43 protein-coding genes, 2 tRNA genes, 3 rRNA genes and 1 other RNA gene (1 of these 49 running past the window's edge) are annotated in these 57,671 nt (G+C 37.4%); 19 read left to right on the top strand and 30 right to left on the bottom strand.

From position 1 onward, the window contains the following. The 3 genes in view from DYE60_RS00245 to exbB are tightly spaced (at most 42 nt apart) and all read right to left on the bottom strand, a layout consistent with a single transcriptional unit that may run on beyond the window. Positions 1-667 carry the 5' portion of an energy transducer TonB gene (locus DYE60_RS00245; protein ID WP_245942664.1) on the bottom strand. Its footprint begins 143 nt before the window's first position, so the window shows 667 of its 810 coding nt (coding positions 1-667); its start codon is at positions 665-667; the stop codon falls past the left edge of the window. Then, the gene (gene exbD / locus DYE60_RS00240) at positions 667-1,050 is read right to left on the bottom strand and encodes a TonB system transport protein ExbD (protein ID WP_115314562.1); all 384 of its coding nucleotides are present in this window, start codon (positions 1,048-1,050) and stop codon (positions 667-669) included. The genes DYE60_RS00245 and exbD overlap by 1 nt, the downstream gene beginning before the upstream one ends. Before the next feature lie 42 nt (positions 1,051-1,092). Next, entirely contained in the window at positions 1,093-1,542 is a 450-nt protein-coding gene (gene exbB / locus DYE60_RS00235) for a TonB-system energizer ExbB (protein ID WP_115314559.1), read from the bottom strand. 156 nt (positions 1,543-1,698) lie between these two features. Here exbB and glpE point away from each other — a divergent pair, with 156 nt between their 5' ends. The 3 genes from glpE to DYE60_RS00220 all read left to right on the top strand — a co-directional run bounded on the left by glpE (position 1,699) and on the right by DYE60_RS00220 (position 3,889). Next, positions 1,699-2,046: a thiosulfate sulfurtransferase GlpE gene (gene glpE / locus DYE60_RS00230; RefSeq protein WP_115314557.1), complete on the top strand. Its 348-nt coding sequence runs from the start codon at positions 1,699-1,701 to the stop codon at positions 2,044-2,046. A 114-nt stretch (positions 2,047-2,160) separates the two neighbouring features. Further along, entirely contained in the window at positions 2,161-3,126 is a 966-nt protein-coding gene (pfkA, locus tag DYE60_RS00225; RefSeq protein WP_115314555.1) for a 6-phosphofructokinase, read from the top strand. Positions 3,127-3,178: 52 nt separating this feature from the next. Then, a complete protein-coding gene (locus DYE60_RS00220; RefSeq protein WP_115314553.1) occupies positions 3,179-3,889 on the top strand; it encodes a YwiC-like family protein in 711 nt (236 codons plus the stop codon). Positions 3,890-3,984: 95 nt separating this feature from the next. On the opposite strand, the gene DYE60_RS00215 is transcribed toward DYE60_RS00220, so the two are convergent. The 10 genes from DYE60_RS00215 to DYE60_RS00170 form a co-directional block, all read right to left on the bottom strand. Then, entirely contained in the window at positions 3,985-4,683 is a 699-nt protein-coding gene (locus tag DYE60_RS00215; RefSeq protein ID WP_115314550.1) for a pseudouridine synthase, read from the bottom strand. 34 nt (positions 4,684-4,717) lie between these two features. Next, an RNA gene (gene ffs, locus DYE60_RS00210) (signal recognition particle sRNA small type) lies at positions 4,718-4,815 on the bottom strand. A 183-nt stretch (positions 4,816-4,998) separates the two neighbouring features. Beyond that, entirely contained in the window at positions 4,999-6,408 is a 1,410-nt protein-coding gene (locus DYE60_RS00205; RefSeq protein WP_115314548.1) for a YfcC family protein, read from the bottom strand. A 24-nt stretch (positions 6,409-6,432) separates the two neighbouring features. Further along, entirely contained in the window at positions 6,433-7,542 is a 1,110-nt protein-coding gene (locus tag DYE60_RS00200; RefSeq protein WP_115314546.1) for an NAD/NADP octopine/nopaline dehydrogenase family protein, read from the bottom strand. Between the two features lie 962 nt (positions 7,543-8,504). Next, positions 8,505-8,620, bottom strand: a 5S ribosomal RNA gene (gene rrf, locus DYE60_RS00195). Positions 8,621-8,724: 104 nt separating this feature from the next. Further along, positions 8,725-11,628 (bottom strand): 23S ribosomal RNA (locus DYE60_RS00190). Positions 11,629-11,919: 291 nt separating this feature from the next. Then, positions 11,920-11,995 (bottom strand) — tRNA-Ala (locus DYE60_RS00185). Between the two features lie 37 nt (positions 11,996-12,032). Then, positions 12,033-12,109: transfer RNA gene (locus tag DYE60_RS00180), tRNA-Ile, on the bottom strand. Positions 12,110-12,177: 68 nt separating this feature from the next. Beyond that, positions 12,178-13,720 (bottom strand): 16S ribosomal RNA (locus DYE60_RS00175). The 16S, 23S and 5S rRNA genes sit together here with 2 tRNA genes alongside, the layout of an rRNA operon. 362 nt (positions 13,721-14,082) lie before the next feature. Further along, positions 14,083-16,038, bottom strand: coding sequence for an LTA synthase family protein (locus DYE60_RS00170; RefSeq protein WP_115314544.1), 1,956 nt, complete (start codon positions 16,036-16,038; stop codon positions 14,083-14,085). A gap of 212 nt (positions 16,039-16,250) precedes the next feature. Between DYE60_RS00170 and dksA the strand changes: the two genes are divergently transcribed. From dksA to folK, 3 genes are all read left to right on the top strand, one after another. Continuing rightward, complete coding sequence (dksA, locus tag DYE60_RS00165) at positions 16,251-16,703, top strand: RNA polymerase-binding protein DksA (RefSeq protein ID WP_115314542.1); 453 nt, start codon at positions 16,251-16,253, stop codon at positions 16,701-16,703. A 107-nt stretch (positions 16,704-16,810) separates the two neighbouring features. Then, entirely contained in the window at positions 16,811-18,289 is a 1,479-nt protein-coding gene (pcnB, locus tag DYE60_RS00160; RefSeq protein WP_424450093.1) for a polynucleotide adenylyltransferase PcnB, read from the top strand. Further along, positions 18,289-18,756 carry a 2-amino-4-hydroxy-6-hydroxymethyldihydropteridine diphosphokinase gene (gene folK, locus DYE60_RS00155; RefSeq protein WP_115314540.1) on the top strand — a complete coding sequence of 156 codons (468 nt, stop codon included), beginning with the start codon at positions 18,289-18,291 and terminating at the stop codon, positions 18,754-18,756. The genes pcnB and folK overlap by 1 nt, the downstream gene beginning before the upstream one ends. Position 18,757: 1 nt before the next feature. Here the strand turns inward: folK and DYE60_RS00150 are convergent, their stop codons facing one another. From DYE60_RS00150 to DYE60_RS00115, 8 genes are all read right to left on the bottom strand, one after another. Then, positions 18,758-19,462, bottom strand: coding sequence for a 3-deoxy-D-manno-octulosonic acid kinase (locus DYE60_RS00150; RefSeq protein ID WP_115314538.1), 705 nt, complete (start codon positions 19,460-19,462; stop codon positions 18,758-18,760). 141 nt (positions 19,463-19,603) lie between these two features. Then, positions 19,604-20,905, bottom strand: coding sequence for a phosphopyruvate hydratase (eno, locus tag DYE60_RS00145; protein ID WP_115314535.1), 1,302 nt, complete (start codon positions 20,903-20,905; stop codon positions 19,604-19,606). A gap of 167 nt (positions 20,906-21,072) precedes the next feature. After that, on the bottom strand, positions 21,073-22,818 hold the full coding sequence (msbA, locus tag DYE60_RS00140) for a lipid A ABC transporter ATP-binding protein/permease MsbA (protein ID WP_424450102.1): 1,746 nt from the start codon (positions 22,816-22,818) through the stop codon (positions 21,073-21,075). 88 nt (positions 22,819-22,906) lie between these two features. Continuing rightward, positions 22,907-23,605, bottom strand: coding sequence for an LrgB family protein (locus tag DYE60_RS00135; RefSeq protein WP_115314531.1), 699 nt, complete (start codon positions 23,603-23,605; stop codon positions 22,907-22,909). Continuing rightward, positions 23,598-24,011 (bottom strand): CidA/LrgA family protein, encoded by a 414-nt coding sequence (locus tag DYE60_RS00130; protein ID WP_115314529.1) that lies wholly within the window; start codon positions 24,009-24,011, stop codon positions 23,598-23,600. Before DYE60_RS00130 ends, DYE60_RS00135 begins: the two co-directional genes overlap by 8 nt. A gap of 55 nt (positions 24,012-24,066) precedes the next feature. Continuing rightward, complete coding sequence (gene yoaA, locus DYE60_RS00125; RefSeq protein ID WP_115314527.1) at positions 24,067-25,989, bottom strand: DNA repair helicase YoaA; 1,923 nt, start codon at positions 25,987-25,989, stop codon at positions 24,067-24,069. Positions 25,990-26,009: 20 nt separating this feature from the next. Beyond that, a complete protein-coding gene (bioD, locus tag DYE60_RS00120) occupies positions 26,010-26,741 on the bottom strand; it encodes a dethiobiotin synthase (protein ID WP_115314525.1) in 732 nt (243 codons plus the stop codon). 90 nt (positions 26,742-26,831) lie between these two features. After that, positions 26,832-29,867, bottom strand: a complete 3,036-nt coding sequence (locus DYE60_RS00115; RefSeq protein ID WP_115314523.1) for a TonB-dependent hemoglobin/transferrin/lactoferrin family receptor — start codon at positions 29,865-29,867, stop codon at positions 26,832-26,834. Between the two features lie 190 nt (positions 29,868-30,057). On the opposite strand from DYE60_RS00115, the gene rnd reads away from it, so the two are divergent. Further along, a complete protein-coding gene (gene rnd, locus DYE60_RS00110; protein WP_115314521.1) occupies positions 30,058-31,179 on the top strand; it encodes a ribonuclease D in 1,122 nt (373 codons plus the stop codon). 82 nt (positions 31,180-31,261) lie between these two features. Here rnd and sstT read toward each other — a convergent pair whose 3' ends face one another. Then, positions 31,262-32,503 (bottom strand): serine/threonine transporter SstT, encoded by a 1,242-nt coding sequence (gene sstT, locus DYE60_RS00105; protein WP_115314519.1) that lies wholly within the window; start codon positions 32,501-32,503, stop codon positions 31,262-31,264. Between the two features lie 267 nt (positions 32,504-32,770). Between sstT and djlA the strand changes: the two genes are divergently transcribed. Continuing rightward, positions 32,771-33,625, top strand: a complete 855-nt coding sequence (gene djlA / locus DYE60_RS00100; RefSeq protein WP_115314517.1) for a co-chaperone DjlA — start codon at positions 32,771-32,773, stop codon at positions 33,623-33,625. Continuing rightward, complete coding sequence (locus DYE60_RS00095; protein ID WP_115314515.1) at positions 33,625-34,254, top strand: DUF2238 domain-containing protein; 630 nt, start codon at positions 33,625-33,627, stop codon at positions 34,252-34,254. Before djlA ends, DYE60_RS00095 begins: the two co-directional genes overlap by 1 nt. A 32-nt stretch (positions 34,255-34,286) precedes the next feature. Here the strand turns inward: DYE60_RS00095 and DYE60_RS00090 are convergent, their stop codons facing one another. Next, the gene (locus tag DYE60_RS00090) at positions 34,287-35,918 is read right to left on the bottom strand and encodes a phosphoethanolamine transferase family protein (RefSeq protein ID WP_115314513.1); all 1,632 of its coding nucleotides are present in this window, start codon (positions 35,916-35,918) and stop codon (positions 34,287-34,289) included. Between the two features lie 167 nt (positions 35,919-36,085). Between DYE60_RS00090 and dusC the strand changes: the two genes are divergently transcribed. From dusC to potC, 9 genes are all read left to right on the top strand, one after another. Then, positions 36,086-37,033 (top strand): tRNA dihydrouridine(16) synthase DusC, encoded by a 948-nt coding sequence (dusC, locus tag DYE60_RS00085; protein WP_115316394.1) that lies wholly within the window; start codon positions 36,086-36,088, stop codon positions 37,031-37,033. Positions 37,034-37,081: 48 nt separating this feature from the next. Continuing rightward, positions 37,082-37,435 carry an arsenate reductase (glutaredoxin) gene (arsC, locus tag DYE60_RS00080; RefSeq protein WP_115314511.1) on the top strand — a complete coding sequence of 118 codons (354 nt, stop codon included), beginning with the start codon at positions 37,082-37,084 and terminating at the stop codon, positions 37,433-37,435. Between the two features lie 252 nt (positions 37,436-37,687). Further along, positions 37,688-39,487, top strand: coding sequence for a BCCT family transporter (locus DYE60_RS00075; protein WP_218563605.1), 1,800 nt, complete (start codon positions 37,688-37,690; stop codon positions 39,485-39,487). Between the two features lie 123 nt (positions 39,488-39,610). Beyond that, entirely contained in the window at positions 39,611-40,405 is a 795-nt protein-coding gene (locus DYE60_RS00070; protein ID WP_115314509.1) for a threonine/serine exporter family protein, read from the top strand. Position 40,406: 1 nt separating this feature from the next. Then, positions 40,407-40,871, top strand: coding sequence for a threonine/serine exporter family protein (locus DYE60_RS00065; RefSeq protein WP_115314507.1), 465 nt, complete (start codon positions 40,407-40,409; stop codon positions 40,869-40,871). A 124-nt stretch (positions 40,872-40,995) separates the two neighbouring features. Continuing rightward, positions 40,996-41,559, top strand: a complete 564-nt coding sequence (locus DYE60_RS00060; protein WP_115314505.1) for an NADPH-dependent FMN reductase — start codon at positions 40,996-40,998, stop codon at positions 41,557-41,559. A gap of 231 nt (positions 41,560-41,790) precedes the next feature. Further along, on the top strand, positions 41,791-42,906 hold the full coding sequence (gene potA, locus DYE60_RS00055) for a spermidine/putrescine ABC transporter ATP-binding protein PotA (RefSeq protein ID WP_115314503.1): 1,116 nt from the start codon (positions 41,791-41,793) through the stop codon (positions 42,904-42,906). Beyond that, a complete protein-coding gene (gene potB / locus DYE60_RS00050; RefSeq protein WP_115314501.1) occupies positions 42,890-43,750 on the top strand; it encodes a spermidine/putrescine ABC transporter permease PotB in 861 nt (286 codons plus the stop codon). Before potA ends, potB begins: the two co-directional genes overlap by 17 nt. After that, positions 43,750-44,517 carry a spermidine/putrescine ABC transporter permease PotC gene (potC, locus tag DYE60_RS00045; RefSeq protein ID WP_115314499.1) on the top strand — a complete coding sequence of 256 codons (768 nt, stop codon included), beginning with the start codon at positions 43,750-43,752 and terminating at the stop codon, positions 44,515-44,517. The genes potB and potC overlap by 1 nt, the downstream gene beginning before the upstream one ends. Before the next feature lie 64 nt (positions 44,518-44,581). Here potC and glnA read toward each other — a convergent pair whose 3' ends face one another. The 3 genes from glnA to gltB form a co-directional block, all read right to left on the bottom strand. Next, entirely contained in the window at positions 44,582-45,997 is a 1,416-nt protein-coding gene (gene glnA / locus DYE60_RS00040) for a type I glutamate--ammonia ligase (RefSeq protein WP_115314497.1), read from the bottom strand. 167 nt (positions 45,998-46,164) lie between these two features. Beyond that, complete coding sequence (locus DYE60_RS00035) at positions 46,165-47,574, bottom strand: FAD-dependent oxidoreductase (RefSeq protein ID WP_115314495.1); 1,410 nt, start codon at positions 47,572-47,574, stop codon at positions 46,165-46,167. Between the two features lie 108 nt (positions 47,575-47,682). After that, the gene (gene gltB, locus DYE60_RS00030; RefSeq protein WP_341701578.1) at positions 47,683-52,164 is read right to left on the bottom strand and encodes a glutamate synthase large subunit; all 4,482 of its coding nucleotides are present in this window, start codon (positions 52,162-52,164) and stop codon (positions 47,683-47,685) included. Between the two features lie 461 nt (positions 52,165-52,625). Between gltB and DYE60_RS00025 the strand changes: the two genes are divergently transcribed. Continuing rightward, the gene (locus DYE60_RS00025; RefSeq protein ID WP_115314491.1) at positions 52,626-53,765 is read left to right on the top strand and encodes a YjhT family mutarotase; all 1,140 of its coding nucleotides are present in this window, start codon (positions 52,626-52,628) and stop codon (positions 53,763-53,765) included. Between the two features lie 50 nt (positions 53,766-53,815). Here DYE60_RS00025 and DYE60_RS00020 read toward each other — a convergent pair whose 3' ends face one another. The 4 genes from DYE60_RS00020 to dnaA all read right to left on the bottom strand — a co-directional run bounded on the left by DYE60_RS00020 (position 53,816) and on the right by dnaA (position 57,671). Next, positions 53,816-54,004, bottom strand: coding sequence for an NF038104 family lipoprotein (locus tag DYE60_RS00020; RefSeq protein ID WP_115314489.1), 189 nt, complete (start codon positions 54,002-54,004; stop codon positions 53,816-53,818). A gap of 113 nt (positions 54,005-54,117) precedes the next feature. Then, on the bottom strand, positions 54,118-55,203 hold the full coding sequence (gene recF, locus DYE60_RS00015) for a DNA replication/repair protein RecF (protein WP_115314487.1): 1,086 nt from the start codon (positions 55,201-55,203) through the stop codon (positions 54,118-54,120). Positions 55,204-55,221: 18 nt separating this feature from the next. After that, a complete protein-coding gene (gene dnaN / locus DYE60_RS00010) occupies positions 55,222-56,325 on the bottom strand; it encodes a DNA polymerase III subunit beta (RefSeq protein ID WP_115314485.1) in 1,104 nt (367 codons plus the stop codon). Between the two features lie 11 nt (positions 56,326-56,336). Next, positions 56,337-57,671, bottom strand: coding sequence for a chromosomal replication initiator protein DnaA (dnaA, locus tag DYE60_RS00005; protein WP_115314483.1), 1,335 nt, complete (start codon positions 57,669-57,671; stop codon positions 56,337-56,339).

Genomic DNA, 57,671 nt, shown 5'->3' with positions numbered 1-57,671 from the left:
CATTAACTAACTCGCCTGACGAATTCACAGTGAAAGCAATCACAACCTCCCCCTGTTTATACATTCGCTTTTCTCGTGTTGGATAGCTTCGATTTGCCTGACGTTGTAATGCGCGTTGTAAACGTGCTTTATAAGCATTTACTACCCCTGATGAAACCTTGCCTGACTGCATTGAATGACCGTCTTTATTACCTTCATTTTTACCTGCTTGATCTTGTTGACCTTGCGTAAACTTAGCCTTTTCAAATGCCCCTTTTCTTGCTTTCTTACCGACTTCTTTCGCTTTAACTAGCTCACTCTTATTTTTTTTCGGTTTATGCTTTTTCGGTTTTTTCTTAGGTTTAGGCTTTTTCTTCGGTTCTTCTTTTGGCTTTTCTTTTTTGATTTCTTTCTTTTTAACTGGGTCAACTTTTTTTGGAATCGCAACAACCTCTTTCGGTTCAACTGTTTGAACAACTTCCTCTGGCTCTGGTTGAACCTCTTCCGTTTTAACCGCTACCTGTTGTTGTTCTAGACGAGCCGTCATCATTTCCATTGAGATACTGGTCGTCTGCTCTTCAACATAATTGATTGGTTCTGCATTTTTTATTGCAAATCCCACTGCTGCAAAAACAGCACCATGAATAAAAAGTGATAAAACTAAACCAATTCGAGAATTATTTTTCATCACTGTTGCTCTTTTTTCGTTACAATGGCGACATTCTTAATTTCATTTTTAGCAAGCAGATCTGTCAACTCAACAAATTTATCAAAAGTCACAGCTGAATCAACTTTAAGAGTTACTTTTTGAGTTTTATCCCATGTCATGACTTCTTTTTCTAAATCTTCTTTCACTATCAACTTATCATTAAAATAAAATTCATTTTTATCATTGATAGTCAGTAATTTCGCTAATTCATCGGCCTTAAAGGTTGTTGTAGTACTCGCCTGAGGGACATTAACTTGTATTTTTCCCTGAGAAATAAATGAAGCAGTTACTAACACAATCGCAAGTAACACCAACATAATATCAATAAAAGGAATAATATTTATTTCATCAAACTTTTTCATTTTGATCCTAAAATTTGTAAATTTTTATAAAAAAATGACCGCTTATTTTACTACTTTTTTCTGTTCAGCTAACCATTTCAATTTGTTTTCTTCTACCTTACGTCCAAAACCGTTGTAAAACATCATTGACGGAATCGCAACTAAAATACCCAATGCAGTTGCTTTTAACGCAAGGGATAAGCTTACCATAATTGAACCTGCGTCTAAATCTCCACCAGCACTTCCAAGATGGTAGAACGTTAATAAAATCCCAACAACTGTTCCTAATAACCCGACATAAGGTGCATTTGAACCAATTGTTGAAATGGTTGTAAGATTGTGGGTTAAATCAATTTCAAGCTCTTCAATCGTCGCATAATCATTGATATTCACTTTTTTATAAAATAAACTGCGTTCAATCACTTTCCAAACTAAAATAATACTCATTAGAACTAAAAGACCTAAAATAATATAATCGCTGTTGTAATGTAAAAACTGAAATAAAGATTCCATAAATTCCTCAAAATAAAGGGTTAATAATATTTGTGATAACAATTCTCAATTATAATTGTTCTAGCTATAATTTCAACATTATATGATAAATATTTTACCTTTCTGTTCAGTTGTTTTTACGTTAGAATATCCCCTGACTCAATAAATTACCAATGTATGGACACCTTTTTAAATATTACCCCTTTGCTTGCTTGGGAAAAAATACAAAGTAGCAATGCCAATAATGACGCTGATAAAAAATCTGTCATTGTAGATATTCGAGACTACGCTCATTACAATTATAGTCATCCGAAAACAGCATTCCATTTAACTCAACAAAGCTATCCTGATTTTTTGGCCAATCACGATTTTGATGATGAAATTATGGTTATTTGTTACCACGGAATTAGCAGTCAAAAAGTAGCACAGACGTTGGTAATGCAAGGATTTGAGAAAGTTTATAATGTAATTGGTGGCTTTGAAGCGTGGCAAAAAGCACAATTACCTATTGAAACCCCTTACTAGATCAAAAAGTTGATGACTTTTGATAATTTTTTCTAGAATCAATGAAATGAATAGGGTAATCTTTACGCCGTTTTCATTTTTAACAGATTTAATTTTTATTTTGAGGAATATTTTATGATTAAAAAAATTGCAATTTTAACAAGTGGTGGTGATGCACCGGGTATGAATGCTGCAATTCGTGGGATCGTGCGTGCAGGATTAAGCGAAGGCTTAGAAGTTTATGGTATTCAAGACGGATACTATGGCTTATATCACGATCAAGTCATCAGACTTGAACGTAATTCTGTCTGTGACACCTTAAATCGTGGTGGTACATTCTTAGGCTCAGCACGTTTTCCAGAGTTTAAAGATCCAGAAATCCGTAAACAAGCTGTGAAAACCTTAGAAAAACACGGTATTGATGCGTTAATCGTTATCGGTGGGGACGGTTCTTATATGGGAGCTAAACTAATCACTGAAGAATTTGGTTATCCTTGTATCGGTTTACCAGGAACAATTGATAACGATATCGCAGGTACAGACTACTGTATCGGTTATCAAACTGCATTAGAAACAGTATTAACTGCGATTGACTATTTACGCGATACATCTACTTCACACCGTCGTATTTCATTAGTTGAAATTATGGGACGTTACTGTGGAGATTTAACAATTAACGCCGCTATCGCTGGTGGTTGTGATTATATCGTTACGGCTGAAAAAGAATTTAATAAAGAAGATCTTATCAAAAACATTGAACAAGATCTAAACAATGGTAAACGTCACGCAATCATTGCAATCACAGAACATAAATGTAATGTATATGATCTTGCAAAAGAAATCGAAGAAAGATTAGGTAATGAAACGCGTGCAACTATTTTAGGTCATATTCAACGTGGTGGTTCACCTTGTGCGTTTGACCGCATTTTAGCTTCTCGTATGGGAGTTTATGCCGTTGAATTATTACTTCAAGGACACGCAGGACGCTGTGTAGGTATCCAAAAAGAAGAATTAGTTCATCACGACATCATTGAAGCGATCAATACAATGAAACGTCCATTCAATGAAAAACTCTTCTCTGTGGCTCAAAAATTATTCTAATTTTTCACTCTAAGGCTGGCGTTTGTCGGCCTTTTTATTATGTAATAAATATATGATAAAAGATAAACCTGTTATATCCAATCAATATGGTGCATTAGTCATGGCATTTGTGCCACTTATCTATGCTATCAGCCTTCGTGGTTTTTATGTTATCGACCTATTTTTTGTTTTATCGTGGCTATTTCTTTATCTTTTTTCTTATCCATTTCTTTCACTATTCAATAAAAGAATAACCGCTAGAAATAAAAAATGGGCAATCATTTATGCTGTGATAAGTTCTATTTTTGCATTACCCATTCTTTTCAAACAACCAACAATTTTACAATTTTTCATTCCAATGATACCGCTTGTCATCATTCAAATTTACTATACAAAACAAAAAGATGAAAGAAATTTAATTAACGATATAAGTGGTTATTTGATTTTTGGGATTGTGGGAATGGCCGGGTATTATCTAATAACACAACAGTATAATATAGCGATTTTAATTCATCCCACTCTCTTCTTTATTGCTACCACTTTCTATGTAAAAAGCGTTGCTCGAGAACGTAGAAATCCATTATATAAAAAGCTAAATATCGGCATACATATTCTACTAATGCTAAGTTATTTGTTCTTTAACTATTATTTGATTGCATTTGCTTATCTGTGTGGTTTAATCCGCTCCATTATTCTACCAACAAAAAATTTAAATATTAAACAAGTTGGTATGTGGGAGTTTTTGATTATTACCATTTTCACTGTCTGTTTAATATTATCTTAAGTTATTAACGTAATGTATTTAAAGATATCAAAGTATTATAGCTTTCCTTAAAAGACAGCCAACAAGCTCAAATACCAGATATAGCTAATATCGTTCTATTGTAACTTTAACTGCTTAAATAGCTCACGTTTGTGAATACTATCTAAAATACGATATTCACCACTTTCTAAGGCGGTAATAGAAAAATCACCCAATCCAACACGAATTAAACGTAATGTAGGAAAACCAATATTTGCAGTCATTCGTCTAACCTGACGATTTCTCCCTTCAGTAATAGTTAATTCTATCCAACTTGTAGGAATAGATTTTCTCTCACGAATTTTCGGCGCAGATTGCCAATTAAAATCAGGCTCACCAATAAGTTTTACTTTTGCTGGTTTTGTTAAGCCATCTTTTAAAATAACGCCTTGTTCCAATTTAGCTAAATCTTCTTGTGATGGCACACCTTCAACCTGTACCCAATAAGTTTTTGATTTTTCAAATGTAGGATTCGCCAAACGATGCTGAATCTGACCATTATTAGTTAATAATAACAGACCTTCACTATTCCGATCTAAACGCCCTACAGGATAAACATTAGGAATATCAATAAAATCCTTTAATGTTTGACGACCTAAATCATCGCTAAATTGCGTGAGAACATCATAAGGTTTATTAAATAAGACAATGACCGTATCATCAAAAGAAGGAAGAGGTTTTCGCTTACTCGTTTTAGATTTTAAACTAAATTTTGAATTTATTTTTGCTCTAAATTTAAGTGAGTTTGGTTTGCTAGTTGGTTTAATAGAAGTCATTGAGCTACTTATAGATGAGATAAAAAGGGTGAGGGCATTCCCAGCAACTCCTCGGCACACAATAATCTAATTCTGGCTGCTTTCTTCCGAACCTGACCAAGTAAACTAAACATCGTTGCGAGGTACCAAAAATGCCCTCATAGACTTACGTTGTTTCTTTATAAAGCAACATAATTAGATGAAATTATAAAGAAATTTTATTTATTTAACAAGTAAAAAATAATGGTCAAAATAATATTTTGACCATTAAAAATAAGACGTAATTTTTCTAAAAAATCTAATTCTAGCAATTCATTTGTTTTATTTATAAAATAATTAAGCCATTGCAACGCCAACACTTAATAAGATCATACTCATAACAGCAAGAACAGCTAGCAATGGACCAATGAATCTTAACCATGCAACATAAGAAACACGACCAATTGCAAGTCCCCCCATTACAACCCCTGATGTTGGTGTCACTAAGTTAGGTAAACCTGATGCTGATTGGAATGCAGTTACCACTAGTTCTCTACTCACGCCAGCAAAATCTGCTAAAGGTGCTAACACAGGCATAGAAAGTACTGCTAAGCCAGAAGAAGATGGAACCACTAAACATAATACTGATTCAACCCAGTAAATAGCATTGATAAATGGTATTTCAGGTAAGCCAGCTAATAAAGATTCAGCATAATTTAAAATAGTATGGATTATATTTCCATCATTCATTACCACCACTAAACCACGTGCAATCACAATAATAAAGGCTACGCCCAATAAATCTCTTGCACCATCAATAAAACTATCCGTTAAGTCTTTCTCTGAAAGTCGGCCAACAATACCAACAACAACGCTTGATCCTAAGAACAATGCTGACATTTCAGCCATCCACCAGCCTTGTGATGATACTCCCCAAATCATAACGCCAAAAGTAAGTGCGAAGATAACTAATACAATTTTTCTCGTTGTTGTTAAATCAGGTACATCACTGTTGGCTTTTCCATGAAGGAAGTATTCTTCATTTGATTCTTTTTGGCTAGCAACAACTGAAAGTCCCGGAGAACGTTTTACTTTGGCTGCATAACGCATTACGTATGAGGTACAGATTAACCAACCAATAACTAAAATTGCTGTACGTAAGCCAATACCATTCATGAAGTTTACGCCTGCTGCATTTGATGCAATAACTGTTGCAAAAGGATTGATTGTTGAGCCTAAACAGCCAATACCAGCCCCAATTAGAATGACTGCGACACCAACTACACTATCATAGCCAGCAGAGATCATAATAGGAATGAGCAATGTATAGAAAGGAATTGTTTCTTCAGCCATACCGTAGATAGTACCACCTAAAGCGAAAAGTCCCATTAAAATTGGAATCATCCATTTTTCACGACCATCTAGCTTTTTCATTGTGCCTGCAATTCCTGCATCAACAGCACCTGTGCGTGTAACAACAGCAAGGTAGCCACCAATAACAAGTACAAATAAAGCAATATCAATACCTCTTGCTTCATAAGTATTAGGATCATAGAATCCTTGAATTGGTGCCATTAAAACATCAATAATGCCTTGTGGATTTGAATCAACGACATGGTATGAACCAACAACAGGTACCATTTTATCAAGTACTTCATTTTTGACCATGTCGTACTGACCAGCGGGTAATATCCATGTTAAAGCTGCCATTAAGACAGTTAATAACATCAAAATAGTATAAGTAGAAGGAAATTTAAGTTTTTTCATTTTATTTACCTTAAGATTTAATAATTAAGAAATAAGAGCCATGATTTGTTCAACTGATAACTGAGCCAATCCCATTTTGTCTAGCGTCCTCCCTGTTTTGAAATAGTTAGTATTATTATAAGCATTATCTATATGTAAACAAGATGTGATGATAGGTACTTCTATTCCTAGTAATTGAGCAAACTCATAGCAAGGTACCAATAAATAGGCTGCATCCTCAGTGATATAACGATCAAATGAAGAGCGTGGTGCACTATTTAATTTTCCATGTGTAGTTGAAGTTCGGTTAACCTCATACACTGTTTTACAATCCATATTATATAGTGCATTCATCATATCAAGTTCAGAAGATAATCTTACTCCCAATCCTCGACCAATTGCTTGTCGTTCATCTTCCATAACAGCCGCTGCGTTAGCGGTAGCGACTGAACAACAATCTTGATAATAATTAAATTTACCCTCAAAGTTTTCTAACAATCCCATATTCAATGTCGTTAATAACGGATGTCCTCCAAAATTTATATTTTCCAATCCTGCACAAATGACATTTTGTAATGCAGTTAATTTTAAAGGAAAAATAGGAGTTAAACGCTCAATTGCTTCCTGTGTTCGACTTGCTGGCAACGCAGATAAAGGCAAAAATTCTTTCATACCTAAAATTGCTAATTGCGCAGGTCCTACAATTCTCGTCGCCCAAGGAATAGAAATAGCATCAACAAAAAGAAGATCTAAATCTTGATACCCCATTTCATTTTTTATTTTATTTAATACTAATGAGCCATAATTACCCGGCATTAACATTATAACTTGACCATCTGTTAAATAAGGGAGCATTTCAATAAAGAGCAGTTCTTGAGCAAATGAAGGGACAGGCAAAATGAGTAGTTCAGAAAATTCGACGGCATATTTTAGATCTCTGGAGATAGAGGCTATTTTAGTAAAACCAGAGAAATTTAATGAAACTTGATTAAACTTGGCTAATGCTTCAATTCCCCCTTTATTTTCTATATCACTTAATGGTTGTTCAAAATCCTTAGCACCATATAAACAAACAGAGGTTCCCAATATAGAGAAATGATAAGCAGCCGTTAATCCTGCATTTCCAGCTCCTATAATTGAAACCTTATAAGTCATAATTACACCTATTCAAGTCATTAAATATAGTATTAAATGAATCTATTTCGATTCTCAATCACTGCCTGTTAATAAGTGTACTACTATGTAAAGTTATTATTCAAGTATTTTTCAACAACATCTTGTGACGTGTATCACAAATCTTTCAATAACAATTTCTTATAAATTAAAATATCCCCCGCTTAACTTATTTTTAATAGGTATACGTAAGATTTTTTATCAAAAAAATTCAAATTAATCCATAAAAGGAAAAATAATTAAATTTAAAGGATCAAATAATTATCAATTTTGTCTATATAGCAATTATTTAAATAAATTTTGACCTTTATAGATAACATTCATCTTTAAATAAAAATCGCCTATAGCTAAAGTTTAACTTTATGTAATACATCCGATTTTTACCAAATCTAAAAATATCTGAATTGAAATACTTATAAAAGTAAGCCTACTATTTATTCCTTGGCTGATACTAAGTTAGTTGGTCTTTCATATTTATATACATCAGGATATGCATCAACATTTTTGGGCATTTTCGTTGCAGATTTATTGATGTGTTCTATTTTATTTTCTCAATAAAATAATACCTTAAAAGCAAACCTTTATTCACCTTTCTTTGAAAAAATTTTACGATATGAAAGATAAAAGCAATGCTAAAAATCCGTTTAGAATCTTATACAAATAAAACAATATGAAAAATAGGCATAAAGGCAAAAAATGCAGAAGTAAAAACCTGAAGAAAAATGGAAAATTTAAAGATAAACAAAAGTATAAATACAACTCTTGTAACAATCAATTAAGTAAAAAATACTAATCAATGCTTACAAAACATCATTCTTATTGTGAATAGAGCCTACTTTAAATATAATTCGGATGTAATGTATTTTACTCTTTATATACTTTACTTTCCCCTAAACGCAAAAAAGCCGTAACTATCTCTAGTTACGGCTCTCTCTAAATTAAAACCCTGATGGTGTCCTACTCTCACATGGGGAAACCCCACACTACCATCGGCGTTACAACTTTTCACTTCTGAGTTCGGTATGGAGTCAGGTGGTTCCGTTGCACTATGGCCATCAGGAAAATCTTTCAATATTCTTCTCTAATTTTCTTTATTCTTTAATTAAAAACAAGCTTCTACTTCTACTTTCTTTATTCGTCTTTCCAAAAACACTTGAGCGTTGTATGGTTAAGCCTCTCGGGCAATTAGTACAGGTTAGCTCAACATATCACTATGCTTACACACCCTGCCTATCTACGTCTTAGTCTCAAACAACCCTTACTGACTTATAGTCAGGGAGAACTCATCTCAAGGCAAGTTTCGTGCTTAGATGCTTTCAGCACTTATCTTTTCCGCATGTAGCTACCCAGCAATGCCTCTGGCGAGACAACTGGAACACCAGTGATGCGTCCACTCCGGTCCTCTCGTACTAGGAGCAGCCCCTTTCAATTCTCCAACGCCCACGGCAGATAGGGACCGAACTGTCTCACGACGTTCTAAACCCAGCTCGCGTACCACTTTAAATGGCGAACAGCCATACCCTTGGGACCTACTTCAGCCCCAGGATGTGATGAGCCGACATCGAGGTGCCAAACACCGCCGTCGATATGAACTCTTGGGCGGTATCAGCCTGTTATCCCCGGAGTACCTTTTATCCGTTGAGCGATGGCCCTTCCATTCAGAACCACCGGATCACTATGACCTACTTTCGTACCTGCTCGACATGTCCGTCTCGCAGTCAAGCTTGCTTATACCATTGTACTAACCTCACGATGTCCGACCGTGATTAGCAAACCTTCGTACTCCTCCGTTACTCTTTGGGAGGAGACCGCCCCAGTCAAACTACCCACCAGACACTGTCCGAGACCACGTTTCGTAATCTTCGTTAGAACATCAAACGTTAAAGGGTGGTATTTCAAGGACGACTCCATAACAACTGGCGTTGCTACTTCTAAGTCTCCCACCTATCCTACACATTAAAATTCAAGGTTCAGTGTCAAGCTATAGTAAAGGTTCACGGGGTCTTTCCGTCTAGCCGCGGGTACACCGCATCTTCACGGCGATTTCAATTTCACTGAGTCTCGGGTGGAGACAGCCTGGCCATCATTATGCCATTCGTGCAGGTCGGAACTTACCCGACAAGGAATTTCGCTACCTTAGGACCGTTATAGTTACGGCCGCCGTTTACTGGGGCTTCGATCAGGAGCTTCTCTTTCGATTACACCATCAATTAACCTTCCAGCACCGGGCAGGCATCACACCCTATACGTCCACTTTCGTGTTTGCAGAGTGCTATGTTTTTAATAAACAGTTGCAGCCAGCTGGTATCTTCGACCGGTTCAACCTTCACCCGTAAAGGGCTACAATCTACGCCGGCGCACCTTCTCCCGAAGTTACGGTGCTATTTTGCCTAGTTCCTTCACCCGAGTTCTCTCAAGCGCCTGAGTATTCTCTACCTGATCACCTGTGTCGGTTTACAGTACGATTTATAATAACCTGAAGCTTAGTGGCTTTTCCTGGAAGCGTGGTATCAGTTACTTCAACGCCTTAGCGTCTCGTCATCACTTCTCGGTGTTTAATAGAATTCCGGATTTGCCTAAAATTCCCACCTACCGGCTTAAACAGGGCAATCCAATACCCTGATAACCTAACCTTCTCCGTCCCCACATCGCAGTTATTACAAGTACAGGAATATTAACCTGTTTCCCATCGACTACGCTTTTCAGCCTTGCCTTAGGGGTCGACTCACCCTGCCCCGATTAACGTTGGACAGGAAACCTTGATCTTCCGGCGAACGAGTTTTTCACTCGTTTTATCGTTACTTATGTCAGCATTCGCACTTCTGATACGTCCAGCAAACCTCTCGATTCACCTTCATCCGCTTACAGAACGCTCCCCTACCCAACAGAATAAATTCTGATGCCGCAGCTTCGGTGCTATATTTGAGCCCCGTTACATCTTCCGCGCAGGCCGACTCGACTAGTGAGCTATTACGCTTTCTTTAAATGGTGGCTGCTTCTAAGCCAACATCCTAGCTGTCTAAGCCTTCCCACTTCGTTTCCCACTTAATATAGACTTTGGGACCTTAGCTGGCGGTCTGGGTTGTTTCCCTCTTCACGACGAACGTTAGCACCCGCCGTGTGTCTCCTGAGTATCACTCTTTGGTATTCGTAGTTTGCATCGGGTTGGTAAGCCGGGATGGCCCCCTAGCCGAAACAGTGCTCTACCCCCAAAGGTGTCCGCTCAAGGCTCTACCTAAATAGATTTCGGGGAGAACCAGCTATCTCCCGGTTTGATTGGCCTTTCACCCCCAGCCACAGGTCATCCGCTAATTTTTCAACATTAGTCGGTTCGGTCCTCCAGTTAGTGTTACCCAACCTTCAACCTGCCCATGGCTAGATCACCGGGTTTCGGGTCTATACCTTGCAACTAAACGCCCAGTTAAGACTCGGTTTCCCTACGGCTCCCCTATTCGGTTAACCTTGCTACAAAATATAAGTCGCTGACCCATTATACAAAAGGTACGCAGTCACAACACAAAGTTGCTCCTACTGCTTGTACGTACACGGTTTCAGGTTCTATTTCACTCCCCTCGCAGGGGTTCTTTTTACCTTTCCTTCACAGTACTAGTTCACTATCGGTCAATCAGGAGTATTTAGCCTTGGAGGATGGTCCCCCCATCTTCAAACAGGATATCACGTGTCCCGCCCTACTTATCGTTAGCTTAGTTCCACAATTGTATTTTCAGATACGGGGCTATCACCCTGTGTCGCGAAGTTTCCCAACTTCTTCTCTTAATACTACTGCTAAAACTAACTGGCTCTTCCGCTTTCGCTCGCCGCTACTCACAGAATCTCGGTTGATTTCTTTTCCTCGGGGTACTTAGATGTTTCAGTTCTCCCGGTTCGCTTTAATAACCTATGTATTCAGTTATTAATAATAGGTTCTTCACCTATTGGGTTTCCCCATTCGGAAATCTTGGAATTATCACGTTTCTTATCAACTCTTCCAAGCTTATCGCAGATTAGCACGTCCTTCATCGCCTCTGATTGCCAAGGCATCCACCGTGTACGCTTAGTCACTTAACCATACAACCTCAAGTGCTTTCACACCTAAAGTTGTCATTAAACAACTCAAGTTCGTATGTTGCTTTTGTTCAACATACTGTTTTTTAGTTTCTTACTCAGACTTCATAAAGATTTAATATTCAATTTATCAATTTAAGTTAATAAACCAAACATCAAACTTGAAAGTCTTCAGTTTTCAGCTTGTTTCCAATTTTTTAAAGAACAAATATAACAAAACACTTTTGTGTTTCATCATTGATAAACAAACTTACAAATATAATCTATCTATAAATTCACTTAGCAATGATGAATTGGTGGAGATAAGCGGGATCGAACCGCTGACCTCCTGCGTGCAAGGCAGGCGCTCTCCCAGCTGAGCTATATCCCCATTCACATCACTATCATTTCTAACCACACTCAATGAGTGGTGGGTCTGAGTGGACTTGAACCACCGACCTCACCCTTATCAGGGGTGCGCTCTAACCACCTGAGCTACAGACCCAGAAATGATGTCTTTTGTCTTATTTCTATCAAACAATCTGTGTGAACACTCGCTGTCGCTTATTCAGGTAAGGAGGTGATCCAACCGCAGGTTCCCCTACGGTTACCTTGTTACGACTTCACCCCAGTCATGAATCATACCGTGGTAAACGCCCTCCCGAAGGTTAAGCTATCTACTTCTGGTACAACCCACTCCCATGGTGTGACGGGCGGTGTGTACAAGGCCCGGGAACGTATTCACCGCGACATTCTGATTCGCGATTACTAGCGATTCCGACTTCATGGAGTCGAGTTGCAGACTCCAATCCGGACTTAGACGTACTTTCTGAGATTCGCTCACCCTCGCAGGTTCGCCGCCCTCTGTATACGCCATTGTAGCACGTGTGTAGCCCTACTCGTAAGGGCCATGATGACTTGACGTCGTCCCCACCTTCCTCCAGTTTATCACTGGCAGTCTCCTTTGAGTTCTCAGCATTACCTGCTAGCAACAAAGGATAAGGGTTGCGCTCGTTGCGGGACTTAACCCAACATTTCACAACACGAGCTGACGACAGCCATGCAGCACCTGTCTCATAGTTCCCGAAGGCACAAGCTCATCTCTGAGCTCTTCTATGGATGTCAAGAGTAGGTAAGGTTCTTCGCGTTGCATCGAATTAAACCACATGCTCCACCGCTTGTGCGGGCCCCCGTCAATTCATTTGAGTTTTAACCTTGCGGCCGTACTCCCCAGGCGGTCGATTTATCACGTTAGCTACGGGCGCCAAGCTTAAAGCCCAACCCCCAAATCGACATCGTTTACAGCGTGGACTACCAGGGTATCTAATCCTGTTTGCTACCCACGCTTTCGCACCTCAGCGTCAGTCTCTCTCCAAGGGGCTGCCTTCGCCTTCGGTATTCCTCCACATCTCTACGCATTTCACCGCTACACGTGGAATTCTACCCCTCCCTAGAGGACTCTAGTCGCCCAGTCTCAAATGCAATTCCCAAGTTCAGCTCGGGGCTTTCACATCTGACTTAGACAACCGCCTGCGTGCCCTTTACGCCCAGTTATTCCGATTAACGCTCGCACCCTCCGTATTACCGCGGCTGCTGGCACGGAGTTAGCCGGTGCTTCTTCTGCGACTAACGTCAATTGCTACACCTATTAGATATAGCACCTTCCTCATCGCTGAAAGAACTTTACAACCCGAAAGCCTTCTTCATTCACGCGGCATGGCTGCATCAGGCTTGCGCCCATTGTGCAATATTCCCCACTGCTGCCTCCCGTAGGAGTCTGGACCGTGTCTCAGTTCCAGTGTGGCTGGTCATCCTCTCAAACCAGCTAGAGATCGTCAGCTTGGTGAGCCTTTACCTCACCAACTACCTAATCTCACTTGGGCTCATCTTATGGCATGTGGCCCGAAGGTCCCACACTTTAATCCGAAGATATTACGCGGTATTAGCTACAGTTTCCCGTAGTTATCCCCCTCCATAAGGCAGATTCCCAAGCATTACTCACCCGTCCGCCACTCGTCAGCAAAGAAAGCAAGCTTTCTTCCTGTTACCGTTCGACTTGCATGTGTTAAGCCTGCCGCCAGCGTTCAATCTGAGCCATGATCAAACTCTTCAATTAAAAGTTTAATCGCTCAATAAACTGACATAGAATTTTTATTAAATAAATTTTCAGTGACACTTATTAAGACTTTAATTTCAAAATATTTTTTAAATAAGTCAAATCAACAAGTGCCCACACAGATTGTCTGATAAATTGTTAAAGAGCAAAAAAATCAACGACGCACCTAGTAAACTTTCTTTCTTCACAACAGTGCGTCGTTGTGTGTGGCGTATTATAGGGATTTTAAAAAACTACGCAAGCACTTTTTGCAAAAAAGTTTAAAAAAATTGAACAAGAGATTAAATTTAACTCAAAGCGGTGCTTTTTTGTAAATTTGTGTCAATTTTTGACCGCTTTGTTTTAATAAAATCTAATATTCCTTATTCATTTTTATTTGAATTTATTGCTTCAGGTAGTTTATATAATTGGTTTTGATACAGATAACTACCTATCAAAGCATAAGCTAATGCTTCTTTTTTTAATTTCTCAGGTAATTGCTGTTCTGTTAAATGTTGCGTTTCCTTATTATAGGTATAACCTTTCGCTTCTGTTTTTGGTTCTAAGATAACAACATCACTCCCTTTCATCATTGCTTGGGTTTGGTTATATTGCATAAAAGCTCGATTTGGGTCGATATTTTTTGTTAAGTCATAGCCTAACATTGGATAAGCCCCGCTAATTCCCGCCAAAGATAACAATGTTGGCGACATATCAATTTGGCTAACAAGTCTTTTATCTTTTTTCACCTCAATACCATTACCCAATATTAAAGCTGGAATATGAAAATGTTGAATTGGTACTAATGACGCACCAGCAACTCGCGAATCGTGATCGGCAATTACTAAGAAAATAGTATTTTTCCAATAATCAGCATTTTTAGCTAACTTAAAGAATTTCCCTATTGCATAGTCCGCATATTTAGCTGCGTTATTACGAGTTTGTTTCTCTTTATCATAAAGTGCAATTTTTCCATCAGGAAATTCAAATGGGTCGTGATTACTAGAAGAAAAGACCAAGCTAAAAAACGGTTTATCTTCTTTATTCCATTGTTTAAATAAGCTATCAGCTTTTTTAAAAAGATCTTCATCACTCACGCCCCAAGTCGCAACAAAATCAGGATTGATGTAATCCTTTTCATCAATAATGGTTTTAAAGCCATTTCCATAGAAGAAACTTGCCATATTATCAAAATGCTTTTCGCCACCATATATAAAGGAAGTTTCATAGCCATTTCTCTTCAATAGCTCTGCAATCGTAAAGAAATTACGCTGACTTTTACTTAATTTAACTGTTGAGCGTGCTGGTGTTGGAGTAAAACCTGATATGACGGCTTCAATTCCTCTAACTGAGCGAGTCCCTGTTGCATAAATATTTTCAAATAACCAACCTTCTTGTGCTAATTTATCAAATTCTGGCGAAAGTGGCTTACCTCCTAATGCACCAATAAATTGAGCACCTAAACTTTCTTCTAAAATAATAACAATATTTTTCAGCTTACCTTTATAGGTTGCTTCATTATAAGTCAGTGTAGGGATCTCGTTGGAGATGTAATCAGAAGCGGGTCTTTGTTGTGTGGCTTTAATAGTAGAAAATATATCTTCGGCAGACATTTTTCCGTACTGCTCAGAAGAGCGACTTTCATCTTTTAATTGTTGAATTGCAAACATCACAGAATAGCCAGAATTTAGTACCAATGAATTAACTAATGGGTCACTCGAAAAAGCAACCATTGCTGGGTTAATACCTCGATGTTCAAAACTCGATCTCGCCCCAATAAACATAGTAGTGGCAATCGCAATAAACATTACAGGACGCCATTTCCAATTTGGGAAGATAAAAGATTTTACTGCCCAACCTGATAACTTCCAATAAATGACCACAGCAAATAATGTCATTATTGAACTAGATAACACAGCAAATAAATGTCCATTAGCTAACATTGTAAAAACTTCTTTTGGGTAAAGTAGATATTCTATAAATAAGCGATTTGGACGAATGTCATACGTTTCAATGAAAGCAGGAGTAGCAAGCTCCATAAAAAGAATAAAGGTACTACCGATTGTAAGCCATAAGCGTAAAATTATTTTCCAAATTTGACCGATTATATTTGAGTGACACAATAAAACGCTCAATAAAGCAGGAAGACCAAATAGCCAGCATAATGCTGAAATATCAATTCTTGTACCTTGTAGTAATAATGGTAACCACCCACTCACATCATTCACTCTTTCTATTTGCCAAATAGATAATCCTAAACGACTTAAAAATAAAATAATCAGATTGACCCCAATAAAAAATAATATTGGAAATAAAATAGAACGCTTTGATGTTTTCATAATAAACCCTAAGTTGATAGATAATACTCTGTGGCATTATATTTTTTAAACTTTTTTAGTCAATATTTAAAATAATATTTGCAAAATTACTTTTTTTTTGATATTTGTAACGTCCTTAAAAATGACCTTAACTTTATAAATTTCAAAAGAAATTGTATAAAAAAACACAACCCATTGTTATAAAACAATATATCATATCAAGGAGTGGAACTATGGCAGAAAAGCCATCAACATCTTCATCACTAAGTTTATTAGCAATTGCTGGCGTTCAACCATATAAACCTAAAAAAACTGAGGAATATATGAATGAAGCACAAACTGCACATTTTCGTAAAATTTTGACCGCTTGGCACGCTCAAATTATGGAAGAAGCTGAACGTACTAAAATTCAAATGCAAGACGAAGTCGCTCATTTTGCTGATCCATCAGATCGTGCGACACAAGAAGAAGAATTCAGCCTTGAATTACGTAATCGTGATCGTGAACGTCGTTTGCTTAAAAAAATTGAACAGACTTTACAACGATTAAGTGAAGATGATTATGGGTTCTGCGATGCTTGTGGTGTAGAGATTGGTTTGCGTCGTTTAGAAGCTCGTCCAACAGCTGAATTGTGTATTGACTGTAAAACACTTGCTGAAATTCGTGAAAAACATATTGGACGTTAAATAACTATTTTTAGAGGGCATTTAGCCCTCTTAATTATTTTATGTAATGTTATTTGAGGTGTATTATTTTTAATTACATTAAGTCTTTCCTTTCCAAAAAGGATAAGTTGCAACATAATCCTGTTGCGTCAAAAAAAGAAAAACAACAACCTGTTATCAATAAGAAACGAACTGTTAAAAAACAGAACGATGTTTCTTTGGCTAAAAAAAATCAACCAAACAGAAATAAGGTTGAGCCTTCTCATATTTTACACAAAGAATTCACCATAAATGCCAGAAAACATGCTATTTCTAGTCGTGATTTCTCACAAAATGCAATTTCTATTATAAATAAACTATCTCGTAGTGGGTTTGAGGCTTATCTTGTAGGTGGCTGTGTTCGTGATGTGTTATTAGGAAAGAAACCAAAAGATTTTGATATTGCGACAAATGCCTCCCCAGAAGAAATCAAACGTATCTTTGGACGTCAATGCCGTTTAATTGGACGCCGTTTCCGTTTAGCTCATATAATGTATGGACGTGAAATTTACGAAGTGGCGACCTTTCGTGGCAATCACGATAATGCTAATGAAAAAATTTCTAAAACGAGCGAACAAGGAATGTTATTAAGAGATAACGTTTACGGTTCGTTAAGCGAAGATGCCGAACGTCGTGATTTCAGTATCAATGCATTATATTTTGATATCAAACATAATGTGATTTTTGATTTCTTTAATGGTATTGATGATCTCAAACAAGGGAAATTGCGTTTAATTGGCGATCCAACAGTTCGCTACCAAGAAGATCCTGTTAGAATGCTAAGAGCAATTCGCTTTATGGCAAAATTGGATATGTTCCTCGATAAACCAACACAACAACCAATTTATGAACTTGCACATTTATTAAATCATATTCCAGCAGCTCGTTTATTTGATGAATCGTTGAAATTACTGCAATCAGGCTATGGCGTTAAAACCTATGAGTTATTATGTCAATATAATCTCTTTGATGTCCTATTTCCAACGATTGCTCGCAATTTTACCGAAGTTGGAGATTCAAATGCAGAACGAATGATCGTTAAAGCACTCACATCAACAGATGAACGTATTCGAGATGATTTACGTATCAATCCCGCATTTTTATACGCTGCTCTACTTTGGTATCCAATGCGTGAAAAAATGGACGAACTTAAAAATGAAGGCGGACTTAATACTCACGATGCAATGATGCTTGCCTCCAATGAAATTTTATCAGAAACCTGTAAAATGATTGGTTTACACCGTCGTCATACCTCTGTGATTCGAGATATTTGGCATTTACAATTTAAAATGACGAAACGTATTGGCAAACGTCCTTACCAAACCCTTGAACATATCAAATTCCGAGCAGGCTTTGACTTATTAGTAATGCGAGCAGAAATTGAAGGTGGCGATTTAGTGGAATTAAGTGCTTGGTGGCACGAATTCCAACTGAGTAATGAAGTACAACGAGCTGAGCAATTAAAGACGGTAACACCACATCACAATGGCGAAAAAGCAAAACGTAAACCACGTCGTAAACGCTATTACAAAAATCGTAAACCCAAAACAGCTGTGAGTACGAGCTAATGACAAAAGTCTATATTGCATTAGGTTCGAACTTAAATAATCCGCTTGATCAACTGCATCAAGCGGTTAAATTTTTGCAACATTTTGCAAATTTTCAAATCAGCTCATTTTATGGTAGCAAACCGCTTGGTCCACAAGATCAACCGGATTATGTGAATGCGGTTGCGAGTTTTGATACTGATTTATCGCCTCTGGAATTATTGGATTATTTGCAAGACATTGAAAATCAACAAGGGCGAGTGCGTTTACGCCGTTGGGGCGAACGAACCTTAGATTTAGATATTTTACTTTTTGGTAAAAACATCATAAAAAATGACCGCTTAATTGTGCCTCATTATGATATGCACAACCGTGAATTTGTGATTGTGCCGTTATATGAATTAAACCCTGATTTGATTTTACCGAATGGCGAATCTTTAAAAGCCCTTTATCAACAATTTGAAAATCATCAAATGGTCACATTTTAAATTAAGATTGGTAACCTTCTAAAAAAGATTGCCAATCTGCTTCCTGAAACTGAATGTTTAAACGTTCAATCTCTTTATTAAAAGAACGTAATAGTCTTTCAACATTGCTACTTTTCCAGTCATTTCCCGTCTGAATAAAACATTTATCAAAATCGATCAGCCAAAATTTATTATTTTCTTCATCAAAAAGAATATTATGGATATTCAAATCGCTGTGATGTACTTGATGTTGATGCAATTTTTTAATTAACTGTCCTAACTGAAAATATTGCTGTGAATTTAACGTATTTTTTTGTAAAAACTGGCTTAAATCTTGAGTGTTTTCGAGTTTTTCAATCAAAATATCAGCGGTGTAAATACAACATTTTTTATCAATTTTTACGGCAATAGGACGAGGTACAGGCAACTGCCATTGGTACATTTTTTGTAATAAATTAAATTCTTGGACTGCTCTGGTTTTCTCATAAGCGGTAAAAAAATAATGATCTTTTACCAATTTTCCAAATAATCCGCCACGATAATAATGGCGTTTTACACTGTTCATTCCAAATAGTGCATCTGTTTTTAAAAACCACGTAATCCCCCTTCCCTTAGAAAAGCCGAGTAATAATTTATGATTTTCAAAAGAAGATTGAGTTAAAAGATCTTTAATTTGAGGTAAATGTGATTCGCTAAGAAGATCGTGGTTAAATTGATAATAGTTCATTTGCTTTGTTAAAAGAAAAAATATTGTGCAGAGTTTAATAAAAGATTACGTTATATGCTAGCATTTTTGTAGCAGCCTAAAAATAAAAAGGTTGATTCCTATAATGAAATCAACCTTTTCGTTATCTAAGCTTAATAATAATTACGCTTGACCTTTAACCGCTTTTAAACCTAAGAAAGGTGCTTTTTCACCTAATGCTTCTTCGATACGGATCAATTGGTTGTATTTAGCAACACGATCAGAACGGCTCATTGAACCAGTTTTGATTTGACCTGCAGCTGTACCTACTGCTAAGTCAGCAATAGTTGCGTCTTCAGTTTCACCAGAACGGTGTGAAATAACTGCTGTAAAGCCAGCGTCTTTAGCCATTTTGATTGCTGCTAAAGTTTCAGTTAATGAACCGATTTGGTTGAATTTGATTAAGATAGAATTCGCGATACCTTTTTCGATACCTTCTTTTAAGATCTTAGTATTAGTTACGAATAAATCGTCACCTACTAATTGAACTTTATCACCTAATACTTTAGTTTGGTATGCAAAACCGTCCCAGTCAGACTCATCTTGACCGTCTTCGATTGAAACGATTGGATATTCGTTACATAAACCTTCTAAGTAGTGAGTGAACTCTTGTGAAGTGAATGATTTACCTTCACCTTTCATTTCATACATACCAGTTTCTTTGTTGTAGAACTCAGATGATGCACAGTCCATCGCTAAAGTAACGTCTTTACCTAAAACATAACCTGCTTTTTCAACAGCTTCTTTGATACAAGCTAATGCGTCAGCGTTTGATGCTAAGTTAGGTGCAAAACCACCTTCGTCGCCAACTGCTGTATTTAAACCTTTTGATTTTAATACTTTCGCTAAGTTGTGGAATACTTCAGCACCGATACGTAATGCTTCTTTTAATGTTTTCGCACCAACAGGTTGAATCATAAATTCTTGGATATCAACGTTGTTATCTGCGTGCTCACCACCGTTGATGATGTTCATCATTGGTAATGGCATAGAGTATTGACCTGCTGTACCGTTTAATTCAGCAATGTGAGCGTATAAAGGTAAACCTTTTGACGCTGCTGCTGCTTTTGCGTTTGCTAATGAAACTGCTAAGATTGCGTTTGCACCGAATTTAGATTTGTTTTCAGTACCGTCTAAATCAATCATAATTTGGTCGATTTCAGCTTGAGCTGATGCATCTTTACCTACAACCGCTTCTGCGATAGGACCATTTACAGCTTCAACTGCTTTTAAAACACCTTTACCTAAGAAACGAGTTTTGTCGCCATCACGTAATTCTAATGCTTCACGAGAACCAGTTGATGCACCAGATGGAGCCGCTGCTAAACCTACGAAGCCACCTTCTAAATGTACTTCTGCTTCAACAGTTGGATTACCACGAGAGTCGATGATTTCACGACCAATTACTTTAACAATTTTTGCCATTGTTGTTCTTCCTCTAAGTGAAAGTTAATAAAAAAATAATGTTGTATATAGTAAAGCTATTTTGCTTTTTTGTCTTGCAAAAAAGTGAAACAGATCACAAAAATTTGATCTAGGTTAGATTTATAAAAAAATAAGCGGTCAAATTTTTTGCAATATTTACCAATCCGTTACTCACTGAATTGTAAACTGTGTAATTGTTTATAGGCACCATTGTGTTGTAATAATTCAGAATGCGTGCCTCGCTCTACAATTTTTCCTTCATCTAGCACTAAAATTTCATCGGCTTTTTCAATGGTAGACAGTCGGTGAGCGATCACTAACACGGTGCGATCTTTTTGTAATTCGTCTAAGGCAGATTGAATCGCACGTTCTGATTCCGTATCCAATGCCGATGTTGCCTCATCTAGCACTAAAATTGGCGAATTACGTAATAAGGCACGAGCGATTGCAAGACGCTGACGTTGTCCGCCTGATAAACTTACACCATTTTCACCAATCATACTGTCTAAGCCCTGTGGCATTTTTTCAATAAATTCCATTGCATAAGCGGCTTTGGCTGCGGCAATAATCTGCTCACGAGTGTATTTATCCTTCGCAGCATAAGCGATATTATTCGCAATAGTATCGTTAAATAAATGCACTTGTTGTGACACAATCGCACATTGCTCTCTTAAATTATTTAATTTGTAATCGCAAATATCGACGCCATCAAGGGTAATTTTACCACTATCAATATCATAAAAACGGGTGATTAAATTCGCAATGGTGGATTTTCCTGAGCCTGAACGCCCAACCAACGCAAGGGTTTTGCCTGCAGGTACAGTGAATGAAAGGTGGCTTAATGCAGGTTCATCCTTAGTTGCATAAGTAAAAGTCACATCATCAAAACACACTTCACCTTTTACTTGGTTAGCGGTATGCGTTCCAGTGTCTTTCTCTGTTGGTAAATCAAATAAAGTGAATAATGTCTGACACGCTGCCATTCCTTTTTGGAATTGTGCATTCACATTAGTTAAGGTTCTTAATGGTCGCATAATAGCAAGTAATGAGGCTAACACAGCCGTAAATTCTCCAGCAGTTAAATCATCCCCCATTACTTCTGGTGAACCAGCAAGATAAAGCACTACGCCTAACGCCAAAGAAGCAATAATTTGAATTACTGGATTAGAAATAGCGTCAATAACCATCATTTTCATTCCTTTACGACGCATATCATTACTGGTGTGGTTGAAACGTTCTTCTTCAACTTTTTGTCCGCCAAATGAAAGCACGACTTTATGCCCATGCAACATCTGCTCTGCACTTGCCATCATTGTACCCATTGATTTTTGCATATTACGGCTTACTTCACGAAAACGCTTAGAAATCACACCAGCTAAAACAGCAATAATTGGCCCAATAATTAAAAGCACCAATGATAAACGCCAGCTGTAATAAAACATTGTACCGATTAGGAACATAATATAAGCCCCTTCTCGCACAATCGTTTGTAAAGCACTAGCTGATGAGCCTGCGATTTGCTCTGAATCATAGGTAATGCGAGAAAGTAATTTTCCTGATGAGTTTTGATCGAAGAAGCTAACCGGCATAAACATTAAATGTTTAAACACTTTTTGACGCATTGTCATAACGAGTTTTCCGTTTACCCAAGCTAAGCCGTACACAGCCCCGAAACTACTAAAACCACGCATAATAATTAAACCAACAACAATAAATGCCATTGTTTTGAGAAAATCACGATTTTCAGCACTGAATCCCTGATCAATTAACGGTTTTAACATTGAAATTAAATAACCATCAACACCAGCGTTGATAATCAGTGCAAAAATAGAACCAATAATTCCCCATTTAAAAGGCACAATCATTGGCCAAAGACGTTTAAATGTTTGCCACGTTGAGCGATCTTGGGTCATTTTATCAAGATCATAAGAAGATAATTTTGTCATAAATTCTCGTTTATTAAATTGTTATACTCTAAATTCGAGTGATATTGTAAATGCTTTATTCCATAAATAATAGAATAATCTTCATTATAAAGGGAGCAAGGAAGGATGAAAGTACACCACATAACACCAATGAGATAGAAGAAAAGCTTCCCATTTTTAAACTTGCCTCTAAGGTTCGAGCCGTACCTAAGGCGTGGCTAACCGCACCAATACCCAATCCCATCGCTTTTGGATTTTTAATTTTACACCAATTTAAAATAGTTAAAGCAAAGCCAGAACCAATTAACCCTGCCACAGTGACACCAACTGCTGTAATGGCTGGTTCACCATTGATTTCTTGGGAAATTGCCACCGCGATAGGGGTTGTGACGGATTTTGGTAAAACAGAGGCTAAAATCGCTTTATCGCCGCCAAGTAGCAAAGTAAATAATGCACCTGTAAGCATTGAAAAGAGCGTAGCAAACAGCACAATAACCAGAATACTTTTCCAATAACGGCGGATTTGTGAAAGTTGTTCATAAAAAGGATAAGCTAACGCGACAATAGACACATTGAGCAATTTACTTAGTATTTCATTGCCTTGATAATAATCCTGATAAGGAATTTTTGCTGAAAGTAGTACCATAGCTAACAGCACTAAACCAATTAAAAAAGGGCTAAGCAGTGTGATTTTTAGTTTTTGGCTGAGTTTTAAACTAAATACAAAGACTAAAATCGTTAAGCACGCATAATAATAAAGATGAAGATTAGCCATTATATTTCTCTCTTTTACGTTGTTGATTTAAATAGCGTTTTCTTTTCACCTGCTTGTTTAACAACCATTGCGAAAAATAGGCGATCACTATTAAAGAAAGTACAGTGCTAAGAAAAATCGCCAAAAAGAAAGAGTGTAAATAATCACTAAACAACTGTTTATGCTCAATAATACCCACACAAATTGGCAAGAAGAACAGCGTCATATAACGAGTTAAAACTTTAGCACTTGGAATAACCCATTCAACATTGATAATGCCTGATGCAAGGCAACAAAACAGCAACATCATTCCCCAAATACTACTTGGAATACCGAGCGGGATAGCCTGATTGATTGCTTCGCCGAGATGCAACATTGCAAAAAGAATCGCAAGTGAAATAAAAAATTTGATAATTGAGCGTAACATTCCTTTTCCTAAGCGGTGTGATTTTGATCAAAATTTGCAAATTTAGTGCAAAATTCTACCGCTTATCCTTTAAAAAATTAACGACTTTTTGAAGATCTCTCGTTTTCTTTGATCTAGGTAAACTTTTTAAGAAAGTTGCACCGTATTGACGATTAACCAAACGAGAATCACAAATTAAAATCACGCCTTTGTCTGTCACATCTCGGATTAAACGCCCAACGCCTTGTTTTAAGGTAATCACTGCCTCAGGAATTTGAATATCATTAAATGGATTGCCTCCTTGAATCTGGCAATCTTCCATTCGTGCTTTTAACAAAGGTTCATCAGGCGAGCTGAATGGGATTTTATCAATGATTACTAAGGATAACGCATCGCCACGCACATCAATGCCTTCCCAAAAACTTTGAGTTGCCACAAGGACTGAATCTTTCTCAGAAATAAACTGCTTTAATAATTCACTTTTACTGGTTTCACCTTGTAATAACACGTTTAGCTTGCTGTGTTCACGTAGAAAATCGCACAATCCACGCATCATAAAATAAGAGGTACAAAGTAAAAAACAGCGTCCGTTATTGGCTTCAATCACAGGTTGCAACATTTTGCCTAATTCGGTGAGCGTGTTTTTTTGATTGGTTGCGGGCAAGTAACGAGGCACGCAAAGTAGTGACTGATTGTGGTAATCAAAGGGACTTTGTAAAATCATTTGCTCGGCGTTTTCAACACCTAAGCGTTGGCAGAAATGGTCAAATTTTCCACCCACTTCTAAGGTCGCAGAAGTAAACACCCAACCGATTTTTTGATTATTTAATTTCTCGCCGAATTTATCCGCTACGGTTAAAGGTGTGATATGTAACCCAAAATAACGCCCATTGCCTTCATACCAGTAACAATAGCCTGTCACACTGGTATCTGAAATGGCGTTGAGCAAATTTTTCACTTCCGCCAAGCGTTCATAAATTTTATCAAGGGTATCAGAACGTCCTAAGGATTTTTTGACCACTTCACTTAAAAAATCAATGTTTTCAGTGAGCTTGTTTAAACCGCCTACCACTTTTTGATCTTGAAATAGCTCTCGTAAATTGCCTTTAACTGAAAGTCCTCCAAGCAATAATCGAAAATCTTGAATCACTTTTTGAAGATGATCGGAGGCTGTGCCAAGCTGTTTGGCATCTTTCAATTCAGTGCGATAGACAATGTTGGTGTCTTTGCAAATATCAAGTAACTGGCGAGAGGTCAACGATTTACCAAAATACTGGCTCGCAATATCAGGCAATTGATGTGCTTCATCAAAAATCACTAACTGAGCCTCTGGAATAAGCTCCCCAAACCCCGTTTCTTTTACTGCCATATCCGCACAAAACAGATGATGATTTACCACTACTACATCGGCATTCATTGCCTTTTGGCGTGCTTTAACCACGTAACATTCTTTAAATTGTGGGCAATCTGTGCCTAAGCAATTATCAGCGGTACTGACTAATTGCGGTAAAATTTGGCTATCTTCGGCAATGCTGATACATTCCGTTAAATCCCCTGTTTTGGTGGCAGTTTGCCATTTACGCACTTTGGATAAATCAGCTAATACCGAACGATCCCCTGCCACCCCCATTGCGATCAGTTGATCTAAACGATCTAAGCATAAATAATTAGCTCGCCCTTTTAACAAAGCGATCTTGCCACTGTATTTTAAGGCTTTTTGAATGGTTGGCAGATCTCGGTTGAACAGCTGATCTTGTAGGTTTTTTGAGCCTGTTGAAATAATGGTTTTCTTTTTTGATAATAAAGCAGGAACGAGATAAGCAAAGGTTTTACCTGTACCTGTTCCTGCTTCGACCACAACAGAATTTGCAAATGTGACGGCTTTTCCAACCGCTTGTGCCATTTGGGATTGTGCCTCACGAGGCAAAAAGCCTTTGATATTTTTGCTTAATACGCCATTTTTATCAAAGGCATCAATAATTTTCTGTTGATACTTCATTCAATGTTCAATTTTTACGATTATTCAGTGAAGTATTGTAACAGCGGTTGAGGATTTTGAATATAGCTAAACAACTCTTGTTTTTCAGGACGACCTATATAAGGCAACTCGCCTAACAAAGGTGCATCTATGATTTGATCTAAAAGTTCCACCAATTCAGGATAATAGCGCAAACCTGGATTGATTCTATTTGCGACCCAGCCAATAATATTTACGCCGTTTTGACGAATCGCTTGTACTGTTAATTGTGTATGATTAACACAGCCCTCTTTAATCCCAACTACTAACACAACTGGCATATTGGTAGATTGAACCCAATCCGCAAAATTATAATCTTTGTTAATTGGCGTGAACCAACCATGCGTACCTTCAACAAGCACATTGGTATAAATTCGCTCTAATCGCTCTAAATCCTTATTAAGTTTTGTAATATCAATACAGCTAACTTTATCCAACGCTGCAAAAATTGGCATACTAAAACTTTTGAAGGAATAGCTAGTAATCTCATTGTAAGAGAACGCTCGCTTACAACTTGATTGTAAAATCAAAACATCGCTATTGTTTTCACAAATATTTTCGCAAATACACTTCTCGCTATTTGGCTCAATAAGCGTATCATCATCCGCCCCACAGGCGATGGGTTTATAAGGTGCAACTGGAATCTTATGTTGTTCCAGTAATTGTAATAAGGCACGGGTCACAATGGTTTTACCCACGCTCGTGTCCGTACCTGCAATAAATAAAGAGGACATTTTTTGTTCCTATAAAAAAAATTTAACAATATTGTAACTAAAAATACCCTCTGTCGTTATGTTCTAGATCAAGGTTAATGGATTTATTGTTTAGAACTCCCAAGACACATTAAATTTATAATTTCGTCCTGCTTCATAAAAACGCTTAATTCCAGCCCCTGTTTCTTGGTTTATCTTGTTAATTGTGCCTAGCACTCGAATTGAGCGAGCAGAATCCCAAGACATATATTTTTTATCTGTTAAGTTATAAATTCCTAAACTTAATGTAAGATGTTTCACTGGTTTTGCATAACCGATTAAGTCAAGGATTGTATAATGTTCGGAACGCCATGCCATTTCGCTATTCGTTACAGGTTGCCCTTTCACTAAATCGCCACGTTTTGCTTGTCCTTCCCAATACATATTATAAGTGTCTTTGGCTTTTTTAGCTTGAACATCTTTAATGAAAAGATCCGCACCATATTTATCATCTTTGGTTGAATATCCAACAGAATAAACCGATGTCGTTGGCTGAATTGCATTCATTGGAATATTTTTATCTACACGACCTTTTTGATGACTAAATTTATAACCTAGTCTAAAACCGTCCAATGTAGGGTAAAAATCACCCAAGAAAACCTGAGATTTCACTTCAAATCCTGTTACTTTAGCACTATCACGGTTTTTATTTTGATAGAACGGATAAGTAATAACACTTCCTTCTTCAACAGGTTTTTCTTTATCAAAGACTAAATCAATAAAATCATCATAATTTGTTTTAAACGCACTTAGTGTAATAAAACTGTGATCACGATAGAAAGTAAAAGCGACTTCCTGCGTTTTAGCGATTTCAGGTTTTAAATTCACATTTGGTGCAATGGTAAAACTTGGGTGTTTGAAGGTCATATACACTTCATCAGATGTCGGTGCTCTAAATGCATTCGCATACTTAAATTGTACTCGTAGCCAATCTCGTGGATCAAGATTTAACCCTATATTCCAAGAATGATGTTTATATGATCTCGGTTTTAATAACTCGTCTAAATTTTGTTGCAAGTTCGCTTCTTTCATTTCATCTGAGCAACCACCAAACCATTTAGATTTTGTAATATCACAAGGTAAAGGCGTAAAAATACCACGAATTAACCCAGCTGGAACAGGAACGCTTGCGTTATAACTTGGTAAATAATTCACTTTATCAAAGCGATAATTCAAATCTAACCCAACTTTATCATTTAGTTGAATATTATCCCCCAAATAAACAGCGGTATTTTTGGCTTTTACAGGAATTAGGAAACTACTTTGTTCAGATTCTAAATTAACTAAAGCACTACCAGAACAATCTGATGCAGTGTCATCTAAATCAATATCGTTGTTTTTAAGACAGTAAAAATCTTTATTCCACCATTTTTTATTGTATAAAGATTGCTTATCCGTATTTACCATTGATTTTTGAGTCTCGCTATACAAACCACCGTATTTAATATTGTGATCCATATTATAAAGAGAAACATATTTATCAAAATCAAGGTTTAACTGTTTCACATTGGTGTTTAAGTCACGGGTTGTATACAAACCTAAACTTCGTCCATAAGATTTTGGCATAATAACGTAACTTTTCTCAGTTGGGATTTCCATACACCAATCCTCTGTACAATCAGGGTACCAACTCGCAGGTACTTTCTTTGTTCCCTGTGGTCTTTCAATCACACCATATTTTTTCCCTGATTTACTGGTTTTAACCTCAACTTTTCGTTCTTCAAAACGATTAACCGTTTCCCCTGCTTTATTTTTCATCACAAAAACTTCAATTTTTTCAGGGCAACCTTGCTCACAGTTTAAGGCTAATTTTTCCGTTTCCATATGTTTAATACCATCATTGATAACTTTTCCATCATCTGTGATAAATTTGAAACCAGAAAAATCATCGCCCTCTTTATAAACTAGTGGTTTTCCATTAGCAGTTTCTTTATATATGCCATCTTCTTTCACTAGCTCTAAATTGGCTGGATTACGCACATTACTACAATTATCGGTACGACAATATTCATCAGATTGAGCATTATTAGTTATTTTTTGTGAAGAATAACTAATTTTGGCGTGATCCCAAAAAGGTGTTTGAGTAAAAGTTTCATAACTAAAACCGAGAGTTTTACGCTCAGAGGTATTTTTAACACTACGTTGCCCATCATTTATAGTTTCTTTACCACCCGCAAATCGTTGTGATACTGGCGAAAAGAGATAAGAAAGATCACGCCCTTGTATATCAACATTTGAATCATCATAACTCAAACTAAAACGATGATTTTCATTAGGCTGAAAACCTAATTTAACTAAGGTGCTGTTACGTTCAATTGTATAAGGATCAACTTTTTCTCGCTCTTTCCCTACTTTTAAAAAGTCTTCATTTTTACTATAAATATCATAATCATAGTTTTTACGTTCATGCCCATCTCGCGAGGTATTGATAAGTAAAATATCGAACCATTTTGCTTTTCCTGCAAAAGTATAAGATTGTAATTTTTGACGATCTAAACTTTGATAACCACCTTTTGCTTTAAAATAAATAGATTTATCAATTAAATAATCTCTAGCATCTTTGGTTTCAAAGGCAACAGAACCACCCAACGCCCCAGAACCAGATTTTACAGAATCAGCCCCTTTGCTAATTGTCGCTATTTTAACCGTTTCAACTTCAACACCATTACGTGTATTATTAAAATTTCCATAGCCTTCAAATAACTCTTTAAAACCTTGTGAACTCAGTGTTTCTGATTGCTTAAGACCATCAATCATAATTCCGACACGGTTTTCATCAACACCACGCACCGCATAACCACTTGAACCAAAACGCCCTTTTTCTACAACAGTAACCCCTGTTTCATAACGCACTAAATCACGGTTATCTGATACTTGTTGGCGGTCAATTTGCTTCGCTGAAATTTTACTTTCACCCACTTTACGTTCAGAAATAGGCACATCGTCAGGCATTGCAACAACATTGATATCGCCTAATTCATCGGCAATAACATTAGAAACAAAAAGAGAAATAAAGGAAAGAGAAAAAAGAGTTTTACAGGTTGGGGTTAAAAAATTAGATTTTGCTTGCTTACTAAAACAATATTTTTGATTGAAGTAAAATTTCATAAAATTTCCTTATAAAAATATAAATTAAGTGATTATTTTATAACAATTACATTCCCTCAATCAATAAAAAGAATAGTTATTATTTAGATTATAAACCTTCATTCTTATACATTAAAAATTTAATTAAGGTTGCAATCCCCCTGATAACCTTTAAAATTCATAGTAATTTTACTAAAAATGAATATACATAATGAAAAAAACAATAGATTATCAATGGATTGACAGCAATTTAGCCCTGAAAGATGCCTGCGAGCAAGCAAGTTTACAAACAACTATTATGCTTGACACAGAATTTGTACGAACTCGTACTTTTTATCCTAAATTAGGTTTAATTCAGCTTTTCGATCATAAAACTGTTTATTTAATTGACCCAACCACCATTGATGATTTCTCTCCTTTTATCGAATTGCTAGCCAATCCGAATATATTAAAAGTGTTGCACGCGTGCAGTGAAGATTTAGATGTCTTCCAACATTATTTTAAACAAATGCCTCAGCCAATGTTAGACACTCAAATTATGGCAGCATTTTTAGGATTAGGAAATTCAACAGGCTTTGCAAAATTAGTACAACATTATCTTGATATTGAATTGGATAAAGGTGCGTCTCGTACTGATTGGTTAAAACGACCACTCAGTGATGTTCAACTACAATACGCAGTAGCAGATGTGTTTTATTTATTCCCTGTTTATCAGAGATTGCGTGCTGAGTTTGATAAGAGTGAATGGCAAGAAGCGATTGTGCAAGAATGCCAAACTGAAATTAACAAAAAAGAACAACAGCTTGATCCGAATAAACTATACAAGAATATGACCAATGCGTGGCAACTTACACCACCACAACTTGCCATTTTACAAATTTTAGCAAAGTGGCGATATGAAGAGGCGAAAAAACGTGATCTTGCTTTAAACTTTGTGATTAAAGCAGAGAATTTATCTCAAATTGCAGAGTTACAACCAAAACATACATCACAGTTATTGGAATTTATGCATCCAAATGAAGTACGCATTCACGGTAAAAAGATCTTAAAATTGGTTGAGCAAGGTAAAGAAGTGTTGCCAGAGAACTATCCCCCTAAAATTACCCGTTTAGTTGATGAGCAAGGTTACAAACAAACATTAAAAGCTTTACAACAAAAGGTAAAACAGATTTGTCCTGAGAATTTAGATCAAGGATTACTTGCCAGTAAGCGTCAATTAAATCAATTATTCAGCTGGGAAATAAAAGGGCAAAATCCAGATAAATTGCCTGAGTTATTAAAAGGCTGGCGAGAAAAATTCGGTAAAGAATTGCAAAAAGTAATAAAAAAATAACCGCTTGTTTTTTGAGTAGATATAAAAAAATCCTTGTTTATATAACTAAACAAGGATTTTTATTAGGTTTACCTAACTATAATTATGCGCTTGGCTCTACAACATAGTCAGCTTGCTCTTTATTATCTTCTGCAATACTTACCGCTGTCGTAAATAAAACGTCTGTTGATGAGTTTAATGCTGTTTCTGCTGAATCTTGGATAACCCCAATAATAAAGCCAACACCGATCACTTGTGCTGAGATATCCGCTGGAATATCAAATAAACTACAGGCTAATGGGATCAGTAATAATGAACCACCTGCGACACCCGATGCACCACAGGCACAAATCGCTGCTACAAGGCTTAATAATAATGCTGTGCTGAAATCAGGGTTTAAACCTTGAGTATAAGCGGCTGCTAATGTTAAAACAGTAACTGTAATTGCTGCCCCTGCCATATTGATGGTTGCTCCCAGTGGGATAGACACAGAATAAATACTTTCTCGAACACCTAAACGCTCCGCTAATCCCATATTTACAGGAATATTTGCCGCAGAACTACGTGTAAAGAAAGCAGTGATTCCACTTTCACGTAAGCAAGTGAAAACTAATGGATATGGATTACGACGGATTTTCCAATACACTAATGCAGGATTTAATACGAAGGCAACCACAGCCATTGCACTTAATAACACAGCTAATAAGTGAATATAGCCTAAGAACGCATCAGGACCATTCGTTGCAATAGTGTCAGCCACTAAACCGAAGATACCGATTGGTGCAAGAGAAATAACCACTTTTACCACAAAAGAAACCGCTTCTGAAAGATCTAAAAGGAATGTTTTAGTACTTTGTGCTGCGTGGCGTAATGGAATCCCTAAACCAATAGCCCAAGCTAAAATACCAATAAAGTTAGCACTCGTTAACGCATTGAATGGATTATCAACCACATTAAAAACTAAGGTTTTCAAAATTTCACCGATGCCTTGTGGCGGTGCGATATTTCCAGGACTTGCCACTAATTCCAATTGTGTTGGGAATAAGAAACTTAAAATAACCGCCGTTAATGCCGCTAAGAAAGTACCCAGTAAATAAAGTACAACAACGGGTTTTAATGCACTATTTGAGCCCACTTCTTTATTCGCAATCGCTGAAAGGACTAAAATAAAAACAAGAATGGGTGCAATTGCTCGTAATGAACGAACAAAGAATTGCCCTAATACACCCACATCTTTGGCATATTCAGGGTTAAAAAAGGCAAGTAAGATGCCGAGTACTAAACCAATAGCAATACGTAATACGAGATTACCATTGAGTAGTTTTGATGATAACGAATTACTCATAAATTTTTCATTCTCCTGTAAAATTAAAATAATGAAATGTTGTGTTTGTAAACTTTGTATAAAAGTAAAAGCTTACAGGATAGCGAATTTTTTTTTAAAATGAAATACCCTAAAACTATTTTTTATACAAAAATTAAATACGCTTCAATAAAGCAAGAAAATTTTAAATATCAAACACAATTAGTCATTTTGAATTATCATTCTTCCCTTTTTTGTATAATTTACGTTAAAATACAGACCGTTTTAGCTAAATATAGGAAATAACAAATGCAGTTCTGGGGAAAATTTCTCGGTTTTTTTATTGGGTATAAATTTCTAGGTGGGATTTTTGGTGGGATATTAGGTTGTATCGCAACTCATTTTTTAATTAAAAAAATCTACGAAAATCAAACAATCAATTCTACCTTTTTTACAGGTAAAATTTCTCGCCAATCACTCTTTATGCAAACGACTTTTGCTGTTTTAGGACACATCGCAAAATCCAAAGGACGCGTGACTCAAGATGACATTCATCTTGCAAAGCAGTTAATGCAACGCTTACAACTTGATGAAAATAATAAAGAATTAGCCAAAAGAGCCTTTATTCGTGGTAAAGAAAGTGATTTTCCACTTCGCCAAGTATTGCAAGAATTTCGTGATGGCTGTGGTAAACGTAGTGATTTATTACGCTTCTTTGTGGAAGTGCAAATGCAAGCCGCACTACAAGATGGGCAATTAGATCCTGAAGAAGAAAAGATTTTATATACTATCGCTGAAATTTTGGGTTTATCACAATTCCAATTCCAGCAAATGTTAGCGATGGTCGCAGCGTCTCAACGTTTCCGCTCAGGAAATTTTGACGGCTTTTATCAAGAAAGTTATCAGCATCAATCAAACAATAACTATGGCTATCAGCAATCTAATCAAACTAGCTTAAAAGATGCCTACACTATTTTAGGGGTTTCAGAAACGGACGATAAAACGACCATTAAACGTACTTATCGTAAATTGATGAATGAACATCACCCTGACAAATTAGTTGCTAAAGGTCTTCCTCCTGAAATGATGGAAGTTGCCAAAGAAAAAGCTCAACAAATTCAAGCCGCTTATGATTTAATTTGTAAATCAAAAGGTTGGAAATAATGCAACTAGCATCACACCGAATTCCTTTTATTCTTGCGATTATGATTATCATAGTCGCAATTTGGTCTGGTTTCTCACCTATCGATCGTGCAGTATGGTATGCTGAAACCCTCCCTATTTTTATGGTTTTTGCACTGTTTATTGTTACTTATCCACGATTCCAATTTAGTGGGTTAGCCTATATTCTAATGTCTCTTTGGATGATTTTACATTTAATCGGTGCAAAATATACTTTTGCCAATGTGCCTTTTGATTGGGTAAATCAGTACATTGAACCTTTCTTAGGGGAAGGGCGAAATCATTTTGATCGTGTTGCTCATTACGTCATTGGCTTTTACAGTTTTCCTGTTGCTGAATTTATATTGCGTAAGAAAAAAGCAACCTTAGGTACCGCACTTTGCTTGGGACTTTTCTTTATTATGTCGCTTGCAGCAACTTATGAAATCATTGAATGGCAATATGCCGTCATTGAAGGAGGGAATGCCGGTGTTGAGTTTTTAGGTTCTCAAGGCGATATCTGGGACGCACAAAAAGATATGCTTGCGGATACACTAGGTGCAATCACTGCGTTAATCATATTTCTATTTGCACGTCCTGATTTAAAAAAATCCTCTTCTCATTCTGAATAAAAAAATAGGATAAAAAAGAGCTAAGCCATTGCTTACTCTTTTTTATCTAATAAGCTCGAAACCTTATCTTTTTCCAATGTATTAAAATCAATGGTTTTATGGAAATTAAAAATTTTAATCTTCTCATCTTCTTTATCAGAAAAGAAATGATAATTTGGATCTAGCTCTTTGGTTTTCACTCCTAACCATTCACTGAAACCATAAATAAAATTGAACGCACTTCGCTTTGTATTCACAAAAATTCTTTTGGTATCATCACTAGAAATTTTTACAAAAGGTACTTCATAGTTAGACTCAAATTTTGAATCATAATCTAAATGGATACTCTCTTTTTTATCTTTATTGATATGATTTAAACCGTGATCTGAAAAATAAATAACCGAATAACTCTGATTTTTTTCTTTTAAAAGATCAACCGTTTTACGGATAAGCGTATCAGTTTTTAAAATTGAATTCACATAACACGAAATCTCTTTATTGATAAAGGTCAGCTTTCTCTCCTCTTCCGTTACACGATCGCAAAAGTTTCGGTGTGAACCCATAACATGTAAAACAAATAAACGTGATTTCGTCCCAGATTTTGGTGGCGTATTTAACTTTAATGCTAGCTCATCTAATAATTGCATATCATCAACTGATTTAGTATTAAAGCCCCCTTTCTTAGTGAAATAAGAGAAATCAGCACTCACCCCTACTCGACTTGCCATTGTGTCATAACGTCCAATACTGCCTTGATTAGATAACCAACTCGTTTCTATATTCGCTGCTTTTGCTAAGGAAACAATGTTATAGGCATAATTCAAGGTTTTTCCTTTCTTAAAGTAAAGTGATTTCAATAAAGAATGATAGGTCGCAGGTGCGGATGAAACATAACCTGCATTAAAATAACCTTTTGATGTATCTAAGAAAGGTGTTGTAGGCAAATGGAAACCAAAAGCAGAAAAATAATCTCTTCTCGCACTTTCTCCGATAATTAACACATAATTTTGATATTTAGGGGATACTGATTCCACTTGCCAAGGATTTGGTTTCGTCAGCATACTTTCAAGTTCTTGTTTTTCATCAAAATACTCTCTAATGCTATCATGAATATTTGCATAAAAAGAAACCACATTCACAGGGCTATTTGCTAACGTCCATTTTCGTTCGTCTTCTTCATCTTTTGCTCCTTCTAAATAATATTTAGTTGGAATATAAACTAATGAAAAAATAAAGACCCCCGAAAGCACAATATTTAATATTTTTTGCTGTTTATTGATTGGTGATTTTTGATGAAATTTCTTCAATCGCATTAAAATAATACAAGAAAAAACAAACAAGAAAGGAATAATCAAATCATCTATTGAGATTTTTTGCAGGAAATCAAAGGACTCGCTGACATTCGTTTCAAAAAATGCAGCCACAATTCCCGAATTTAATTCACCATAATAAGCGTATATCGGATAATAAAGACAAAGTGTAATCGTCAAAAATAATATAACCGCTGTGAATAATTTCTCACTCATTGTATAAATTAAATGATATAAAATAAAAGTACTAAAAATAGCATAAGGAAGGCTATTTTCAGGAGAAATGAGCGTGGAGAAAAAAGCAAATAATAATAACCAAATATAAAAGATACGTTGATTCAGATAAGTAATAATTTTTGATAATTTAGATGACATAATTTTTTATTAACAATAATTGGATAACAAATATTCTATATAAAAATGTTTAAAGTACAACAAAAAAGAACAGAAAATCATTATCCTTGATAATTTGTTTTTGCTAAAATCACCCTCTTTTTTATTTTATCTATATTTAGCGGTCATATTTTGTGAAAAATTTACAAATAATCCTTGCACCAATGCAAGGCGTGTTAGATCCCCTGTTACGTCAATTACTGACGTCGATCAACGAATACGATCTTTGCGTCTCGGAATTTGTGCGAGTAGTGGATAGCCTATTACCGGCTAAAGTTTATCATCGCCTTTGCCCTGAATTACACCACAACGGAAAAACCCTTTCTGGTACGCCTGTGCGAGTACAGCTACTCGGACAACATCCACAATGGTTAGCTGAAAATGCCCAACGTACCATTGAGTTAGGCTCATCTGGAATAGATTTAAACTGCGGTTGCCCATCAAAAACCGTCAATGGGAGTATGGGTGGTGCATCATTATTAAAAGATCCTGAACTGATTTATCGAGCAACCAAAGCAATCCGAGAAGCCGTACCTCAAGATCAGATTGTTTCAGTAAAAGTTCGTTTAGGTTGGGATGATTATTCACAATCTTTTGACATTGCAGACGCGGTGCAACAAGGCGGTGCAAATGAAATTGCTATTCACGGACGGACGAAAAAAGACGGCTATAAAGCAGATAAAATTAACTGGCAAGCCATTGGTGATATTCAACAACGTTTAACCATTCCTGTTATTGCGAATGGGGAAATTATCGATTATCAATCTGCAAAAAGTTGTAAAAATATCACCGCTTGCGATCGTTTAATGGTGGGGCGTGGTGCATTAAATATCCCTAATTTGAGTAAAGTCATTAAATATGATGAGGAGAAATTAGCGTGGCACGATGTATTGCGATTATTAGAGCAATATCTTAATATGGAAAATCCCTTTGATTCAGGCTTTTATCATACTTCCCGCACAAAACAATGGCTAAAATCATTGATGAAAGAATACGATCAAGCCAAACTCTTATTTGAGCAAGTTAAAGTTCACCAAGAGCCGGAAAGTGTGAAAGTGTGCGTGAATCAAGCTTTATTATCTGTCACAAGCGGTTAAATTTTATTAACTTTTTACGATTTTTTATCAACCCGAAGAGAAAATACAATGAAAAAAGCAACCATTTATCACAATCCAAAATGCAGTAAATCTCGTGGTGCATTGGCAATGTTAGAAGAAAAAGGCTATGAAACAGAAGTCGTTTTATACTTGGAAACACCACCAACGGCTGAAATGTTAAAACAGCTTTTAACTGAAATGGATATGTCTGCTCGTGAATTATTGCGTACTAATGAAGATCCTTATAAAGCGTTAAATCTCACAAATTCTGAGTTAACAGAATCACAACTTATTCAAGCAATGGTGGAAAATCCAATTCTTATCAATCGTCCCATTGTGAAAACGCAACAAGGCACAAAATTAGGGCGTCCCCTCGAAAACATTGCGTGTATTTTAGACTAATTAAGAGTAAAATTAAGCCTTGGTGATACTGAGGCTTTTTTATATAAAAAACAAAACTTCGCCAATCTTCTTTTAACTTCATCGAACTGCTTTAAAAAATCACAATTTGAATGAAGTTGGATAATATGTTACTTTATTAGATCTCTTCGCACATAAAAATATTTATTTCAAATAATTGGTTACTTTAAAACTCGTTATTTAAAATAGATGATTTGTATGTATTTCTTTTTCCCTTAAATTAAGGAGAATATTATGAGTGACGCAAATAATAAACACTCTCATCGTAAACAAAGCCATTTAGGTAGCTTTGGAATGGACGATAATTTCAAACCTAAAGCAGAACATCTCGATACTCGAATTGATAAATTCACTTTCTTTGGCGTCTTAGCCATCTTATTTTCAGTTACGCTTCCTCTCATTTTCTTTCCTGAGCAAGGGGCTTACTGGGTCGCTGAAATTAAAGGCTTTGTTACAGATAAGCTCGGCGGGGCTTATTTAATGTTTGGTGTGCTTGCGGTCATTTTCGTGATCTATATTGCTTTCTCTGATATTGGTAATATCAAACTTGGTAAACCTGAAGACGAAATCGAATTTAAAACCGCTTCTTGGGCTGCGATGATGTTTTGTGGCGGAATTGGGGCGGGTATCCTTTATTGGGGTATCCTAGAATGGGCATATTATTATCAAGGACCACCATTTGGTATTGAAGCCACAACGCCTGAGGCGATTAAGTGGGCAAGTACCTATGGGCTGTTTCACTGGGGGCCTGTTGCTTGGGCGATTTATTTAGTGCCTGCAATTTCCATTGCTTATTTTGCCCATGTGCGTAACTCACCCATTTTAAAAGTCAGCCAAAGTTTAATGCCATTATTAGGTGAAAAATTTGCAAAAAGTAACTGGGGACGCTTAGTCGATATCTTCTTTATTTTTGGTATGATTGGCGGTGGTGCAACCTCGTTGGGGCTCGCTTCACCAATGATTACACAAGGCTTACACGAACTTTTCAACACCCCAAATGATACGATAATGCAGCTGGTGGTATTATTGGTGACAACCTTAATCTTCGCTTATAGTGCTTATCAAGGCTTAAAAGGAGGGATTCAATTCCTCTCAAATATCAATTTCTATTTAGCCATTGCATTCTTGGTATTTGTGTTCTGCTTTGGTCCAACGGTCTTTATGTTTGATACGGGTTTAGAAGGCTTAGGTCGTTCATTAACCAATATCATTTCAATGATGACGTGGACAGAAGCCTTTGGGGAATTTACAAACTTAGGCTTTAAAGATACCAACTTCCCAGGCGACTGGACAGTGTTCTACTGGGCGTGGTGGTTAGTGTTCGCCCCAACGATTGGCTTATTTATCGCTAAAATCTCAAAAGGACGTACGATTCGCCAAATGGCGGTAGGGTCAATCTTCTTCGGCTCACTCGGTTGCTCGGTCTTCTTTATTGTATTAGGTAACTACGGTTTATATATGCACTTATCCGGTGAATTAGATGTCATCAGTATTCTAAATAATCAAGGTGCTACGGAAACGATTTTTGCGATTTTACACACGCTACCAATGGATAAAGTCGTGATTGCGGTGTTTACAATTCTAGCGACCATCTTTACCGCAACCACTTTTGACAGTATTTCTTATATCTTAGCATCTGTGGTACAGCACGAAGTTGATGATGAACCCGTGCGTTGGAATCGTTTATTCTGGGCGTTCACGCTTTGCTTTATGCCTGCAACCTTAATGCTAATCGGTGATTTAAGCACATTACAAACCGCCTCTATTTTTGCGGGAGCACCTTTGTTAATCATTATGTCATTGATTATGCTTTCCACCATTAAAGCAGCAAAATATGATTTATATTACCAACCTGATTATTCATTAAGTACGATTCATATTGAAGAAGTACCGGATATATCGCCTTGGGAAGAAGGGGAGACCTCTGAAGCACCTGACGGCTCGGTTCACGCTCAAGAGGCGGAGTATGAAGAAATCCGTCAGCAAAATGAATTAGAAGAGTTGTTAGAAGAAGAAAAACAACAGAAAGAATAATGTTATAACATTTTTGTTAGCGGTCAAATTTTGTTGAGTTTTTACAAAATTTGACTGCTTTTTTATTGTATAAAAATCTATTGAGATTAAAATTTCCCTCAGTTTAATTTTATGAGGAAATTTATGACAAATACACTCTCAGAGGGAGAAATCCAACGGCAACGAGAAATCACTCGTTTATCAATCAAAACCGCACTCTTGTTATTACAACACGGTGCAGAAAGTACCTTAGTGGTGCAAATGGCGACAAGGCTCGGATTGGCGTTAGGCGTTGATAGCGTGGAATGCGTTTTAACGACGAACGGCGTAATGCTTACCACTTTGTACAAAGATAACTGCATCACTACCGTACGCCGCAACTTGGATAAAGGGATCAATATGCACGTTGTGACCGAAGTGTCACATATTGTGATCACCGCAGAACATAAAATTTTTGATATCCACCAAGTACGCCAAAATTTAGAACGCGTCAAACCCAAAAAATATAATCGTTATTTGGTGATTCTTATGGTGGGCTTATCCTGTGCCTGTTTCTCCCATTTAGCAGGGGGCGACTGGGCGATTTTTGGGATTACCTTTATAGCATCCTCTATCGCAATGTTTATTCGTCAAGAACTGGTGAAATATCATTATAACCATATTATCGTGTTTGCAATCACCGCCTTTGTTGGCTCCATTATTTCAGGTTTGGCATTAAAATATCAAATTGGTAATAGCCCTGAAATCGCCCTCGCGTCAAGTGTATTGCTACTCGTGCCAGGATTTCCCCTGATCAACGCCCTCGCAGATATTTTAAAAGGCTATATCAATATGGGGATAGGACGCTGGACATTAGCTACAGTGCTGACTTTTGGGGCGTGCATTGGCATTGTGTTCGCCCTAAGTTTGCTACAAATTCATAGCTGGGGAGGAAACTAATATGGAACTGCTACTAAATTTAATTGATGATATGTTTTTTGCTGCCATTCCTGCGGTGGGGTTTGCCCTTATTTTTAATGTGCCTGAAAATGCCCTAAAATATTGTGCGGTGCTTGGGGCAATCGGACACGCTTTTAGAACCTTTTTAATCCATTGTGAAATTCCGCTTGTTTTTGCCACATTTTTTGCCGCAGCTTTGATTGGTTTTATCGGCGTACACCTAGCAAAACATTATCTCGCCCATCCAAAAGTTTTTACCGTTGCTGCAATTATCCCGATGATTCCAGGTGTGCCGGCCTATCGTGCAATGATTGCTGTGGTACAAATTCATCATTATGGCAGCTCTCAGGAATTATTTACCCAAATGATTGATAATTTTATTCAAACGGGCTTTTTACTTGGTGCATTAGTATTTGGATTAGCCTTACCAGGTTTATTATTTTATCGTCAACGACCTGTTGTTTAATGTTAAATTTTATTCGTGATTATATGAAAATTGTGAAAAATTTTTGTGGTTAGTGTATTATTAGGAAACAAATCCGCGTTAATCAACGATTAACACCTCACATTTATCAATAGGAGTATCTATTATGACTAAAATTACTGTATTAGTAGGCAGTTTACGTAAAGCCTCAGTGGCAAGAAAAATGGCATTAAATGTAATGAAAATGTTTCCTGAAAACTATGACGTTGCTATCTATGAAATCGGCGATTTACCGCTTTATAACTTTGATTACGATGATGCAAATGAAACAGATTTCCCATTACCAGAAAGCTACACCGCATTCAGAGAAACCATTAAATCTTCTGATGGTGTATTATTCGTTACACCTGAAAACAACCGTACTATCCCTGCGTGTTTAAAAAATGCGGTGGATATTGGTTCAAAACCAAATGCTGACGTTGCGTGGAAAAATAAACCAGCAGGTATCATCAGCCATTCAGTGGGTAAAATGGGCGGTTATTCAGCACAGAAAAACCTTCGTTTAGCACTGTCATACTTTGATATGCCATTAACAGGACAACCTGAAATCTTTTTAGGAAATTCGCCAACTTTATTAGATGAAGCGGGCAATATCAATAACGATAAAACACGTGACTTCTTACAAGGTTACATCAACCAATTCGTTGAATTAGTTGAAAAAAATAAATAATTCTATTTTATTATAAAAATAAAATAGGAAAAGGCATCAAGGTGCCTGCCATTTGGTATTTTAGAAATGAGATGAAGCGGTCATATTTTTATAAAAATTTGCAAATTTTTCTTTAAATCTGACCGCTTTACCTATATCATTAACCGCTTTTATTTTAACCACACAGACGCTTTTTATTTGCGTTTGTAATTGTTCACACACTCTCAATCATTAAGGGGGAAACAACAGTAGATGGAAAAGTCAAATCAAAAACCCATCATTGAATTACGCTCATTAACCAAAAGTTACGGCGATAAAACTATCATAGAAAACTTCGATCTTACCATTAACAATGGTGAGTTTTTAACCATCCTAGGGCCTTCTGGTTGTGGTAAAACGACGGTTTTACGTTTAATTGCCGGTTTAGAAGATCCAAATGGTGGAACGATTAAGCTTGATGGCGAGGATATTACTAATATTCCAGCAGAACATAGGCACGTGAACACGGTGTTTCAAAGTTATGCTCTTTTCCCTCATATGACAATTTTTGAGAATGTGGCTTTTGGCTTAAAAATGCAAAAAGTACCAAATGCAGAAATTAAACCTCGTGTAATGGAAGCGTTAAAAATGGTTCGTTTAGATCAAATGGCGAACCGTAAACCAAGTGAACTTTCAGGTGGACAACAACAGCGTATTGCTATTGCACGTGCTGTGGTGAATAAACCAAAAGTGTTATTACTTGATGAATCTCTTTCTGCATTAGATTATAAATTGCGTAAAGAGATGCAAAATGAATTAAAAGAATTACAACGTCAGCTTGGGATTACCTTTATTTTCGTGACTCACGATCAAGAAGAAGCATTAACAATGTCAGATCGTATCATCGTAATGAATGAAGGAAACATCGAGCAAGACGGTACACCTCGTGAAATTTATGAAGAGCCAAAAACCTTGTTTATTGCACGCTTTATCGGTGAAATTAACGTATTCAACGCAACCGTTATTGAGCGAACTGATCCAAAAACAGTAAAAGCAAACGTGGAAGGACGAATTTGTGATATTCACACCAAACTTCCTGTTGTTGAAGGGCAAAAACTCAACGTTTTATTACGTCCAGAAGATATCGTGATTGAAGAGCTTGATGAAAATGAAAGTGCAAAAGCGGTTATCGGACACGTAACAAACCGTACCTATAAAGGGATGACCCTAGAAACAAACGTAATGCTTGATCGTAACGGAATGAAAGTTTTGGTAAGCGAATTCTTTAATGAAGACGATCCAAATATCGATCACTCTATCGGTCAAAAAGTGGCATTAACTTGGTATGAAGGTTGGGAGGTTGTACTTAACGATGAAACTAACCAGTAATAAATTTCAAAAAGCAACAATCGCTGTTATTTTTGTCTGGTTGGTCTTTTTTGTATTAGTGCCAAACTTACTGGTTTTTGTCACCAGTGTAATGACCAAAGATAGCAGTAATCTTGTTGAATTTACATTCTCATTAGACAGCTACAAGCGTTTAATCGATCCACTATACTCAAAAGTATTGTGGAACTCGCTATATATGTCAGGGATCGCCACAATATTATGTTTATTAGTGGGCTATCCTTTTGCATTTTTAATTGCAAAATGCCCTAAAAAATATCGTCCATTTTTACTTTTTTTAGTGATTTTACCTTTCTGGACAAACTCACTTATCCGTATTTATGGTATGAAAATCTTTTTAGGCGTAAAAGGTATTTTAAATACAGCATTGCTTTCCATCGGTGTCATCGATAGCCCAATTCGTATTCTGAATACCGAAGTGGCAGTTATCATTGGCTTGGTGTATATTTTGCTCCCATTTATGATCTTACCCCTCTATTCTTCGATTGAGAAATTAGATAATCGCCTATTAGAAGCGGCAAAAGATTTAGGTGCTAACGGTGTACAACGTTTTTTACGTGTGATTTTACCGTTAACAATGCCAGGTATTGTGGCAGGCTGTTTATTAGTATTACTACCAGCAATGGGAATGTTCTACGTGGCTGACCTATTAGGTGGGGCAAAAGTCTTGCTTGTGGGTAACGTGATTAAGAGTGAATTCTTAGTAACGCGAAACTGGCCGTTTGGTTCAGCAATCAGCGTTGCATTAACCTTGCTAATGGCGGTGATGATTTATATTTACTACCGTGCAAATAAATTATTAAATAAAAAGGTGGAGTTAAGCTAATGAAAAAAGTATTAAAAAGCCTTTTTAGTCTCAGCGTGTATGCGTTTTTATATATTCCGATTATCATTTTAGTTGTAAATTCATTCAATGCGGATCGCTACGGTCTGCACTGGAAAGGCTTTGACTTAAAATGGTATGAACGTTTATTTAGTAATGATACCTTAATGCAATCTGCATTTCACTCAGTAACTATTGCCTTTTTTGCGGCAACGGTCGCAACAATCATCGGTGGCTTAACCGCGATTGCGTTATATCGCTACCGTTTCAGAGGCAAACAGTTCGTGGGCGGAATGCTATTTATCGTAATGATGTCGCCAGATATCGTTATGGCAGTTTCATTCCTTGCACTCTTTATGTTTGTGGGAATGGCGTTAGGATTTTGGTCACTACTCTTTGCACACATCACATTCTGTCTACCTTATGTGGTAGTAACCGTTTCATCAAGATTGAGTGATTTTGACGGAAAAATGCTTGATGCGGCGAGAGATTTGGGTGCGAGTGAATTTACGATTTTACGTAAAATCATCTTCCCATTGATTCTACCAGCGGTAGTGTCAGGGTGGTTATTAAGCTTTACAATTTCTCTTGATGATGTGGTTATCTCATCGTTTGTAACAGGCGTGAGCTATGAAGTTTTACCACTTAAAATCTTCTCATTAGTGAAAACAGGGGTAACCCCAGAAGTAAACGCTCTTGCAACCTTAATGATTATTTTCTCATTGATACTGATTGTATTAAGTCAGATCGTCAGTAAGAAAAAAGTTTAAAATTAAGAAATAAAAATAACCCCGTTAATCTTAAAAAATTAACGGGGTTTTTATATGCTTACTCTTACGCGTAATACATCTCAAATTCCACAGGGTGTGGCGTCATATTTAAACGCTCGACTTCTTTGCGTTTCATTCCAATAAAGGTCTCGATAAACGCTTTTGAGAATACGCCACCTTGCGTTAAGAATTCATAATCTTTTTCTAATGAATCCAATGCTTCACCTAATGAACCAGCTACCGCAGGAATATCTTTTAATTCTTCTGGAGGAAGATCATAAAGATTTTTATCCATTGCATCACCTGGGTGGATTTTATTTAAAATTCCGTCTAAGCCCGCCATTAACAAGGCTGAGAAAGCTAAGTATGGGTTTGCTAATGGATCAGGGAAACGTGCTTCGATACGTGTTGCTTTTGGATTCGTAATCGCAGGAATACGAATTGATGCTGAGCGGTTACTTGCTGAATAAGCCAATAATACCGGTGCTTCAAAACCTGGAACTAAACGTTTATACGAGTTGGTTGAAGGGTTGGTAAACGCATTTAAAGCTTTGGCGTGTTTAATGATTCCACCAATGTAGTATAATGCCGTTTCAGAAAGCCCTGCATATTTATCACCCATAAAGATATTTTGACCATCCTTACTTAATGACATATTACAGTGCATTCCAGAACCGTTATCACCTGTGATTGGTTTTGGCATAAAACACGCCGTTTTACCGTGCTCTAGAGCAACATTTTTCACAATATATTTATAAATTTGGGTTTCATCGGCTTTTAAAGTTAATGAATTAAATTTAGTCGCAATTTCATTCTGCCCCGCTGTCGCCACTTCGTGATGGTGTGCTTCAATCACTAAGCCCATTTCTTCTAATAATAAACACATTTCAGAGCGAATATCGTGAGCAGAATCATTTGGTGCAACGGCACAGTAGCCACCTTTAACTAATGGACGATAGCCGTTATTGCCATCTTCATATTTTTTATTGGTATTCCACGCCCCTTCAATATCATCAACCACATAAGAATTACCATTCATCTTATTGCTAAAACGCACATCATCAAAGAGGAAAAACTCTGGTTCAGGACCGAATAATACCGTATCCGCAATCCCTGTTGATTTTAAATAATTTTCCGCACGCATTGCGATTGAACGAGGGTCACGATCGTAAGATTGCATTGTCGTTGGTTCATAAATACTACAACGAATTGATAAAGTTGGAATTTGTGCAAAAGGATCAACCACTGCACTTTCAGGAATTGGCATTAACAACATATCGGCTTTATTGATGGCTTTCCAGCCTTCAACAGATGAGCCATCGAACATTTTACCTTCTTCAAATAAATCTTCATCTACGGCACTGACTGGCAAAGAAACACCGTGTTCAAAACCTTTAATATTGGTAAAGTGAAGAAGAACAAATTTAATATCATTTTCTTCTATAAGTTTAAATACATTTTGCACTGCTGCATTTGACATAATTGCTTCCTTATTGGTTAGTTTTAATATAATTTATTCATTATTGTTTATAAAATCAAGTCTTTGTTTAATTAAATTTTCGATAGTTTTTTTCTGATGAAGCGGTCATTTTTTTTATCAGTTTTTGCAAATTTTTATAAAAATTTCACCGCTTATCAAATCACAAATTACACATTCAAATAATCTAAAATTCCCTGTGCCGCTTCTCGCCCTTCCATAATTGCCGTTACCACAAGGTCAGAGCCACGCGTGATGTCACCCCCTGCAAAAATTTTGGGGTTACTGGTTTGCTGTTGATATTGCCCTGTGGTTTGAATGCGTCCTCGAGCATCCACTTCAATCCCCACGCTTTCTAAAAATGGCATTGCACTCGGCGAGAAACCAAAGGCAATAATCACCGCATCGCATTCAATGATTTCTTCACTACCTGCGATAATCTCAGCACGCTGACGCCCTGTTGCATCAGGTTTACCAAGCTGTGTTTGTGCCATTTGAATACCGATAACTTGCCCTACTTCATTGGTTTTAATGCCCAATGGCTGCACATTAAAGCGGAATTTTCCGCCCTCTTCTTTGGCATTTTGGACTTCTTTTTTTGAACCCGCCATATTTTTTTCATCACGGCGATAAGCACAAATCACGTCCCTCGCTTGCTGACGAAGTGCCGTTCTCACGCAGTCCATCGCCGTATCGCCACCGCCCAGTACCACGACTTTTTTATCTTTTAAGGATACAAATTCATCGGTTTCCAAGCCCATCACATTTTTGGTATTACCGATTAAAAATGACAATGCAGAATAGACACCCTGTGCAGTTTCATTAGGAATATTAGCCTTGATACTTCGATACGTTCCCACCGCCATAAACACCGCATCATACTCTTCCACCAAACGTTCTAATGGCATATCTTTGCCGATTTCTACGCCTAATTTGAACTCAATCCCCATTTCGCTAAAAATTTCACGGCGACGTGTCATCACGCTTTTTTCTAATTTAAAAGAGGGAATGCCAAAAGTCAGCAAGCCTCCAATTTCTGGCTGGCGTTCATACACCGTAACCGAGACACCGTTTTTAATCAGTTGCTCCGCACAGCCTAGTCCCGCAGGTCCTGAGCCAATAACGGCGACTTTTTTACCCGAGTGGAGGATATTTTTAACCCTTGGTCGCCAGCCCATTTCAAAGGCAGTTTCCGTAATATATTTTTCAATACTGCCGATTGTTACCGCTTCAAAATCCGCATTTAACGTACAAGAGCCTTCACACAAGCGATCTTGTGGGCAAACGCGTCCGCAGATTTCAGGCAATGTATTGGTTTCGTGAGCCAACTCCGCCGCTTCAATAATACGTCCTTCATAGGTTAATTTTAACCAGTTGGGAATATTATTATGAAGGGGGCATTTGTGCTGACAATATGGATTTCCGCACCCCAAACAGCGATCCGCTTGGGATTGTGCTTGAGGTTCGTCAAAAATTTGATAAATTTCGATAAACTGCTGTTTACGTTTATGCAATGAGATCTTCGGTGGATCGTTGCGGTTTAAATCGATAAATTGATAAATATTTCCCTGCTGTGCCATAGTTATTCCTAATACTGTTCTTAATTTTAATAGGTCACTTTATTTTCTAAGCGGTCATTTTTTGCAATGAATTTGCAAATTTTTATAAAAAAATGACCGCTTCGTTGCTTATTGTGTGATAACACCCAACTCATTCACTGTACGACGTTGGTGTCCGAGCAATGCTTTGATGTCATTGGCTTTCGGTTTAACCAACACGAACTGAGCCACATAATCATTCCAATTTTCTAAAATGCGTTCCGCCAACGGACTATGGGTTTTTTCAAGATGTGTTGAAATTAAACCACGCAAATGCTCTTGGTGGGTCGGCAAATCTGTAATAGAAAGCCCTTCCACCAATTCAGGATTGATACGCTCATTAAAGTGGTTATCCACATCTAAAACATACGCAAAGCCCCCCGTCATACCCGCACCGAAGTTGATGCCCGTTTTACCTAACACGCACACTACCCCGCCAGTCATATATTCACAGCCGTTATCGCCAATGCCTTCAACCACTGCCGTCGCCCCTGAGTTACGCACCGCAAAACGCTCACCAACTCGCCCTGAGGCATAAAGTTTACCGCCCGTTGCACCGTATAAACAGGTGTTTCCGGCGATGGTGGAATGCTCAGGTTGGAACGATACGCCTGTATGTGGACGAATCACAATGCTTCCACCCGCCATACCTTTACCGACATAATCGTTGGTATCGCCAATCAGAGAAATATTCACGCCACCGGATAACCACGCCCCTAAACTTTGCCCTGCTGTTCCCACTAAATTTAGGTCAAAGCGTTGCTGTGGATTGCCTTTATTGCCATATTTCTGTGCAATTTTGCCTGAAAGTGTCGCCCCAATAGAACGATCTAAATTGCTCACATCAAAATTCATTTCTAAATGGCAAGGCGCATCAGAGTGCAATACGCTTTCGGCTTCTTTCATTATCGCTTTGTTAAGCAAACCTTGATCCATTGGTGGATTGCTCTCAATACAATGCGTTGCGCCGCCTTTTGGTACTTGCGGTTTATAAAGTAAACGTGTGAGATCAAGTTGGGAATGCTTCGTCGTTTTGCCTTCGAACACCGCCAAAAGATCGGTTCGACCAATCAGATCCGTTAATTTTTCTACGCCAAGTTGTGCCATAATTTCACGCACGTCTTGGGCGATAAATTTAAAATAGTTCATCGCTTTTTCAGGCAGTCCGTGATAGTGATTTTGACGCAATATTTCATCTTGAGTCGCTAAGCCTGTCGCACAGTTATTCAAATGACAAATACGTAAATAACGGCAGCCTAACGCTACCATTGGACCTGTGCCAAAGCCAAAACTTTCCGCCCCTAAAATGGCAGCTTTGATAATATCCAAGCCGGTTTTCAACCCACCATCCACTTGTAAACGGACTTTATGGCGTAAGTTATTTTCTACCAACGCTTGCTGTGCTTCTGCCAACCCAAGCTCCCACGGCGAACCGGCATATTTCACACTCGTCAGCGGACTTGCCCCTGTGCCACCGTCATAGCCCGCAATGGTAATTAAATCGGCATAAGCTTTGGCAACCCCTGTGGCAATCGTGCCAACACCCGGTAAAGACACGAGTTTTACCGAAATTAAGGCGTTTGGATTCACTTGTTTCAAATCAAAAATCAGCTGAGCAAGATCCTCAATTGAATAAATATCGTGGTGCGGTGGCGGTGAAATCAAGGTCGAACCTGGCACCGAATAACGTAATTTTGCAATGTAAGGGGTGACTTTATCCCCTGGAAGTTGTCCGCCCTCACCCGGTTTTGCCCCTTGTGCCACTTTAATTTGAATCACATCGGCACTCATTAAATAAGCAGGCGTCACCCCAAAACGTCCCGAAGCCACTTGTTTGATACGAGACACTTTTTCCGTGCCATAACGCACCGGATCTTCGCCCCCTTCCCCTGAATTTGAGAAACCACCCAAACGGTTCATCGCGGTCGCAAGGGCTTCATGTGCCTCAGGGCTTAATGCACCAATACTCATCGCGGCACTATCAAAACGTTTATACAATAATTCCGCAGGCTCGACGTTATCCAATGCAATCGCGTTGCTCGGATCGATTTTTAACTGCAATAAATCACGGATATTCGTGACAGGACGCTGATTCACGGTTTCCGCATATTTTTTATAAATCTGATAATCCCCAGAATTCACCGCTTGTTGCAAATAATTTACCACGTCAGGGTTATAGGCGTGATATTCACCTTGCGGTTTATATTTTAAATCGCCCCCCATTTCTAATGATTGGCTGATTCGCCACGCTTGACGGTGCAATCGTTGGTTATCTTTATTCAGCTCTTCAAAGCTCGCCCCTTCAATACGACAGCGAATGCGAGGGAAACATAAATGTGTAATTTCTTGACTTAATCCGACCGCTTCAAACAGATGGGCACAGCGATAAGATGAGATGGTTGAGATCCCCATTTTAGAAATAATTTTATATAACCCTTTATCAATCCCTTTTCTAAAATTTGCAATCACATCACGTAATGGCTTATCAATCGCCCCTTGTTTAACTAGTTGCCCTAAGCTTTCATAGGCAAGATAAGGATAGATTGCGGTCGCCCCTAAACCAATCAACACCGCAAAATGGTGCGGATTTCTCGCTGAGCCGGTTTCCACCAAAATATTGGCATCACAACGCAAATTCTTTTCGACCAAGCGTTGCTGAACCGCCCCCACAGAAAGAGCAGCAGGGATCGGTAAATCCGTTTTACTGATTAAACGATCCGACAGCGTAATCAAGCCATAACCCTCTCTTGCAGAGGCTTCCGCTTGATCGCACAATTTCACAATCGCACTGCGTAAATCCGTTTCATTCGGATTATAGGTCGCATCTAAAACGATATGTTTATACCATTGCTGTGGCAAGGAGAGAATTTGTTGCATATCGGAATAAACCAAAATCGGTGATTTGAAGTTCACGCGGTGGGAGGTGCTTTCCGTTTCAAAAAAGACACTCACTTCTTGCCCGATATTCGTTGCAAGGCTCATTACGTGAGCTTCACGCAATGGATCGATAGGCGGATTGGTGACCTGTGCAAAATATTGACGGAAATAATCATAGATAATGCGTGGTCTTTCAGATAACACCGCAAAAGGGGTATCGTCGCCCATTGAACCCACAGGTTCTTGTCCGTTTTCCCCTAAAACTTGAATCACGTTTTCTAATTCTTCTTTTGAATAAGCGAACTGCTTTTGATGGATAAGCAATTCATTTTCGCTTAATTCTGCTTTACCCACAGCCTGATCTTCAACCTGTTCAAAAGGAGTCAAACGCAACACATTTTTTTGTAACCATTCTCGGTATGGGTGGCGATCTTTAATTTCTGCATCAATTTCTGCAGAATGAATTAAGCGACCGTTGTCGGTGTCAATCACAAGTAATTCACCCGGACCAACACGCCCTTTTTCAACCACTTCATCGGGAGCATAATCCCAAATGCCAACTTCACTCGCAATGGTAATTAGCTTATCTTGAGTGATCACATAACGAGCAGGACGCAAGCCATTGCGATCTAAATTACAGGCAACGTGGCGACCGTCACTCAATACGATCCCCGCCGGTCCATCCCAAGGCTCCATATGCATTGCATTAAAATCATAGAACGCACGCAAATCTTCGTCCATATCTGGATTGTGTTGCCACGCAGGTGGAATCAATAAACGCATTGCTCGGAATAAATCCATTCCGCCATTCACAAAAAGCTCTAACATATTATCTAACGAGCTTGAATCCGACCCCGTTTCATTGATAAAAGGGGCAACGGTTTGTAAATCAGGAATTAACGGCGTGCTATATTTATACGCCCTTGCTCTTGCCCACGCACGGTTACCTGAAATAGTATTGATTTCGCCATTATGGGCTAAATAGCGGAAAGGTTGGGCTAATTTCCATTGAGGTAACGTGTTCGTTGAAAAACGTTGATGGAATAAACAGATCGCACTTTCCATACGTAAATCCGCTAAATCTAAATAAAATTTAGGGAGATCCTTTGGAATGCACAGCCCTTTATAAATAATGGTTTGCGAAGATAGGCTACAAATATAGAAATCGCTTTGCTCAATGCGTTTTTCAATGCGACGACGTGCCATATATAAACGGCGTTCCATATCCTTAATGCCCCAACCTGGAGGCACATTGATAAACACCTGTTTGATTGCGGGCAAGCTCGCCAAAGCAATGGAACCTAATATCGCAGGGTTAATCGCGACATCACGCCACGCACTGATGGTTAAGGTTTCTTTGGTTAACTCTTCTTTGATAATCGCTTGATATTGTTGGATTAAATTAGGATCAGTCGGAAAGAAAATCTGCCCTACCGCAAATTCTTTGGCTAATTTGAAGCCTTGTTCTTGGGCAATAAAACGGAAAAAACGCTTTGGCATTTGCAAATGTAATCCACAGCCATCCCCTGTTTTACCGTCTGATAACACCGCCCCACGATGTTGCATTCGAGATAAACCTAAAATCGCATTACGAACCACTTTATGGCTTTGCTCGCCTTCGATATTCGCAATTAAACCAAACCCACAGTTTTCTCGCACTTCACTCTTATCATATAACATAGTAATCTGATCCACTCTCTATCCCCATTTATAAAAATAGTTAAAATATGATATCTATTTTAATTATTTGACTTAATTTTTAACAAAAAAAACGTAAAATAATCATCAATGATTAGAATTATAAATAAATATCATAAAAAATACTAATGCTTTGTAAAAATAAATTAAGTGGCAAAAAAGGTCATCAAACAAGCGGTCATATTTTATTGAAAATTTGCAAATTTAAAAAAACTCATCGCAAAAATAATCAATAGTAACTATTCGATAAAAATTTTAATTTTGTGAACTAATCGGCAAAATTGAATATTTCTTATTCCTAAAATAAATTGTCTTGAATATAATCACAAATTAGAAGTTAATTTCAAATAAATTTAAGATTATGAAAATTTACTTCACTAAAATTAAATTTAAAGTAACCACCCTTTTTACTCTAAATTTGATTTGCTGTCTTTGTTGAATATACCAAGGAGTCTTAAATGAAAAAATTTTTTCTAAAATCATCAATCGCTCTCGCTACCCTTACACTATGCTCTGGAGCCTTTGCATCACAATATCCAAATCTACCTGAGGTTATTGCGGGATCAGAAACTGGTGCATTAGTTGGGGATACACTCTATGTTGGGCTTGGCTCAAAATCAGATCTTTTCTATTCATTAAATTTAAAAGATAAAAATGCAAAATGGGAAGCTATTCCAGCATTCCCAGGTGGTGCGAGAAACCAAGCTGTCGCTGCAGGAGTTGATGGTAAACTTTATGTCTTCGGGGGTTTCCAAAATACAGATATCGCAGATAACCAAACAGCAAAAGATGCATATAGCTATAATCCTGCCGATAAAAAATGGGAAAAATTAACCACTCGTTCACCATTCGGTCCAAGTGCTGGTACAAGTGTAACGACTTATAAAGATAAAATTTATTTCTTCGGTGGTGTGAACCAAAATATTTGGGACGGCTTATTCCAAGATGCTAAAGCAGCAGGCGAAGAAAAAGGCAAAGTATTCGATAAATATTTTGATATGTCTGCGGAAGATTTCTTATTTAACCCTATCGTAACCAGCTATGAACCAAAAACCAACCACTGGGCAAATCAAGGCTACTTCCCTTATGGTGGACGTGCAGGAGCAGCATTTGCGGTGGTTGATGGTAAATTTGTGGTCGCAAATGGTGAGCTTAAAGCAGGGCTTCGCACGGATACTACCGAAATCGGTACACTGGGTAAAAAAGGTATTGAATGGAAAGCAATGCAAAAATTGCCAGCACCAACAGGGGATAAATCCCAAGAAGGTATCGCTGCTGTAATGAGCGGTATTAGTCACGGCACCTATTTAGTCACAGGTGGAGCAAACTTCCCAGGTGTTGCTGAAAATTACGCAAAAGGGGTAAATGATCACCGTAAAGCAAAAGCAAACAAAACATTCCGCAGTGAAGTTTATGCCTTAGATATGAAAACAGGCGTGTGGAAAATCGTAGGAAATTTACCTGTTGGTACGGCTGGAGCCGTTTCTGTGACCTATGATGATAAAGTGATTATTGCTGGGGGTAAAACAACAGGCAACAAAGCATTAACAGACGTTAAAACAATGAGTTACGATGGCAAAGTATTAACCATTGAATAATTATTGATAATCTAAAAAATGCCTGTCATATAATATGCAGGCATTTTTTATTATTTGTCTTCTTCCTCATCATCACTATCAGGAATAACCGCATCAGCCACTGCACCTGTTGTTTTCACGGCAATTTTTGCCGTAGTAAGAGCTGCAGAAGCTGCAAGATCTACTGCAGAAACCACTAAACACCCCGATAATAAAAAAGATAAAAATAAGATTGAAAAAAGTTTACTAAAAAATTTCATTTGTTTTGTCCTAATAAAAATAAAAGGATAGCGTGTTTTCACACAATCTATCCACTTTGAATAAAAAACTAAGCGGTCATTTTTTATTTAAAATTTACAAAAAACAACTCCGTTTAACAGGGCGTTATTTCCCCATCTTGTACTTCAAAAAGTACATCATTTGCATTATTTTGCCAGTCCATATAGTGTAGTTGATCCTTTGTAATCGCTGTTACAAAGACTTGAGATTGGCTTTCTCGTAAGCGTTGTGTGAGCAATTCTCTTTTATTGAGATCAAGCTCTGAGGCAAAATCATCAATCAAAAACAAACACTGTTGTTGCTTTTGTTGAATTAAATACTCGCCCTGTGCCAAACGCAAGGCACACATTAGCAATTTTAACTGCCCACGAGATAATACATCTTCCACAGGCAAGCCATTGGCACGAAAACGGAAATCCGCTTTTTGAGCACCAATCATCGTATAACCAATACCTTTATCTCGCTCAAAACCTTGTGCAAGCACTTCAGCATAGTCCTGATCTTTGTTCCAACCTTGATAAAATTGGGCGGTAATCTCTAATTCAGGGAGAAAAAATTGACAGGTTTTTTCTATTTCTGGAGATAATTTTGTGGCGTAGTCCACTCGCATTTGGCTGACTTTTTCTGTGAGTTTGACTAACTCTTTATCCCAATGTAGCAAATCTTGATATTGTCTAACTTGGGCTAAGGCGGCATTGCGTTGCTTTAATAAACGGCGTAATGCTGTCCACTCACTATAAAATTGAGGATGTAAATGAAACAAGCCCCAATCAAGAAAAGCTCGGCGATAACTTGGCCCACCATTTAATAACGTTAAGCCTTCAGGCATAATAATTTGCATTGGTAAAAGATGAGCTAAATCAGCAATTTTATTACCGTCTTGTCCATTGATTTTTAATACCGTTTCGCCTTGACGTTTTTTTTGTAACCCAACACTCCAACTGTGCTTCGCTTCGTCTATTTTGCCGTGCAGAATAAAATCATCGTGATCGTAATGAATAATACGATTGCTCACATTACTTTTAAACGAGCGTCCATGTCCTAAATAAAAAATCGCTTCTAATAAGCTAGTTTTACCACTGCCATTTTCGCCAACCAAAAAGTTAAAGCCGTGACTCAATTCAAGATCCACGGCATTTAAATTTCTAAAATTTTGAATAATTAGACGGCTTAATGACATTTTAAAAATGATGAAAGATTACAGACGCATTGGCATAATGACATATTCAGCCGTGCTGTTATCACAATCTTCAATTAAGCAGCTTGAACTTGAATCCACTAAGTTAATGCGAACACGTTCACATTTTAGGGTATTCAGTACGTCTAGCAAATAGCTCACGTTAAAGCCCACTTCCATTTCGACATTTTGATAAGCTACATCAATAATTTCTTCCGCTTCCTCTTGCTCTGGGTTATTAGCAGTAATTTTTAATAGATTATTGCTTAATGCTAAACGCACTCCACGGAAACGCTCATTTGATAAGATCGCTGCACGCACTAAAGCACGTTTTAAAATCTCAGTATTCGCTTCCAAAATACGATCCGCGTTACGAGGCAATACACGACGATAATCAGGGAAACGTCCATCGATCAATTTTGACGTAAACACCATATTATTCATTGAAATACGAATATGGTTCGAGCCAATTTCAAGGCGGATCATTTCGTCATTTGGTGCAAGTAAACGAGATAATTCAATCACGGCTTTACGAGGCACAATCACACTATGGCTTGGTAACTCTTGGATTAACGGCATTGTACACACTGCTAAACGGTGTCCATCTGTGGCAACAGTACGTAATAAATTACCTTCAGTTTCAAACTTCATACCATTTAAGAAATAGCGAGCATCTTGGTTTGCCATTGAAAACTGAGTTGCATCAATTAAACGTGTTAAGGTTGATTGCTCAATGTTAAAATCAACTTCGCAGTTCCAATCCATTAAACTTGGATAATCGCTTGCTGGTAAAGTCGCTAAATTAAATTTACTACGAGAAGCCTGAATTAACGCTCTGCCCTCTTCAAATTTAATCGCAATCACTGAATCATCAGCCAACGTTTTACAGATATCCAAAAATTTCTTCGCAGGAATAGTTACCTTCATTTCTGATTCAAAAGGTTCAGCTAACTCCGCTTGTGTCGTTAATTCAACCTCTAAATCTGTTCCTGTTAAAAATAATTGGTTATTTTTAATTTCTAATAAAATATTATTGATAACAGGCAAAGTCGGACGACTGCTCAACACACTACATACTTGCTGTAATGGTTTCAATAATTTTTCACGAGTAATAGTAAATTGCATAACAATTCCTTTTAAGATGATAATTTGCGTGTTAAATGGACATAATCTTCTCGCAGACCGCTATTTTCGTCCATTAGTTCGTTAATTCGTTTAATTGCGTGCATTACGGTAGTGTGATCTTTACGATCAAAAGCACGTGCAATTTCTGGCAAGCTGTGATTGGTTAATTCTTTTGCTAACAGCATTGCAATCTGGCGAGGGCGTGTAAACATCGCCTTACGGCTCTCTGATTTTAATTCAGACACTTTGATATTATAACGATCCGCCACCACTTTTTGAATATTTTCTATTGTAACTAAATGCTCGTAAGATGAAATAAGATCTTTTAACGCCTCACGCACCGCATCAATAGTAATCGGACGCTTAGTAAATTTACGCCACGCAATAATACGGTTTAATGCACCTTCTAATTCTCGTACATTAGTACGCAATTTTTGGGCTAAAAAGAACGCTACGTCTTCTTCTAACACTTCACCACGCTCTTCTGCTTTTTTCATTAAAATAGCAACACGAGTTTCTAGTTCAGGTGGCTCAATCGCGGCATTCACACCCCAACTTAAACGAGAACGGATTCGTTCCTCAATATTTTGAATATTTTTAGGGAATACATCAGAGGCAACCACAATCTGTTTACTACGTTCAAAAAGCGTATTAAAAGTATGGAAAAATTCCTCTTGCGATGCTTCTTTATTCGCAAAAAATTGAATGTCATCGATCATCAACACATCAAGAGAACGATAAAAATTCTTAAATTTTTCAATAGAATTGCTTTTAAGAGCTTTTACCATATCTTGAACAAAACGCTCTGAATGGATATACACAATTTTTGCATTCGGATTATTTTTTAGAATTTCGTTACCGATAGCGTGCAATAAGTGTGTTTTACCCAAGCCCGTTCCACCATAAAGTGAAAATGGATTACAATGGCTTTCGCCCACATTTTCTACCACTAACTGAGCAATAGATTTTGCCATCTGGTTAGACTTACCTTGCACAAAATTATCGAAGGTTAAACCTTCTAGTAAACCTGTTTGAATCGTCGGTTTAAGTACTTCTTCTGGGGCTTGCCCTTGCGTTGCTTGTGGTTGAGGTTCTTCTATTTTTGGCTTTGCCCCTACACGGATTACTACATCAAGTTGATCATTTTTCGATAAAAAACGTACCAATTCCGTGATCTCAGCCAAAAACTTATCTTGTACCCAGTTTGCAATAAACTGATTGTGTGCATAAAGTACCAGCTGATTACCATCTAACATCGCCTGCAACGGGCGTAACCAAGCATTAAACTCTTGCGAAGAGACCTTGGTTTGCAAATGTTCTAAGCTATCACGCCAAAGAGAAGACAC

The sequence above is a fragment of the Phocoenobacter uteri genome, from assembly GCF_900454895.1.
GTDB classification, from domain to species: domain Bacteria; phylum Pseudomonadota; class Gammaproteobacteria; order Enterobacterales; family Pasteurellaceae; genus Phocoenobacter; species Phocoenobacter uteri.
Note: the sequence above shows the minus strand (reverse complement) of the source record. Positions and strands in the feature narration are given on the sequence as shown.

Bases quoted from the DNA above. Each gene is read 5' to 3' on its own strand.
- exbD (WP_115314562.1), bottom strand. From the start codon at position 1,050: ATGAAAAAGTTTGATGAAATAAATATTATTCCTTTTATTGATATTATG.
- exbB (WP_115314559.1), bottom strand. From the start codon at position 1,542: ATGGAATCTTTATTTCAGTTTTTACATTACAACAGCGATTATATTATT.
- glpE (WP_115314557.1), top strand. From the start codon at position 1,699: ATGGACACCTTTTTAAATATTACCCCTTTGCTTGCTTGGGAAAAAATA.
- pfkA (WP_115314555.1), top strand. From the start codon at position 2,161: ATGATTAAAAAAATTGCAATTTTAACAAGTGGTGGTGATGCACCGGGT.
- DYE60_RS00220 (WP_115314553.1), top strand. From the start codon at position 3,179: ATGATAAAAGATAAACCTGTTATATCCAATCAATATGGTGCATTAGTC.
- DYE60_RS00215 (WP_115314550.1), bottom strand. From the start codon at position 4,683: ATGACTTCTATTAAACCAACTAGCAAACCAAACTCACTTAAATTTAGA.
- DYE60_RS00205 (WP_115314548.1), bottom strand. From the start codon at position 6,408: ATGAAAAAACTTAAATTTCCTTCTACTTATACTATTTTGATGTTATTA.
- DYE60_RS00200 (WP_115314546.1), bottom strand. From the start codon at position 7,542: ATGACTTATAAGGTTTCAATTATAGGAGCTGGAAATGCAGGATTAACG.
- DYE60_RS00170 (WP_115314544.1), bottom strand. From the start codon at position 16,038: ATGAAAACATCAAAGCGTTCTATTTTATTTCCAATATTATTTTTTATT.
- dksA (WP_115314542.1), top strand. From the start codon at position 16,251: ATGGCAGAAAAGCCATCAACATCTTCATCACTAAGTTTATTAGCAATT.
- folK (WP_115314540.1), top strand. From the start codon at position 18,289: ATGACAAAAGTCTATATTGCATTAGGTTCGAACTTAAATAATCCGCTT.
- DYE60_RS00150 (WP_115314538.1), bottom strand. From the start codon at position 19,462: ATGAACTATTATCAATTTAACCACGATCTTCTTAGCGAATCACATTTA.
- eno (WP_115314535.1), bottom strand. From the start codon at position 20,905: ATGGCAAAAATTGTTAAAGTAATTGGTCGTGAAATCATCGACTCTCGT.
- msbA (WP_424450102.1), bottom strand. From the start codon at position 22,818: ATGACCCAAGATCGCTCAACGTGGCAAACATTTAAACGTCTTTGGCCA.
- DYE60_RS00135 (WP_115314531.1), bottom strand. From the start codon at position 23,605: ATGGCTAATCTTCATCTTTATTATTATGCGTGCTTAACGATTTTAGTC.
- DYE60_RS00130 (WP_115314529.1), bottom strand. From the start codon at position 24,011: ATGTTACGCTCAATTATCAAATTTTTTATTTCACTTGCGATTCTTTTT.
- yoaA (WP_115314527.1), bottom strand. From the start codon at position 25,989: ATGAAGTATCAACAGAAAATTATTGATGCCTTTGATAAAAATGGCGTA.
- bioD (WP_115314525.1), bottom strand. From the start codon at position 26,741: ATGTCCTCTTTATTTATTGCAGGTACGGACACGAGCGTGGGTAAAACC.
- DYE60_RS00115 (WP_115314523.1), bottom strand. From the start codon at position 29,867: ATGAAATTTTACTTCAATCAAAAATATTGTTTTAGTAAGCAAGCAAAA.
- rnd (WP_115314521.1), top strand. From the start codon at position 30,058: ATGAAAAAAACAATAGATTATCAATGGATTGACAGCAATTTAGCCCTG.
- sstT (WP_115314519.1), bottom strand. From the start codon at position 32,503: ATGAGTAATTCGTTATCATCAAAACTACTCAATGGTAATCTCGTATTA.
- djlA (WP_115314517.1), top strand. From the start codon at position 32,771: ATGCAGTTCTGGGGAAAATTTCTCGGTTTTTTTATTGGGTATAAATTT.
- DYE60_RS00095 (WP_115314515.1), top strand. From the start codon at position 33,625: ATGCAACTAGCATCACACCGAATTCCTTTTATTCTTGCGATTATGATT.
- DYE60_RS00090 (WP_115314513.1), bottom strand. From the start codon at position 35,918: ATGTCATCTAAATTATCAAAAATTATTACTTATCTGAATCAACGTATC.
- arsC (WP_115314511.1), top strand. From the start codon at position 37,082: ATGAAAAAAGCAACCATTTATCACAATCCAAAATGCAGTAAATCTCGT.
- DYE60_RS00075 (WP_218563605.1), top strand. From the start codon at position 37,688: ATGAGTGACGCAAATAATAAACACTCTCATCGTAAACAAAGCCATTTA.
- DYE60_RS00070 (WP_115314509.1), top strand. From the start codon at position 39,611: ATGACAAATACACTCTCAGAGGGAGAAATCCAACGGCAACGAGAAATC.
- DYE60_RS00065 (WP_115314507.1), top strand. From the start codon at position 40,407: ATGGAACTGCTACTAAATTTAATTGATGATATGTTTTTTGCTGCCATT.
- DYE60_RS00060 (WP_115314505.1), top strand. From the start codon at position 40,996: ATGACTAAAATTACTGTATTAGTAGGCAGTTTACGTAAAGCCTCAGTG.
- potA (WP_115314503.1), top strand. From the start codon at position 41,791: ATGGAAAAGTCAAATCAAAAACCCATCATTGAATTACGCTCATTAACC.
- potB (WP_115314501.1), top strand. From the start codon at position 42,890: ATGAAACTAACCAGTAATAAATTTCAAAAAGCAACAATCGCTGTTATT.
- potC (WP_115314499.1), top strand. From the start codon at position 43,750: ATGAAAAAAGTATTAAAAAGCCTTTTTAGTCTCAGCGTGTATGCGTTT.
- glnA (WP_115314497.1), bottom strand. From the start codon at position 45,997: ATGTCAAATGCAGCAGTGCAAAATGTATTTAAACTTATAGAAGAAAAT.
- DYE60_RS00035 (WP_115314495.1), bottom strand. From the start codon at position 47,574: ATGGCACAGCAGGGAAATATTTATCAATTTATCGATTTAAACCGCAAC.
- DYE60_RS00025 (WP_115314491.1), top strand. From the start codon at position 52,626: ATGAAAAAATTTTTTCTAAAATCATCAATCGCTCTCGCTACCCTTACA.
- DYE60_RS00020 (WP_115314489.1), bottom strand. From the start codon at position 54,004: ATGAAATTTTTTAGTAAACTTTTTTCAATCTTATTTTTATCTTTTTTA.
- recF (WP_115314487.1), bottom strand. From the start codon at position 55,203: ATGTCATTAAGCCGTCTAATTATTCAAAATTTTAGAAATTTAAATGCC.
- dnaN (WP_115314485.1), bottom strand. From the start codon at position 56,325: ATGCAATTTACTATTACTCGTGAAAAATTATTGAAACCATTACAGCAA.